Raw genomic sequence first — 57,451 nt, 5'->3', positions numbered from 1 at the left:
TACACGAAAAGCCACATGATGGGCGCCGTGCTTCTGCCCGACCTGGGGCAGCCAGAACACCCCCGCCACCAGCGCCGGCAACACCCAGAAACCCAGGCCCATGGCCCAGCTGTCGCCAAAGGCATGGCTCAAGGGCACGGTAGCCCCCGCGGCCATGGCGGCGCCCAGGCACAGGGCCATGGTGTAGACCCCGGTCATGGTCCCGGCATGGCGCGCGAAATCACGCTTGACGATACCCGGCAGCAACACGCCGATCACCCCGATGCTGGCGCCCGCCAGGATGCTCCCGGCGAACACCCCGACCTCACCGAAAGAACTGCGCACGACGATGCCCAGGGCCAGGGTCAGCAAGATCCCCAGCACCACCCGCTCGGCGCCGAAACGCCGGGCCAGCACAGGCGCCAGCGGCGCGAACAGCCCCAGGCACAACACTGGCAGGGTGGTCAGCAAACCGGCCTTGGCTGCCGACAGCCCCAGGTGCTGCGATACATCACTGAGCAGCGGCGCCATGCTCGACAGCGCCGGCCGCAGGTTCAGCGCCACCAGGATCAACCCCAGCAGCAACAGCCAGGGGCGACGCAGCACCGGGGGAGCCTGCTGCACTTCTTCATCGTCGGCCTCGGCGTCGATCAGCAGTTCCGGAGGCGGCGGGGTATGGGCGGATGCCTGGTGGTTGGACATGGTCAGTCTCGGCTTCAGGATTCGTTGATCATTTGGCGGGAAATGTTCTTGGCGCGTTCGGCATCGCCTTGTTCGATGGCATCGAGCAGGTGCTGATGCCGGTCGAAGATATCCTGGCGCCGAGGCGTGACATTCAGGGTCTGGCGCAACTGCGCCCCCACCACGCTGGAGAAATAGCGGTACAGCTGGCTGAGCGTCGGGTTGTGCGCGGCATCCACCAGGCGCTGGTGAAAAACCAGGTCGCAGGCGATATAGCGATCCAGGTCGCCATGAAAGTGCCCACTGCTGTCATCCAGGGCGATGGCCAGCTCCTTGAGGTCCTGTTCGGTACGACGCAGGGCCGCCAGCCCTACCGCCTCCACCTCGAGGATCTGCCGGGTTTCCCGGGCATGCTCCAGGGAGCACTGGGACAAGGCCTGGAGCATATCCAGGGGATCGGCCACCGCCCGCAGGTAACTGCCGTCGCCCTGGCGCACGTCGATCAACCCGGAAAACGCCAGGACCCGCATCGCCTCGCGCACCGTGTTGCGGCTGATGCCCAGCTCGGCCGCCAGTTCCGGCTCGGTGGGCAGGCGCTGGCCGATGGCCCAGGCGCCCTGGGTGATCCGCAGGCGCAACTGCTCCAGGGCTTGGTCGACCAGGGAACGCTTGATCAAAGGAGGCATTTCACTCATGGCATTTACTCGTATCATCCAATCATTGGACGAATTGCCCGACATGGTATTCAGGCTTTTCTCGGAGTTCAATGTTCTGTCTTGCAATTCCTCCTGTACCTCATCCTGCAAGTTGAAGGACATAGCTGGCTATCCCCAGGCCGGCGCCAGCCTGTTAGTGTTACGCCAGCAACCGCTGGCCCTGGCGCCACCTTCACCGATCAACTTGCCGCGCCCCTGGACCATGCCCGGGCCGGTGCGTACGCACACAATTGGAGCAACCATGACCCAGCCCCTGATTCTTCAGCCCAGCAAGCCTGCCGATGCCTGCGTGATCTGGCTTCACGGCCTGGGCGCGGATCGCTACGACTTCCTGCCGGTGGCCGAGGCGTTGCAAGAGACACTGCTGAGCACCCGCTTCGTCCTGCCCCAGGCCCCCACGCGGGCCGTGACCATCAATGGCGGCTACGCCATGCCCAGCTGGTACGACATCCTGGCCATGAACCCGGCCCGGGCCATCAGCCGCGAGCAACTCGAAGACTCCGCCGACGAAGTCATCCGCCTGATCGAGGAACAACGGGCCAGCGGCATCGATGCCTCGCGAATCTTCCTCGCCGGCTTCTCCCAGGGCGGCGCAGTGGTGCTGCACACCGCCTTCCTCAGATGGCAAGGTCCACTGGGCGGGGTGTTGGCACTCTCGACCTATGCCCCGACGTTCAGCGACGAACTGCACCTGTCGGCCAGCCAGCAACGGATTCCGGTACTGGCGCTGCACGGCCAATATGACGAAGTGGTGCAGAACGCCATGGGACGCACGGCCTATGAATACCTCAAGCAGCACGGCGTGAGCGCCACCTGGCAGGAATACCCGATGGAACATGAAGTGTTGCCCGAGGAAATCCGCGACATCGGCACCTGGTTGAGCGAGCGTCTGCGCTAAAAAACCGCCCGTCGTTCACATGGCGAGCAACAGACTACGCCGCGCCCGTTTCTTGCATTACACTGGCCGGCGTACATTCCTTAACCAATTGATGAGATGACCGTGCTCAAAGCACTCAAGAAAATCTTCGGTAAAAGCGAGGCAGAGCCAAGCGCGCCAAGCCCCAGCGCCCCCATCACCCCTTCCAGCAGCCGCCATGACGGCCATCAGCCGGAACGGAGCGCGCCCGCTACCGCCACTAATAAAGAACCGGTGACCACACCGGCCGCCCCTTCCACTCCCAAGGCGCCGCGCGCGGAAAAACCCAAGGCCGAGCAGCGTCGTCCACGCGCCCCAAAACCGCCGGTGAGCACCTGGAAGCTGGAAGACTTCGTGGTCGAGCCCCAGGAAGGCAAGACCCGCTTCCACGACTTCAAGCTCACCCCGGAACTGATGCACGCCATCCACGACCTGGGTTTCCCCTACTGCACGCCGATCCAGGCCCAGGTACTGGGCTTCACCCTGGCGGGCAAGGACGCCATCGGTCGCGCCCAGACCGGCACCGGCAAGACCGCCGCGTTCCTGATCTCGATCATCACCCAGCTGCTGCAGACCCCGCCGCCCAAGGAACGCTACATGGGCGAGCCGCGGGCGCTGGTCATCGCGCCGACCCGGGAACTGGTGGTGCAGATCGCCAAGGACGCCGCGGCCCTGACCAAGTACACCGGCCTGAACGTGATGACCTTCGTCGGCGGCATGGACTTCGACAAGCAGCTCAAGCAGCTCGAAGCCCGCCACTGCGACATCCTGGTAGCCACCCCTGGCCGCCTGCTGGACTTCAACCAGCGCGGCGACGTGCACCTGGACATGGTCGAGGTGATGGTGCTGGACGAAGCCGACCGCATGCTCGACATGGGCTTCATCCCCCAGGTGCGGCAGATCATCCGCCAGACCCCGCCCAAGAGCGAACGCCAGACCCTGCTGTTCTCCGCCACCTTCACCGACGACGTGATGAACCTGGCCAAGCAGTGGACCACCGACCCGGCGATCGTCGAGATCGAAGCCGAGAACGTCGCCAACGCCAACGTCGAGCAGCACATCTACGCCGTGGCCGGTGCCGACAAGTACAAGCTGCTGTACAACCTGGTCAACGACAACGGCTGGGAGCGGGTGATGGTCTTCGCCAACCGCAAGGATGAAGTGCGGCGCATCGAGGAACGCCTGGTGCGTGACGGCGTCAACGCCGCCCAGCTCTCCGGCGACGTGCCGCAGCACAAAAGGATCAAGACCCTGGAAGGCTTCCGCGAAGGCAAGATCCGGGTCCTGGTGGCCACTGACGTCGCCGGCCGCGGCATCCACATCGACGGCATCAGCCACGTGATCAACTTCACCCTGCCGGAAGTCCCCGACGACTACGTGCACCGCATCGGCCGGACCGGCCGGGCCGGCGCCGATGGCGTATCCATCAGCTTCGCCGGCGAAGACGACTCCTACCAGCTGCCAGCGATCGAAGAGCTGCTGGGGCGCAAGATCAGTTGCGAAATGCCGCCCACCGAGCTGCTGCGCGCCGTGGAGCGCAAGCGCCCGCAAGCCTGAGTCCAAGCGGACCTGGCCCAGTAAAGACGCAGCCTTGGGGCTGCGTTTTTTTTCGCCTGGATATTGCCCGAATAAACTAAAAGTCCATAATGGACAAATAAGTTTATAAAAACGGAGTTCCGCGATGTCCAGTACGCCATTCGTGATTGCCCAGCCCCAGGCCCGCCAGTTGCTGGAGCAGCTCGACGTACCGCAGATCCTGCGCAAGATGTTCCGCGACCTGGCCGCCGATCACGCCGTACAACCCGCCCAGCAACAGGTGGAATTCCCCCAGGGCGCCGGGGACTTCATCAACTATCTCGGGGTCATGGCCGAAGACCGGGTCTATGGGGTCAAGACCTCCCCCTATATCGTTCGCGCCGAAGGCCCGCTGGTCACCGCCTGGACCTTGCTGATGTCCATGGACAGCGGCCAACCGCTGCTGTTGTGCGATGCGGGGGAACTGACCACCGCACGCACCGCGGCCACTACGGCAGTCGCGGTGGACGCCCTGGCCGACGCCACGGCCCGGCGCCTGGCGATCATCGGCAGCGGCCCCGTGGCCAAGGCCCACCTGCGCTATGTACAAGGCCTGCGGGATTGGCAGAGCATCCGCGTCTATTCACCGAACCTGGCGCACAAGTCCGAGGCAGACTCCGCCCGCTGGAAGGCCCTCGACCCCCGCCTTGAGATAACCCGCCAGCGCGACGAAGCCCTGGAACAGGCCGATGTGATCCTGCTCTGCACCTCATCCGCCGGGCCGGTAATCGACCCCAGCCAACTCGACAAGCCAGCGCTGATCACCTCCATCAGCACCAATGCGCCACGTGCCCATGAGGTCCCACCCGCCGCGCTGCCAGACATGCAGGTGTACTGCGACTATCGGCGCACCACCCCAGGCTCGGCCGGCGAGATGCTGGTCGCCAGCGAGCAGCACGGCTGGGACAGCGACATGATCCTTGGCGACCTGCCGGAACTGCTCAGCGGCCAGGCCAAGCGTCCGCACGGTGAACGCCATGTGTTCTTCCGCTCCATCGGGCTGGGCCTGGAAGACATCGCCCTGGCCAACGCCCTGTACCACTTGCAGCGCCAGTCGTAACAGCCCATGGGTATTTTTCGGAGTTTTGCATGATCCAGGCAGATTTCATCATCATCGGCGGCGGAATCGCCGGAGCCTCCACCGGTTACTGGCTGTCGCCCCATGGCCGGGTCCTGGTGCTGGAGCGCGAGTCTCATCCGGGCTATCACTCCACCGGCCGCTCCGCCGCCCTCTACACCGCCGCCTATGGCACGCCCCAGGTCCGCGCCCTGACCCTGGCCAGCCGGGCGTTCTTCGACCAACCGCCCGAAGGCTTCTGCGAGCATCCGCTGTTGAGCCCGCGAGGCGAAATGACCGTGGACTTCGACAACGATCCCGACGAGTTGCAGCGCCAGTACCTGAGCGCCAAGGCCAGCGTGCCGCAGATGCAACTGCTCGACGCCGACGAAGCTTGCGCGCGCCTGCCGATCCTGCGCCGAGAAAAGGTCCACGGCGCCCTCTACGACCCGACTGCCAGCGACATCGACACCGATGCCCTGCACCAGGGCTACCTGCGTGGCATCCGGCGCAACCAGGGCCAACTGCATACCGATTGCGAAGTCCTGGGGCTGGAGCGCGATGCCCAGGGCCACTGGCTGGTACGCACCAGCGGCCAGACCTTCAGCGCCCCGGTGTTGATCAACGCCGCCGGTGCCTGGGCCGATCAGGTCGGCGTCCTCGCCGGTGCCCGGCCACTGGGCCTGCAGCCCAAGCGCCGCGCCGCGTTCATCTTCGCCGGCCCGCAAGACCCGGACTGCCAGCACTGGCCGATGCTGGTCAGCCTCGACGAATCCTTCTACATGAAACCCGATGCCGGCATGTTCCTCGGCTCACCGGCCAATGCCGACCCGGTGCCGCCCCACGATGTACAGCCCGAAGAGCTGGACATCGCCCTGGGCATCCACCAGATCGAAGAAGCCACCACCTTGAGCATCCGCCGGCCGACCCGGACCTGGGCCGGCCTGCGCAGCTTCGTCAGCGATGGCGACCTGCTGGCCGGGTTCGACCCGCAAGTGCCCGGGCTGTTCTGGGTGGCCGGCCAAGGCGGCTACGGCATCCAGACCTCACCGGCCATGGGCCAGGCCAGCGCCGCCCTGGTGCGTGGCGCAGCACTGCCGCAAGAGTTGGCTGATTTCGGCCTGGACACCGCCATGCTGTCCCCTGCCCGCCTGGGCTGACACCCCGGGATGACGCGCCCGGACGATTGCGGCACACTCCCAGCGCCCGCCAGCGGCGGGCGCTGAAGCCGCCAGGAGTACACCCATGACTACACCCGCCAAGGACCCTGTCCTGGACAATTTCCGGGCGATCGCCGACGCCATTGCCACCCTGTTCTTTCCCCACGCCGAAGTGGTGCTCCACGACTTGCGCACGCAGAAGGTCGACTACATCGCCAACAATCTGTCCAAGCGTGAAGTGGGTGACGATGCGGCCCTGGAAGACATGCTCAGCGGCGACAGCGATGAACGGAACATCGGCCCCTACGAAAAGCTCAACTGGGACGGCCAGAAGATCCGCAGCCTGAGCACCGTGCTGCGCGACACCAAGGGCCAGCCGCTGGCGGTGCTGTGCATCAACCTGAACATCTCGCTGTTCGAGAATGCCAAGGCCGCGCTGGACCTGTTCCTGTCTCCGAGCAAGCTGATCCCGCAGCCGGACTCACTGTTTCGCGATGACTGGCAGGAACGGATCAACACCTTCCTGCACAACTGGCTGCGCGAGCGCCAGCTGGGCCTGAACCTGCTGACCCGCGACCACAAGCGTGAACTGGTGCTGGCGCTGCACGCCGAAGGCGCATTCAAGGGCAAGAGTGCCGCCAACTATGTGGCCAACGTGCTGAACATGGGCCGGGCGACGGTGTACAAGCACCTCAAGGAACTCAAGGAACAGTGATCCTCGGCGAGCGAGCGCCCCTGGGAGCGATCGCTCGCAAACGCCTGCGGCATCAGTCGCCGTAGATATCCGATTTGAAGTACTTGGCCTGGATCTTCTGGTACTCGCCGTTGGCGCGGATGCCGGCGATGGCCTTGTCCAGCTCGCCCACCAGTTGCTCGTTACCCTTGCGCACGGCGATCCCGGCGCCCTCGCCGACATACTTCGGATCCTTGAGCTCCGGGCCGACGAAGGCATAGTCGGCGCCGCGGGGCATCGACAGGAAGTCCTCCAGCGGAATGGTGTCGGCGAAGATCGCATCCAGGCGTCCCGCCGCCAGGTCCATGTAGATCTCTTCGTTATTGCTATAGCGCACTACCTTGATGCCCTTGGGCTCCAGGACCTCGGTGGCGTAGCGGTCGGTGGTGGTGGAACGCTGCACACCGATGGTCTTGCCCTTGAGGTTCTGGTACTGGTCGTCTACCACGGCGCCTTTCTTCATCACCAGGCGCGACGAAGTGAAGTAGTACCTATGGGTGAAATCCACCGACTTGCGGCGCTCGGCGGTGATGGTCATGGACGACAGCGCGGCATCGATCTTCTTCACCTTCAGCGATGGAATCAGCCCATCGAACTCGACCTCGGTCCACTCGCACTTGACCTGCATCTGCGCGCACAGGGCATTGCCGATGTCGTAGTCGAAGCCCCCGATCTTGCCTTCGGCGGTCTTGAAGGCGAAGGGTGGATAGGCGGCCTCGATCCCGAAGCGCAGGGTCTTCTCGGCGGCCGAGAGCTGGGTGCACGCCAACAGGCCCAGGACCAGGCCGCTGATGAGGGGGAGTTTTTTCATGTTCGTTCTCTCGCGAATTGTTGTTGGTTTGGCAAGACAGAAAGAAGAGGTGGAACGGCAGAGCTGTTTTGTACTTTGAAATCCATACTGGACTTTAATGTACACATCGTCAACGGGGCACGGCAACGCCTGCACCTGGTGATCACCAGGAACAGGCGCGCGGCTTGGCAGGTTTTGCGCAAGGCGCAGGAATGCGCCAAGGCGTGTACTGGATCAGTCTTCCCAGCGCTCGGCGGCGGCCTGGTCGCTGTGTCGGCCCTCGACCCAGCGCGGGCCATCGGCGGTCTGTTCCTTCTTCCAGAACGGCGCCCGGGTCTTGAGGTAATCCATCACGAAGGCACACGCGTCGAAGGCCGCCTGGCGATGGGCGCTGGCCGCGGCGACGAAGACGATCGGCTCGCCCGGGGCCAGGGCGCCGATGCGGTGCAGGATCTCCAGCTTGAGCAACGGCCAGCGCAGCCCGGCCTCCTCGGCGATCTTGGCCAGGGCCTTCTCGGTCATGCCCGGATAGTGCTCGAGGAACATCCCGTGGACATCCTGGCCATCGTTGAAATCACGCACGTAGCCGACGAAGCCCACTACCGCACCAACGCCGACATTGGCCGCGTGCATGGCATTGAGTTCGGCACCGGGATCGAATGCCGCGTCCTGTACCCGAATGCCCATGTCAGCCTCCGGTCACGGTGGGAAAGAACGCCACCTCATCGCCGTCGGCCAGGGGTTCGGCCAACTGGCACAACTCCTCGTTGCGCGCGCACATCAGGTTCTGCTCCCCCAGCACCGGGGCGCCCACGCCTTGCAGCAGGTGCTGGCGCAGATCCTCGACGGTACGGAACTCGCCGTCGACCAGGGTCTCATCCAGGCCGATGGCCTCGCGATAACGGGCAAAGAACTTCACCTTGATCTTCATGCCGGCTCCGCCTGGTAGTGGCCGCTCTTGCCGCCGAGTTTCTCCAGCACCCGCACGCCCTCGATGATCATGCCCCGGTCCACGGCCTTGCACATGTCGTAGATCGTCAGCGCGGCGACACTGGCGGCGGTCAGCGCCTCCATCTCCACCCCGGTCTGCCCCGACAACTTGCAGCGCGCCACGATGTGCACGCTGTCCTCGCCCTCGGCACGCAGCTCGACCTTGACGCTGGTGAGCATCAACGGATGGCACAGGGGAATCAGGTCGCTGGTCTTCTTCGCGGCCTGGATCCCGGCGATCCGCGCCACGGCGAACACATCGCCCTTGGGATGACCGCCGCTGACGATCATCTGCAAGGTTTGCGGGAGCATGCGCACCCGGGCTTCGGCCGTCGCTTCGCGAAACGTCACGGCCTTGTCGGTGACGTCGACCATATTGGCGCGCCCTTGGGAATCGAGATGAGTCAGCACGGCGTTACTCCTGATCAGGTGGGGCGATTGTAAACCCGCCGGTCAGTTTTCCGCACGGGACAATCTGCCGCCACCAGGGCCCTGCGGCCGGGGATCGACCCGACGAATGGCCCGCATCAGAACAGCGAATTGGAGCCGCTGCCGGCATCCGCGTACAAGGTCAGGCAACGACACAGAGGAACTTCTTCATGGCCTTGCTCATCCCGATCCTGCTCAGCCTGCTCGCCGGTTTCGCCGTGCCCCTGCAGGCTGGAACCAACGCCCGGCTGGGCAGCCTGCTGGGGCATCCGCTCTGGGCCACCGGCCTCTCGCTGCTGGTGAGCCTGCTGGCCCTGGGCGTCCTGCTGCTGTTCATCAAGGTGCCCCGGCCCAACCTGCTGGCCGCCGCCCAAGGGCCCTGGTGGATCTGGCTCGGCGGCCTGGCCGGAGTGCTCTACATCACCGTGGCGCTGCTGATGGCGCCACGCCTGGGAGCGCTCAACTTCATCATGGCGGTGATCATCGGCCAGTTGCTGATCTCGCTGATCATCGATTACTTCGGCCTGGTGGGCCTGCCGCAAAAGGACATCAGCCTGCAAAAGCTCTTCGGCGTGCTGGTGGTGATTGGCGGTTTCGTGATCACCGTCCGCGGCTGAGCCTCCTCAGGGTCCGGCCACGCTGGCCAGGCGGATCTGCTCGCGCAGCCAGGCATGGGCCGGGTCGTCACGGGAGCGCCCATGCCAGACCTGGACGAAATTGAACGCCGGCACCTGCATCGGCGGCGCCAGGCGCACCAGGCCATCCTCCAGCGCCAGCTCATCCAGGGTGCGACTGGCCACCGTGAGGATCAGGTCGGTGCCACGGATCATCCCCGGCGCCGTGCCCCAATGGGGCACGCTGACCACGATCTGGCGCTGCAAACCCTTATCCCGCAGGCGATGATCGACTTCGCCGTTGAAACAGCCATCCATCGACACCTGCAAATGCGGCCGGGCCAGGTACTGCGCCAGGTCCAGGGTGCCATCGGGGCCCAGGGTCGTGCGATCCAGCAGGCAGCTGAAGGTCTCCTCGAACAGCACCTCCTTGACCACCTCCTCCGACAGGTCGGGAAACACCCCCAGGGCCAGGTCCAGCTTGCCCTGCACCACCTGCTCGAACATCTCGTGGCGGCTGCCCTGGGTCACCACCACCCGCATCAGCGGGGCCTCCTGGCGCAGGCGCACCAGTAACCGGGGCAGCACGATCGCGGCGCCGTAGTCGGACATCGCCAGGTGGAAGATGCGCTGGGAAGCGGCCGGGTCGAAGTCGATGGACTTGCCCAGTAGGGTCTCGATCTGGCTGAGGATTTCCTTGAGCGGCGCTTGCAGACTGCGGGCCAGCGGGCTGAGCAACACATCGTTGCCCTGGCGGATCAGCAGCGGGTCGTCCAGGAGCGAGCGCAACTTGCCCAGGGAGTGGCTGATGGCCGGCTGGCTCAGGTGCAGGCGCTCGCCGGTGCGGGTCACGTGCTTCTCCGTCAGCAGTGCATCGAGCACCACCAACAGGTTCAGGTCGATATTGCGCAGGGAAACAGTGGCCATCCGGGCGTTCCAGGTTCACGGCGGGAACGCAGGATACTCCAGAGGCCGGGGGCGGATACAAAACGGGCGGCCCGAAGGCCGCCCGTGGCAGGTGTGGGAGGAAACTACAGGTGGCTTTCGGCGTATTCGGCCAGGATCGAGCGCGGCACCCCTTGCAGGGTGATGTGCACGCCGTTGGGGAAGTCCTTGAAGCGTTCGGTGAGGTAGGTCAGCCCGGAGCTGGTGGCCGACAGGTAAGGGGTATCGATCTGCGCCAGGTTGCCCAGGCACACCACTTTGGAACCGGCGCCGGCACGGGTGATGATGGTCTTCATCTGGTGCGGGGTGAGGTTCTGGCATTCGTCGATCAGGATCAGGCTCTGCTGGAAACTGCGACCGCGAATGTAGTTCAGGGATTTGAACTGCAACGGCACCTTGCTGAGGATGTAGTCGACGCTGCCATGGGTGCTCTCGTCATCCATGTGCAGGGCCTCGAGGTTGTCGGTGATCGCGCCGAGCCAGGGCTCCATCTTCTCCGCCTCGGTGCCCGGCAGGAAGCCGATCTCCTGGTCCAGCCCCTGCACGCTGCGGGTGGCGATGATGCGCCGGTAGCGCTTGCTGACCATGGTCTGCTCGATGGCAGCGGCCAGGGCCAGGATGGTCTTGCCGGAGCCGGCAGCGCCAGACAGGTTGACCAGATGGATGTCCGGATCGAGCAGCGCGTACAAGGCCAGGGCCTGGTAGATATCACGGGGTTTCAGGCCCCAGGCCTCCTGGTGCAGCAGGGGCTCCTGGTGCAGGTCGAGGATCAGCATCACACCGTCGCGGATTTCCTTGACCCAGCCGACGAAGCCCTGCTCGTCGATGATGAACTCATTGATGTGCACCACCGGCAGCTCGTCGTTCAACTGCACCTGGTGCCAGGTCCGACCGTGATCCTGGCGGGTCTCGACCTTGCTCACCCGGTCCCAGAACGAACCGCTCATGTTGTGGAAGCCGTTGGGCAACAGCTCCACGTCGTCCACCAGCTGGTCGGTGCTGTAGTCCTCGGCGGCGATCCCACAGGCCCGCGCCTTGAGGCGCATGTTGATGTCCTTGGTCACCAGCACCACGGACAAGTCCTTGTTGCGCGCGTGCAGGTCGACCAACTGGTTGATGATGATGTTGTCGTTGAGGTTGTCCGGCAGCAGGCTGTTGGGCTCGTTGCGCTTGCTCATCAGGATCGACAGCAAGCCCTTCGGATCGCCCTTGCCACGCTGGATCGGCACCCCCAGCTCGACATCCTCGGGCGAGGCCTCGCCCAGGGTCTTGTCGATCAGGCGAATCGCCTGGCGGCACTCGGCGGCCACGCTGTGATGCCCGCTCTTGAGCTTGTCCAGCTCCTCCAGGACGGTCATCGGGATCACGACATGGTGTTCTTCGAAATTCAGCAGGGCGTTGGGATCGTGAATCAATACATTGGTATCGAGTACGTAAAGGATTGGCTGGTTGGAGGAAGGGCTGCGTCCGCGGTCATCCATACTCGGTCACCTTATGTGGGAGCCAGTCGACGCCATACCATCGGGTATCGCGCCTCGAAGAACCACCGAAATCCACCCATCCGGGTTGGAGGTGAGCCGCACACACAAGGAGTCTTGGGAGACGCCACCTGTGTCGCAGGTTTCGGCGGTCTGAGTCCGTAATACTCCAAAAAGCGTGACAGGAAAAAGCACTTTGACGCTTTTTTGATGTTTATTTTTCAGAGTGACGAATAGCCCTTGGCGAGCGGCCCGGGCGCCGCTAAAGTCGGAAGTCCGCCTGCCTCGAAATCCCTTGCGGATTTGCCCTTTTCCCCTGGTTTTCCTGCCCTTGTCCCGTATTTACGGGCATTTTGCGTTTTTCAGCGAAACGCATCCTGGCAGTCTTCCCAACCGATCCCGCTTTGCGCGGTCTGTCCCAGCAACCAGGGCAGGCTGACCTTGACCCCATCCTGCTTGGCATTGAAGGCAATCACTCCGCGGCGCCACAACAGCATCAGGGTCAGTACCCGCTGGCCGCTCTCCTGGGCCTTGAGCTTGCCCGGGCCGTCCTGGGCATCGATGTCCCACAACGCCACCTGCATGCCCTGGGCATTGAAGAAGGCCTGGGCGTCTGCCCGGCGCTGGCCCATGGGTGGGCGGAACAGCGGCACGTAGTTTTCCGGCAGCTTGCCCTTGACCAGGTCGGCACTGCGCTGGATCGAGTACTGCCAATCCTGCCAATGGCTATGGGAGCGGAACTCCCAGCCCTGGACGCCAACGCACTGACGCGAATACAAGGACTGCAGGCTGGCCACCGAAGCCAGGTTCAGGCGGCTCTGGATATCGTTGCCCAGGACGAAGAAGGTACCGTTGAGGTTGGACTTGCGCAGGTACTCGGTGAGCCAGGCGGTGTTGTCCGGCGCCAGGTTGGCGGCACTGTCGAAAGTCAGCAGGAACATCCGGTCATGGAGTTCGTCGCCATTGCGCTCGTAGTCGCCCAGGCGCAAGACCTCGCTGCTGGTCTGCGGGGCCAGGGCGGCCTTGCGCAACAATTCGTCCAGGTACTGTTCATGGAAGGTCCGGCTCGGTTCGCCCCAGCGGGCGTAATAGGAATCCTCGCCCAGCTGGAACTTGCCGGCCTGCTTGCGCAGCTGCTGCATGTTCTCCACCAGGAAACAGAAGGAGGCGTCCTGGTCGCAGCTCTGCTGGGCGAAGTCGTAGTTCTCCAACAGGCGCTTCCACAGCTGTTCACGCAGGCTGCCGATGGCCTCCATGTTGATCATGCGCAGCCCCAGGCGCTGCTTCAACGAGGCCTCGTCCCAGGACTCGCTGACCAGCAAGGCACGGGCGAACGTGAGGATCTCCGCTCGCGAGGCAACGTCGAACAGGGTCGGACTGTCGAGCTTTTCCGGCCAGGTGCTGCGGTCCAGGGTCGCCACATCATTGGGCGCCGCCAGTGCACTCACACTCAAAAGCCAGGCCGAAAAGAAAAACGCGATACGCAAAAGGGATGCCTCCAGAACAGAACCCGCGCGGCACTATAGCCGATCCCCACCTGCGCCACGCGTCAGCTATTGCCTCGATAGGTGGAGTCCGACGGCCCGAGCCCCTAGAATCCCCCGACGCTTAAAGGAGACGCCCCATGCTGATGGTGATTTCACCCGCTAAGACCCTCGACTACGAGACCCCGCCGGTAACCCAGCGCTTTACCCAGCCGCAATACCTCGACCACTCCCAGGAACTGATCCAGCAACTGCGGGAACTGACCCCGGCGCAGATCAGCGAACTGATGCACGTCTCCGATAAGATCGGCGGCCTCAATGCCGCACGCTTCGGCAGCTGGACCCCGGCCTTCACCCCCGCCAACGCCAAGCAGGCCCTGCTGGCGTTCAAGGGCGACGTCTATACCGGGCTCGATGCCCAGACCCTGGGCGAGGCGGACTTCGACTACGCCCAGCAGCACCTGCGCATGCTCTCCGGCCTCTATGGCCTGCTGCGCCCCCTGGACCTGATGCAACCCTATCGCCTGGAAATGGGCACCAAGCTGGCCAACGCCCGGGGCAAGGACCTGTATGCGTTCTGGGGCACTCGCATCAGCCAATGGCTCAACGAAGCCCTGGCCGAGCAAGGCGACGACCTGTTGCTCAACCTGGCGTCCAACGAATACTTCTCGGCGGTCAAGCGCACAGCCCTCCAGGCGCGGATCATCAATACCGAGTTCAAGGACCTGAAGAACGGCCAGTACAAGATCATCAGCTTCTATGCCAAGAAGGCCCGGGGCATGATGAGCCGCTTCGTGATCCAGGAACGCATCAACGACCCGGCCCAACTCAAGCAGTTCGACGTCCAGGGCTACCGTTTCAGCGCCGAACAATCCAAGGCCGACAACCTGGTGTTCCTGCGCGACCACGCACCGGAGTAAAGCGCGTCCCCTACCGCGCTCGCCGGCTCCTGGCGAGCGCGCCAGAATGTGATCATGTGCACATTTCCTCGCTAAAAATCGTCATTTTAATGACGCCATAAAAACTTCATGTAATTCCATGACTTTTCTTTCACTCGACAAGAGTGATTTTTTTCAGTAGTGGCACCACTTTTTTTATCCGGTAGTGGCACAAAAATATCCCACCGCTTTAACTCCCCATAACTAAAGGGCGAAACCCTTAGTGCTATCAAATTGCGAGCAGTGCCATCTTTTTCAATATTCAAAGAAATTTCAGAAAACAGGATGAGCGGACCGGAACTATGCCTGCGGAGACCGTTCATACCACCGGTAACGATTCTCAACGACGTTGTACGAGATGACTTACATGGACAGCCTAAAAACTAAGCAAGTTATGAAACCGCTTATAGCGGCGCAACGAAAACTTTAACTAACCGAATAACAACAGGAGATAAGACCCCTAACTATCCCCTAACAAGCCAAGGAGCAGCTGGCCTTCAAGGCCTCCCAACAAGCAATTGGAGATCACGAACCACGTGACATCCAGCCATCCACAGGAACACGGATGGTTTTTCGGGAGTCCTGCAGCAGGAGCCGCCGGCAACATTCAAGGGCACATCCAAACAACAAGGATCAGTTGCGCACAACATGAGTGCAAATATTAAGTCACTCGGAACTTAGTCTGCCCGCACAGGATACTACAGCGTATTTCGCCGTACTTCCCAGTGCACAACTACAGCTGGCAAACATTAACTCCGGCCATCTAATGGCGTGAATAACACAGAGGTAAATGCGATGCGCATCAGCATATTTGGTTTGGGTTACGTCGGTGCAGTCTGTGCCGGTTGCCTGTCCGCCCGGGGCCATGAAGTGGTTGGCGTAGATATCTCCAAAGACAAGATCGACCTGATCAACGCCGGCAAGTCACCGATCGTCGAGCCGGGCCTGGGTGAACTCCTGGAGCAGGGAATCCGCACGGCCCGCCTGCGCGGCACCACCAACTTCGCCGAAGCCATCCGCGATACCGACCTGTCGATGATCTGCGTCGGTACCCCGAGCAAGAAGAACGGCGACCTGGAACTGGACTACATCGAATCGGTGTGCCGCGAAATCGGTCTCGTCCTGCGCGACAAAGCCACCCGCCACACGGTGGTGGTACGCAGCACGGTGCTACCGGGCACCGTGAAGAACGTGGTGATCCCGATCCTCGAGGACTGCTCGGGCAAGAAGGCCGGCGTCGACTTCGGCGTCGCGGTCAACCCCGAGTTCCTGCGCGAGAGTACCGCGATCAAGGACTACGACTTCCCACCCATGACCGTCATCGGCCAGCTCGACCAGGCCTCCGGCGATGTGCTGCAAGCGCTCTACGAAGAACTCGACGCGCCGATCATCCGCAAGGACATCGAGGTCGCCGAAATGATCAAGTACACCTGCAACGTCTGGCACGCGACCAAGGTCACCTTCGCCAACGAGATCGGCAACATCGCCAAGGCGGTGGGCGTCGATGGCCGCGATGTGATGAACGTGGTCTGCCAGGACAAGACCCTCAACCTGTCCCAGTACTACATGCGCCCGGGCTTCGCTTTCGGCGGCTCGTGCCTGCCCAAGGACGTGCGCGCCCTGACCTACCGCGCCGGTGCCCTGGACGTACAGGCGCCACTGCTCAACTCGCTGATGCGCAGCAACGAATCCCAGGTGCAGAACGCCTTCGACATCGTCGAAAGCCACGACAAGCGCAAGGTCGCCCTGCTCGGCCTGAGCTTCAAGGCCGGTACCGACGACCTGCGGGAAAGCCCGCTGGTGGAGCTGGCGGAAATGCTCATCGGCAAGGGCTTCGACCTGCGCATCTACGACAGCAACGTCGAGTACGCCAGGGTCCACGGCGCCAACAAGGACTACATCGAATCGAAGATCCCCCACGTCTCGTCCCTGCTCAATTCGGACTTCGACGCGGTGATCGACCATTCCGACCTGATCATCCTGGGCAACCGCGACGAGAAGTTCCGCGCCCTGGTCGAGGACGTCCCCCACGGCAAGCAGGTCATCGACCTGGTGGGCTTCATGTCCAAGGGCACCTGCACCCAGGGCCGTACCGAAGGCATTTGCTGGTAACGGCAGCGGCAAGCTCCGAGCGTCAAGCCGCAAGTATGAGCACCGCGCTTGCAGCTTGCCGCTTGGAGCTTGCAACTGATTTTAGGACGTTGATTATGCACAGGCTAAAACACTGCCTGCTCCAGGCCGCCGGTTGGCTGTTCTACCTGAGTCTGTTGATGGGGATGGCCCTGCTGTTGCCCGCCTCGACCTTCGACTCGCAGTCCAAGGACTTCATCTTCCTGATCGGTGCCGTGGGCATCTGGCGCTACTCCATGGGCGCCACGCATTTTGTGCGCGGCATGCTGTTCCTCTACGTGGTCTACCCGCACCTGCGGCGCAAAGTGCGCAAGCTCGGCAAGGCGGCCGACCCGTCCCATGTGTACCTGATGGTCACCAGCTTTCGCATCGAGGCGCTGACCACCGCCCAGGTCTACGGCTCGGTGATCCGCGAAGCCATCGACAGCGGTTTTCCCACCACCGTGGTCTGCTCGATCGTGGAGATGTCCGACGAACTGCTGATCAAGAGCCTGTGGGCGCGGATGAACCCGCCCGAGCGGGTCAAGCTGGACTTCGTGCGCATTCCCGGCACTGGCAAGCGCGACGGCCTGGCCTTTGGCTTCCGTGCCATCTCCCGCCACCTGCCGGACGAGCGCGCCGTGGTCGCGGTGATCGACGGCGACACCGTGCTGGCCGAAGGCGTGGTACGCAAGACCGTGCCCTGGTTCCAGCTGTTCGGCAATGTCGGCGGCCTGACCACCAACGAATTCTGCGAAGTGCGCGGCGGCTACATCATGAGCGAGTGGCACAAGCTGCGCTTCGCCCAGCGGCACATCAACATGTGCTCCATGGCCCTGTCCAAGCGGGTGCTGACCATGACCGGGCGCATGTCGGTATTTCGCGCCACCGTGGTCACCGACCCGGACTTCATCGCCGACGTCGAGAGCGACTCCCTGCAACACTGGCGCCTGGGCCGCTTCAAGTTCCTCACCGGCGACGACAAGTCCAGCTGGTTCAGCCTGATGCGCCTGGGCTACGACACCTTCTACGTGCCTGACGCGGCGATCAACACCGTGGAGCACCCGCCGGAGAAGAGCTTCATCAAGGCCAGCCGCAAGCTGATGTTCCGCTGGTACGGCAACAACCTGCGGCAGAACTCCCGGGCCCTGGGCCTGGGGATCAAGCGCCTGGGCCTGTTCACCAGCGTGGTGCTGTTCGACCAGCGGGTATCGATGTGGACCTCGCTGCTGGGCCTGACGGTGGCCATCATCGCCAGCTTCAAGTACGGCACCGCGTTCATCCTCGCCTACCTGCTGTGGATCGGCATCACCCGGCTGATCCTGACCCTGCTGCTGTCCTGCTCGGGGCACCGGATCGGCCCGGCCTATCCGCTGATCCTCTATTACAACCAGATCGTCGGGGCCCTGGTGAAGATCTACGTGTTCTTCCGCCTCGACCAGCAATCCTGGACCCGCCAGGACACCAAGCTGACCCGCGACCTCGCCAGTTTTCAACGTTGGTTCAACACCTGGTCGTCCCGGACCATGACCTTCTCGGCCGGCAGCGTATTCGTCGCCGTACTGCTGCTGATGGTCTGAACCGCCCTGCCCGAATGAACTAGGAAATCGACCCTATGAACACCGCCGTCAACGTCAACGTAGTGCATGAATCCGAAGCCCAGCGCCAGCACGCCCGGGTCAGGATCCCGGCCAAGCTGCGCTTCTTCGGCACCGAGGCCAAGCCCCTGGAGGTGCGGATCCACGACCTCTCCGCCGGCGGCCTGAGCTTCAACGCCGGGCAACAGATGCTGGCCGTGGGCAGCGTGCATAAGGGCCGCCTGCAATTCGTCATCGACAACCTCGGCCTGGCCATGGACGTGGAGCTGCAAGTGCGCTCCTTCGACCGCCAGAACGGCCGCGTCGGCTGCCAGTTCCAGAACCTGGAACCCCAGGACATCGCCACCCTGCGCCACCTGATCACCTCGCACCTGGCCGGCGACCTCGTCAGCATGGGCGACGTGCTCGCCACCCTGCAGCGCGACAACTTCACCAAGGCGCGCAAGAGCAAGGACAACGGCAGCGGCATGAGCCCCCTGGGCCGCCTGCGGGCCGTGACCTTCAGCGCCGGGATCTTCATCGTCGGCCTGGCCGCCTTCGGCTTCATCCTCAAGTCGGTGTATGGCATGTACTTCGTCAGCCACGCCGAGGCTGGCCTGGTGAATGTGCCGGGAATGAACGTGACCATGCCGCGCGACGGCACCGTGCAAAGCCTGGTGCAGGCCAACGGCAACGTGGCCAAGGGCGCCCCCCTGGCCAGCTTCAGCACCAGCATGCTGGATGTGCTCAAGGGCCACCTGGACGAAAATCAGCTGCAGCCGGCCAAGGTCGAGGAGCTGTTCGGCAAGCAGATGACCGGCACCCTGACCTCGCCCTGTGACTGCACCGTGGCCCAGCAACTGGTGGCCGACGGTCAGTACGCCAGCAAGGGCGACGTGATCTACCAACTGGTGCCACGGGGCAGCCTGGCTACCGTCGAGGCGCGCTTCTCCTACCGCCAGTTCGGCGACGTGCGCCCGGGCACCAAGGTCAATTTGCAGGTCGCCGGCGAGGACCAGGTGCGCACCGGCACCATCGTCAGCAGCACCAGCCTCAACGGCAACGACCTGTCTTCGGATATCCGCGTACAGATCAAGCCCGACGCGCCCCTGGGCAGCGAGTTCGCCGGCCGCCCGGTGGAGGTCAGCAGCGACCGCGGGCCTTCGATGAACTGGCTGATCGACAAAGCCATGGCCGCGGGTCTGTAACCATGAACACGCCTACCCAACTCGCGGTGTTGCCGTTGGTGGCTGCCCTGGCCCTGGCCGGTTGCGCCGGCCTGCCGGACCAGCGCCTGGCCAACGAAGCCCTCAAGCGCGGCGATACCGCCCTGGCCCAGCAGAACTATCGCCAGCTGGCGGACCTGGGTTATAGCGAGGCGCAAGTGGGCCTGGCGGATATCCAGGTGGAGAGCCGCGACCCGGCGCAGATCAAGCAGGCCGAGGCCACCTACCGCGCCGCCGCCGATACCTCGCCACGGGCCCAGGCGCGCCTGGGCCGGTTGCTGGCGGCCAAGCCCGGGGCCAGCGACGCCGAACAGCACGAAGCCGAGGGCCTGTTGAAGAAGGCCTTCGCCAACGGCGAAGGCAACACCCTGATCCCCCTGGCGATGCTCTACCTGCAATATCCCCACAGCTTCCCCAATGTCGACGCCCAGCGGCAGATCGGCCAATGGCGCGCCGCCGGCTACCCCGAGGCCGGGCTGGCCCAGGTCCTGCTGTATCGCACCCAGGGCACCTACGACCAGCACCTGGATGAGGTGGAGAAGATCTGCAAGGCCTCCTTGAACAGCACCGATATCTGCTACGTCGAGCTGGCCACCGTCTACCAGAAGCGCGGCCAGGCCGAGCAGCAAGCCGATCTGATCGAGCAACTGCAAGCCAGCCATGGCCGTGGCACCGTCAGCGCCCAGCGGGTCGACAGCGTGGCCCGGGTCCTGGGCGACGCCAGCCTCGGCAAGCCCGACGAAAAAACCGCCCAGGCCCTGCTCGAGCAAGTGGCCCCGGTGTACCCGGCGTCCTGGGTCAGCCTGGCGCAACTGCTCTACGACTTCCCCGAACTGGGCGACGTCGAGCAAATGATCAAGTACCTGGACAACGGCCGCGCCGCCGACCAGCCCCGCGCCGAACTGCTGCTGGGCAAGCTCTACTACGAGGGCAAGTGGGTGCCGGCCGATGCCAAGGTGGCCGAGCAACACTTCAAGCAAGCCCTGGGCCGCGAGGTCGCCGCCGACTACTACCTGGGGCAGATCTACCGCCGTGGCTACCTGGGCCAGGTGTATCCGCAAAAGGCCCTGGACCATCTGCTGACCGCTGCCCGCAACGGCCAGAACAGCGCCGACTTCGCCATTGCCCAGCTGTTTTCCCAGGGCCGCGGCACCCGCCCCGATCCGGTCAATGCCTACGTCTTCAGCCAGCTGGCCAAGGTCCAGGACACCCCCCAGGCCAACGAACTGGCCCAGCAACTCGATGAACAACTGCCCCCCGGCCAACGCGCCGAAGCCCAGCGCCTGCTGCAACAGGAACAGGCCGTACGCGGCACCCTGGCCCAGAGCACGCTGCAACTGCAGGCCCTGCAGGAAGAAGACGGCGAGGAATCCCTATGAAACGCTCTACTCACCTTGTAGCCGCTGCCGCAGGCTGCGACCGCCAGGCCCCCTTGCGCCTGTCGAAGCTGGGGCTTGCCCTGGGTTGCGCCCTGGCCTGGTCGACACCCTCTTTCGCGGCACTGAGCGAAACCAAGAACTTCGGCCTGGAAGTGAAGATCACCGCGCAATCCGAGGACGACCGCGACCTGGGTACCCAGCGTGGCGGCGACGTCAACGGCATCGGCCTGGACCTGCGTCCCTGGGTCTATGGCGAAAGCGGCAACTGGAGCGCCTATGCCATGGGCCAGGCGGTGACCTCCACCGATGTGATCGAGACCGACACCCTGCAACAATCCAGCGACGATGCCAGCCAGCAGTCGGCCAACGACGACCGCAAGGCCAAGAAGAACTACCTGGCCCTGCGCGAGTTCTGGGTCGGCTACAGCGGCTTCACCGCCTACCCCGGCGAGCAACTGAAGTTCGGCCGCCAGCGCCTGCGCAACGACGACGGCCAATGGCGCGACACCAACATCGAAGCGCTGAACTGGACCTTCGACACCACCCTGCTGCGGGCCAACCTGGGCCTGGCCGAGCGCTTCAGCGAATACCGCACCGACCTCAAGGAACTGGCGCCCAAGGACAAGGACCGCCTGCACGCCTACGCCGACGTCGCCTACCAGTGGACGCCCGGCCAATGGGTGGGCATTCGCGCCCATCACACCCACGATGACGGCAAGCTCGACTATGCCCAGCCCGGAGTCGCCAGCGACCCGCTGGACAAGAAGCAGAACGGCGACCTGACCTGGCTCGGCCTGGAAGCCAACAGCGACGCCTATAACTGGCGCAACACCAATACCGTCAACTACTGGGCCAGCCTCACCGGCATGCGCGGCGACCGCGACACGGTCAACCCGCTGAACGCCGACGGCAGTCGCCCGACCCAGGCCAAGCGCGGGGACAACCTCAACGGCTGGGCCACCGACCTGGGGGTGCGCCTGCGCCTGGACCCGAACTGGCAAGTGGGCGCGGCCTATGCCCGGGCCAGCGCCGAGTACGAGCAGAACGGCCTGCAAAGCAACCGTTCCAACTACACCGGCACCCGCTCCCGGGTGCACCGCTTCGGCGAAGCCTTCCGGGGCGAAATGAACAACACCCAGACCGCCACCCTGTTCGGCTCCTGGCAGTTGCGCGAGGACTACGACGCCAGCCTGGTCTACCACAAGTTCTGGCGCGTGGACGGCAACAAGCCGGTGGGCAGCAACGGTATCAACGCGGTGGACAACAACTACGACGACACCACCGGCGCCCTGCTGGGCAGCACCTCGCTCCCCCTGCAAGACGGCAAGAAGGACCTCGGCCAGGAGATGGACCTGGTGGTCACCAAGTACTTCAAGCAAGGCCTGTTGCCGGCGGCCCTGAGCCAGTCGATCGACGAGCCCGCGGCCCTGGTGCGTTTTCGCGGTGGCGTGTTCAAGCCCGGCGACGCCTACGGCAAGGACGTCGACTCCTATATGCACCGCGCCTTCATCGACGTGATCTGGCGCTTCTGAGGCCAGCCATGAACGGAGTCCCCCAGATGCATCGCCATCCCCACACCCCGCTGCACAAAGGCTCCCTGGGCCTGCTGGCCGGCGCCCTGCTGCTGGCCAGCGGCACAGCCCTGGGCAACGTCGAGGCGGCCAAGGCGCCGATCGTTGCCAAAGAGCTGCAACAGGCCAAGACCTATACCGTCAGCAGCGCCCCCACCGAACCGCTGGCCCTGGCCAAGCCGACCCTGCCCGACCTCTCCGGCTACACCGCCGAAGCCGTGGCGGCGAAGATCGTGCGCAGCAAGCCGGGCAAGATCAGCGTGCGGCGGATGATGCAGGAAGACGCCCTGAAGGACTTCATCGGCGGCGACAACAAGATGGCCGAATGGGTGGTGCGCCAACACGGCATTCCCCAGGCGATCTTCGTCGACGATGGCTACGTCAACCTCAAGGACCTGGTAGGCAAGCTGCCCAAGCAGTACATCAGCGAAACCGCCCCTGGGGTCTACCTGGCCCGCCTGCCGATCGTGGTCGGGCGCCACGGCATCCTGGAGATCGACCAGCAGACCCGCGAGCTGCGCCTGTCCCAGGAAGCCGGCGCGTTCCTGGTCAACGATGGCCAGCTGTTCGTGCGCGATACCCAGGTCACCGGCTGGCGCGAGAAGGACAACGGCCCGGCGACCTTCCGCTCGGCCAAGGAGTTTCGCCCCTTCCTGCTGGCCTGGGGCGGCACCCAGACCTACATCGCCAACAGCAAGATGGCCAGCTTCGGCTACGCCAATTCCAAGTCCTACGGGGTGAGCATTTCCCAGTACACGCCGAACATGGCCAAGGTGCTCAAGCGCCCCGAGCCCACCGGCTGGATCATCGATTCTGCGTTCTCGGACATGTGGTACGGCTTCTATTGCTACGAGACCGAAGGCTTCGTGCTCAAGGGCAATACCTACCGCGACAACATCGTCTACGGCATCGACCCCCACGACCGTTCCCACGGTCTGATCATTGCCGAGAACACCGTCTACGGCACCCGGAAGAAGCACGGCATCATCATTTCCCGGGAGGTGAACGACAGCTTCATCTTCAACAACCGCAGCTACGACAACCACCTCTCGGGGCTGGTGATCGACCGTAACAGCATCAACAACCTGATCGCCTACAACGAGATCTACCGCAACCACACCGACGGCATCACCCTCTACGAGAGTGCCGACAACCTGATCTACGGCAACAAGGTAGTCAGCAACCGCCGCCACGGCATCCGCATCCGCAACAGCGTCAACATCCGCCTGTACGAAAACATCGCCATGGCCAACGGCCTGACCGGGGTCTACGGCCACATCAAGGACCTGACCAACACCGACCGCGACATCAAGCTCGACCCGTTCGATGCCCAGGTCTCGCTGATCGTGGTCGGCGGCGAGCTGGCGGCCAACGGCAGCGGACCGATGTCCATCGACTCGCCCCTGAGTGTGGAGCTGTACCGGGTGTCGATGCTGGCACCGACCAAGAGCAGCGGCATCAGCTTCTCCGGCGTGCTGGGCGAGCGCCAGGACGAAATTCTCGACCTGCTGGTACGCCAGCGCAAAGCCGTATTGATCGACCCCGTCGAACGCCAGACCGAAATGCGCGATTGAGGATGACTTGCATGCACCCACACTTGATCAAATTCCTGGGCTTGTCGGCCCTCGCCGCGGGCATCCTCGCCGCCAGCGCCACGGCCCGGGCCGATGAGGTCGCCGCGCCGTCGTTCAAGGCCGAGCCGTGCTGCAACCTGTGCCCGGCCGCCCACGATGCGAAGAACTACGTGACCCGCTACCAGCAAAATTTCACCACCCTGGTACAGGCCCAGGGCGACTGGCTGTTCCGTACCCAGGAAGATTTGCGTACCGAGTTCAACACCACACCCGAAGGCTATCGCCGCCTCAAGCAGTTGCACGAAGCCTTCAAGAGCAAGGGCGTGGAACTGGTGGTGGTCTACCAGCCGACCCGCGGCCTGGTGAACCGCAACAAGCTCAACCCGGCGGAAAAAGCCCGCTTCGACTACGACAAGGCCCTGGCCAACTACAAGGCCATGCTCGGGCGTTTCGCGCAGATGGGCTACGTGGTCCCGGACCTGTCGCCGCTGACCGACGAGCAATTGCCCGAGACCCTGCCGGCCCACGACTTCTACTTCCGTGGGGACCAGCACTGGACCCCCTACGGCGCCCAGCGCACGGCGCGGATCGTCGCCGACAAGGTCAAGCACCTGCCGGCGTTCGCCGACATTCCCCGGCGCGAGTTCGAGACCCACAAGTCCGGGCGCATGGGCAAGACCGGCACCCTGCACAACATGGCCGGGCAGCTGTGCGGCACCAGCTATGCGATCCAGTACATGGACCAGTTCACCACCGAACCCAAGGGCGAGGCCGGCGATGGCGATCTGTTCGGCGACTCCGGCAACCCGCAGATCACCCTGGTGGGCACCAGCCACAGCGGCAAGAACTACAACTTCGCCGGTTTCCTGGAAGAGGCCATCGGTGCCGACATCCTCAACGTCGCCTTCCCCGGCGGCGGCCTGGAAGGCTCGATGCTGCAATACCTGGGCAGCGAGGAGTTCCAGAAGAACCCGCCGAAGATCCTGATCTGGGAGTTCTCGCCGCTGTACCGCCTGGACCAGGAAACCATCTACCGGCAGATGATGGCGCTGCTGGACAACGGCTGCGAAGGCAAGCCGGCGCAGATGAGCGCCAGCACCACCTTGAAGCCCGGCAAGAACGAGGTGCTGGTCAACAGCCAGAACAAGGACCTGCGCAACAGCGCCCACCAGGTGGACATCCGCTTCGCCGACACCTCGGTGAAAACCCTGCAGGCCACCCTCTGGTACATGAACGGCCGGCACGAGGACATCAAGATCGAAAAACCGGAGACATCCGACACCGACGGGCGCTTCGCCTTCGAACTGCGTACCGACGAGGACTGGGCCGCGCAAAACCTGCTGGCGGTGGAAATCCAGGGCCCCGAGGCCGGCACCGCCTTGCAGAAGGTCGAAGCGAAAATCTGCAAACGCAACGTGTTCCCGAGCGCCGAGCAACGCACCGCGCAGATCGGGCAGTGAGGTTATCCATGCAAAGCACACGCGTGACACAACTACTGATACCGGGCCTGCTGGGGCTGGCGATGGTCGCTGGCAGTGCCCAGGCCGCCGCGCCGCTGCGCCCGCCCCAGGGCTACTACGCCCCGGTAGACAAGTTCAAGACCGGCGACAACAGTGACGGCTGCGATGCGATGCCGGCCCCCTACACCGGCGCCCTGCAGTTTCGCAGCAAGTACGAAGGCTCGGACAAGGCCCGGGCGACCCTCAACGTGCAATCGCAACAGGCCTTCCATGACAGCACCGCGGACATCACCAAGATCGAGCGCGGCACCAGCAAGCAGGTCATGCAGTTCATGCGCGACGGTCGCCCGCAGCAGCTGGACTGCACCCTGAACTGGCTCAGTGCCTGGGCCCAGGCCGACGCGTTGATGTCCAAGGACTTCAACCACACCGGCAAGTCCATGCGCAAATGGGCCCTGGGCAGCATGGCCTCGGCCTACCTGCGGCTGAAGTTCTCCGACTCCCATCCCCTGGCCACTCACCAGGAGCAGGCGCAGAAGATCGAGGCCTGGTTCGGCAAGATGGCCGACCAGGTGGTCAGCGACTGGGACAACCTGCCCCTGGACAAGACCAACAACCATTCCTACTGGGCCGCCTGGTCGGTAATGGCCACCGCCGTGGCCACCAACCGCCGCGACCTGTTCGACTGGGCCGTCAAGGAATACAAGGTCGGCGCAGGCCAGGTCGACGCCGACGGCTACCTGCCCAACGAACTCAAGCGCCAGCAACGGGCCCTGGCCTACCACAACTACGCCCTGCCGCCGCTGGCGATGATCGCCAGCTTCGCCCAGGTCAACGGCGTCGATCTGCGCCAGGAAAACAACAGCGCGCTCAAGCGCCTGGGCGAGCGGGTGCTGGCCGGGGTCAAGGACCCGGACACCTTCGAGCGCAAGAACGGCAAGCAGCAGGACATGACCGACCTCAAGGTCGACGCGAAATTCGCCTGGCTCGAGCCCTTCTGCAGCCTCTACACCTGCGCCCCGGATGTGCTGGAACGCAAGCACAAGATGCAGCCGTTCAAGACCTTCCGCCTGGGCGGCGACCTGACCAAGGTCTACGACCCGAACCATGAAAAGGGCAACAAAGGCCTGTAGGCCATGCACAGAACCTACAGGGGACGTTGTGAGGGTTGATGCGCACGCCGGACGGCGTCGGTGAATGCAATACGCCTCCCATGGTTTTCCACGGGGGGGTTTGGGGGGGCTGCGGCCCCTGACTATTGGTTAAACATGGAGAGCTCGGGATGGTTTTCTCATCCAATGTGTTCCTGTTCCTGTTCTTGCCGGTGTTCCTCGGCTTGTACTACGTGAGCGGGCAACGCTATCGCAACCTGTTGCTGCTGATCGCCAGCTACGTGTTCTACGCCTGGTGGCGGGTGGACTTCCTCGCGCTGTTCGCCGCGGTCACCTTGTGGAACTACTGGATCGGCCTGAAGGTCGGCGCCGCCGGCGTCAGGACCAAGCCCGCCCAGCGCTGGCTGCTGTTGGGAGTGGCGGTGGACCTGTGCATCCTCGGCTACTTCAAGTACGCCAACTTCGGCGTCGAAAGCCTCAACGCGATCATGACCTCCATGGGCCTGGAGCCGTTCATCCTGACCCACGTGCTGTTGCCGATCGGTATCTCGTTCTACATCTTCGAGTCCATCAGCTACATCATCGACGTCTACCGCGGCGACACCCCGGCGACCCGCAACCTGATCGACTTCGCAGCGTTCGTGGCGATCTTCCCGCACCTGATCGCCGGCCCGGTGTTGCGCTTTCGCGACCTGGCGGACCAGTTCAACCACCGCACCCACACCCTGGACAAGTTCTCCGAAGGCTGCACGCGCTTCATGCAGGGCTTCATCAAGAAGGTGTTCATCGCCGACACCCTGGCGGTGGTCGCCGACCATTGCTTCGCCCTGCAACACCCCACCACGGGTGACGCCTGGCTGGGCGCCCTGGCCTACACCGCGCAGCTGTACTTCGACTTCTCCGGCTACAGCGACATGGCCATCGGCCTCGGGTTGATGATGGGCTTTCGCTTCATGGAGAACTTCAAGCAGCCCTACATCAGCCAGTCGATCACCGAGTTCTGGCGGCGCTGGCACATCAGCCTGTCCACCTGGCTGCGCGACTACCTGTACATCACCCTGGGCGGCAATCGCAAAGGCACCCTGATCACCTATCGCAACCTGTTCTTGACCATGCTCCTGGGCGGCCTGTGGCACGGCGCCAACTTCACCTACATCGTCTGGGGCGCCTGGCACGGCATGTGGTTGGCCATCGAGAAGGCCCTGGGCATCAACACCAGCCCACGCAGCCTCAACCCGATCCGCTGGGCCCTGACCTTCCTGCTGGTGGTGATGGGCTGGGTGATCTTCCGCGCCGAGAACCTGCACGTGGCCGGGCGCATGTACGGCGCCATGTTCAGCTTCGGCGACTGGTCGCTGTCGGAACTCAACCGCGCCAGCCTCACCGGCCTGCAAGTGGCGACCCTGGTCGTGGCCTACCTGACCCTGGCGTTCTTCGGCCTGCGCGACCTGTATCGCAACCCGGCGCCGACCAAGGGCAAGCCCGAAACCGGCCCGGCCCTGGACACCCAAGCCGATGGCCCGGCCACCGCCCAACCCGGCCTGATCAAGGCAGCACCCGGCGACAACCCCGGCAGCATCCACCAGCCGGGCTACATCGTCGGCCGCGAGGCCCAGGTGCAACCGGCCTACTGGAGCGCCGACTGGTCACGCTATGCCATGCGCGCCCTGGTGCTGCTGCTGTTCATCGCCTCGATTCTCAAACTCTCGGCGCAAAGCTTTTCGCCGTTCCTGTACTTCCAGTTCTGAGGAGGCCGCCCATGACCCGCTCATTACGCCTGTTCTACGTCGCACTGTTCCTGGTGACCCTGCTGGTCCTGGGTCTATGGTCGGCGCGCAGCTTCTTCGGCTTCAGCACCAACAGTGACGCCACCGTGCTCAACGGGCGCTGGACCAAGGCCGTGGAAACCCACTACGACGACCAGTTCCCGATCAAGCGCCTGGGTACCAACCTCTGGGCCGCGCTGGACTTCAAGCTGTTCAACGAGGGTCGTCCGGGGGTGATCCTCGGCCGCGACCAGTGGCTGTACAGCGATGAAGAATTCCATCCGGTGGTCAACGAGGAACTCAACCTGCAGGGCAACTACGCCCTGGTCGAGGGTGTGCGCCAGACCTTGAAGCAGCACGGGGTGAAACTGGTGATGGCGATCGTCCCGGCCAAGGTGCGGTTGTATCCGGAACACCTGGACGCCGTGCGCCCGGCGCGCATCCACGCCAACCTCTACCAGGACTTCCATGCCCGGGTGGCCGCCGACAAGATCCTCGCCCCCGACCTGCTGGGGCCCCTGCAACAGGCCAAGCAACAGGGCCAGCCAGTGTTCCTGCGCACCGACACCCACTGGACGCCGGCCGGCGCCGAAGTCGTCGCCCACCAACTGGCCCAGGCCATCGCCGACAAGACCCCGCTCAGTGGCCAGCCACAACGCTTCGTCACCCAGACCCAGGAGACCGTCAAGCACCAGGGCGACCTGCGCCGCTTCCTGCCCCTGGACCCGTTGTTCGAGAACCTGATGCCGGCCCCGGAGCCCCTGCAAAAACGCGAGACCCACGCCGCCGGGGAACAGGCCGGCGCCGCAGACAACCTGTTCGCCGACCACGAAGTGCCCGTGACCCTGGTGGGCACCAGCTACAGCGCCAACCCCAACTGGAACTTCGTCGGCGCCCTCAAGCAGGCCCTGCACAGCGATGTGCTGAGCTACGCCGAGGACGGCCACGGCCCGATCCTGCCGATGCTCAGCTACCTCAAAAGCGACGACTTCAAGAACCACCCGCCCCAGGTGCTGATCTGGGAATTCCCTGAACGCTACCTGCCGGTGAACAACGAAATTGGCGACGCCGACCCGCAGTGGGTCGCAGAGCTCAAGCAAACCGGTGCCCAAGCTGGGCCGGATAGAAGCGTCGCGAGCGAAGGCAAGACAAGGCAAAAACAGGCGAGGACGCGGAGTTTACGAGCTGTAAATGAGCGGTCCGAGCCTGTTTTTAACGCTGGATTGCCGAGCGCAGCAGCTTCTATCCAGCCCGGCCAACAAACTGTGGCACTCAACACATCCGAGACGCCCGACCGGGCACACAACTGAAAAGAGAGGTGACACCCATGACTTTCACTATCAATCCGCGTCGTCTCGCCAAGGCCATCACCCTGGCTGCCGGCATGAGCGTCCTGTCCCTGCCCGCCTTCGCCGGGGGCGACGCCGCGCTGTACGGCCCCACCGCGCCCAAGGGCTCGACCTTCGTGCGCATCTACAACGCCAGCAACAGCGAAGTCAGCGCCACCATCGGCAGCACCAACGTCAACGACGTCGCGCCCCTGGCCAGCAGCGACTTCAGCTTCATGCCCGGCGGCGACTACACCGCCAAGCTGGGCAGCCAGAGCGTGCCGGTGAAACTGGCCGCCGACCACTATTACACCCTGGTCAACAACGCCAGCGGCCAGCCGCAACTGATCGAGGAGCCGCCGTTCAAGAACAAGCAGAAATCCCTGGTGCGAGTGCAGAACCTCAGCGACCAGGCCCTGACGCTCAAGACCGCCGACGGCAAGACCGACGTGGTCCAGGCCGTGGCCGCCAAGGGCCGCGGCGAACGCGAAATCAACCCGGTGAAGGTCAGCTTCGCCCTGTACGACGGCCAGAAGAAGGTCAGCGACCTCAAGCCCGTGGCCCTGGAGCGCGGCGAAGCGGCGGTGCTCTACGTCACCGGCAACGGCAGCAACCTGTCGCCGGTCTGGGTCAAGCGCCCCGTATCAACGCGCTAATCGCGCGAGCTATCAGCCACAAGCCTCAAGCGGCAAGTGAAGAGCTTTTAACTTGTCGCTTGCAGCTTGCGGCTCCCAACTGCATTTATTAGGAGTAACAACATGATTCCGGTGATCTTGTCAGGTGGTAGCGGCTCACGTCTTTGGCCGCTTTCGCGCAAGCAATTCCCCAAGCAATTCCTCGCCCTGACCGGCGAACACACGCTGTTCCAGCAGACTCTGGAGCGCCTGGTGTTCGAAGGCATGGACACCCCCATCGTGGTCTGCAACAAGGACCACCGCTTCATCGTCAACGAACAATTGAGCAACCGCAGCCTCGAATCCCAGCGCATCCTGATGGAGCCCTTCGGCCGCAACACCGCGCCGGCCGTGGCCCTGACCGCGATGATGCTGGTCAACGAAGGTCGCGACGAGCTGATGCTGGTGCTGCCGGCCGACCACGTGATGGACGACCAGAAAGCCCTGCAGCGGGCCCTGGCGCTGGCCACCGTGGCCGCCGAGCGCGGCGAGATGGTGCTGTTCGGCGTACCGGCGACCAAGCCGGAAACCGGCTACGGCTACATCAAGTCGACCCACGATGCGCTGCTGCCGGAGGGCGTCAGCCGGGTCTCGCACTTTGTCGAGAAGCCCGATGAAAAACGCGCCACCGAGTTCGTCCAGGCCGGAGGCTACTTCTGGAACAGCGGCATGTTCCTGTTCCGCGCCAGCCGCTTCCTCGAAGAGCTGAAAAAACATGATCCGGACATCTACGACACCTGCCTGCTGACCCTGGAGCGCAGCCAGCAGGACCCGGACACCGTGATGATCGACGAAGCCACCTTCGCCTGCTGCCCGGACAACTCCATCGACTACGCGGTGATGGAAAAGACCCAGCGCGCCTGCGTGGTGCCGCTCAGTGCCGGCTGGAGCGACGTGGGCTGCTGGTCATCGCTGTGGGACGTGCATGAAAAGGACGCCGACGGCAACGTCAGCAAGGGCGACGTGGTGATCCAGGACAGCAAGAACTGCATGATCCACGGCAACGGCAAGCTGGTGTCGGTGATCGGCCTGGAGAACATCGTCGTGGTCGAGACCAAGGACGCCATGATGATCGCCCACAAGGACAAGGTCCAAGGCGTGAAGCAGATGGTCAACACCCTCAACGAACAAGGCCGCAGCGAAACCCAGAACCACTGCGAGGTCTACCGTCCGTGGGGCTCCTACGACTCGGTAGACATGGGCGGGCGCTTCCAGGTCAAGCACATCTCGGTCAAGCCGGGCGCGTGCCTGTCCCTGCAGATGCACCACCACCGCGCCGAACACTGGATCGTGGTCAGCGGCACCGCCGAAGTCACCTGTGACGAGAACGTGTTCCTGCTCACCGAGAACCAGTCCACCTACATCCCCATCGCCTCGGTGCATCGCCTGCGCAACCCCGGCAAGATCCCCCTGGAGATCATCGAAGTGCAATCGGGCAGCTACCTGGGCGAAGACGACATCGAACGTTTCGAAGACATCTACGGCCGCTCGACCCCGCTGGAACGCGGCATCTCGGTCAAGACCATCGCTCAGTAAGAGCAGCGGCAAGTTTCAAGCGACAAGCTGCAAGTAGAAGCAGATAGTCGTTGCCAGCGAGTCCTTTCAACCCCCTTCCGGTCGCCTGCGTCCCCTATCCGCAGGCGGTTGGACAGGGGGATTTTTTCTGTAGCCGCTGCCGCAGGCTACGAAAAGGGCCGAAGGACCTTCAGCGATTTCAAGCCCCCTGCGCCCGCTGCGTGGTCGTTCGCAGCCTGCGGCAGCGGCTACAAGGAGCCGACCGGTGCATGGTTGTTACACCCATTTCAGCCCTGGTCGCGGGCGCTAAAGATGTGCATGAACATCCTCAAGCGTCTCAAAGATCTCCTTGCCATCGGCCGCCAAGATACCCAGTTCGGCAAACAGCGTTTTCCAATTGCCCAGCGCCTCCAGCGTCTGATCGATGTAGTCATCCGGCTTGAGAAACTTGTAGTCCGCGCACAAGCGCCTGATCGCCTTCCTGGACGGGCGCCCCTGGCCGTCGAACGCGGTGCTGTGCTCGCCCATGCCGGTGGAAAAGGTCAGGTCATACGCGGGCGCGAGCACCCACTGTCCATCCTGGCCGCCCTTCCCCTCTTCGTAGAGAAAGGCGAAGTTCTTCGCGTGATCGTCGTAGTTGTGGGCCAGGCCGTTAAACACCATGAGCCTAGCCATTTTCTCCACTTCCCTAGCGCTCCTGGTCAGGGCGAACGTCAGCCTCAGCAAGTCCTTGTAGTCCAGGCATGGAACTCTGAAGTCCGCATGCAGAATTCCGGCAGCGGTCATCATGTGGACTTTCTCGTTGTGCCTGCGATCAAAGCGCCGGGAGGCAAAGAAGCGTTCGTTCCAGCCCTGCTCCGAGGGCACGGTGATCAGCTCGCATTGGGCCATATCGACCCCGGCGGCGCGGGCCATGCGGGCGTAGGCATATTCAATCGCACCCATGGACCAGGGTTCCTGCAGGGCCCTGAATTTCACGATCCAGTGCGCGTAGCCCTCCGGCAAAGGGTCAAAGGCCGAAACCACATGGGACAGGTCCGGCGAAAGGGCAACGGCCGCCTTGGGCCTGGCGCCACCTGGCGAGCCACCGGCAATCCGCAGTGCCTTCAGGACGTCAACCGTTTCCCCCACCTGGACCTGGACCGAAGCCTGGTACAGCAGTGAAAGGCTGATGGGTTCGCGCTCCACTTTTTCCGCCATGGGGTAGTACTCCAAGGCGCCCATCCCACGGTTGCCAATGTAGGCCAGCCGATCGAGTTGAGTCAGACCATTGGCGACCCGCGCCCCATACTCCGCCGTGAAAAAACGCTTCATCAGCAGCAAGCCCCAACCATCGGGAAGGGAGTCGGCGAAGGCTCCATGAATGCCCAGGAACACTTGGCTATCGGGTTGCTGCGGCTTCTCGTCGAAGGTCAGTTGCGGCGACAGATTGAAGCCCCGGCTCAACCAGTCCTTGGCATAAGTGAAGTAGCAGCCCTGACGATTCCAGCTCAGTACCCCCACCTGCCGCCCATGCATGAAGACGCCCAACTCCTCGATCGGCTTGTACTTCTTGATGCCTGGCTCTGTCATCGGGTGCCCCTCTGGCGTTTTGAGTTTTGCAGCTCAAACAGCGTGTTTGGCGAAGGTGGCTTGAACAACGTGAGCAGCGGATCGAGCTCATCCAACGCCGCCGCAATCAGCACCATCGACTCGAGGGAAATGGCTCCCTGCAGCTCGAAACGCTTGATGGTCGAGGCCGGCACCCCGGATTTCTCAGCCAGGGTTTTGCGCGACAGGTTTTTTGACAACCTGAGGGCCTGTGCGTTTTTTCCGATCTCGGCCGTGATCTCGGACGGTGTGTACATAAAATGGGTAAGCGACATAAGGCTGCGTCTGCCTCCGACCTGTTGATCAATTACTCACACTATGGACTATATAAGCTCCACTAAAGGCAAAAAAAGCCAACAAGAGACATTATGTTATCCACAAAAATAGACTATCCACCGTCTGGAGTAAAAATTTGTCCAAGCCCTCCTCCATCGCCAACCCCACCTACGCTTAGGTAGGATGCCCGCATATTCCCCAGAGGTTCGCGTCATGTTCATCGGCGTTCTGCTGATCATCACCTGGCTGATCCTGCTCCTGCGCTACCCCGCCAAGGCCGTCCCGGTGTCCCTGGCCGCTGCCTGCGGCCTGGCGCTGGTGGCCGGCTGGGTGGTCTGGCTGGACAACCGCGAAGCCCAGCAGCTGGCCCGCCTGGAACTGCGCCTGACCTACGCCCCCGAACACTGCCCCGCCGACCGCCCGCTACAGGTCAAGCTCAACAACGGCAACAAAGTCCCCCTGACCGAACTGCGCTGGCGCGTCGCCGCCTACGCCCCGGGCGACACGGTCAACCTTGCCGACAACCAATACAGCGCCCCACGCTATCGCGGGCCCGGCGAATTGCAGGCCGGCGCCAGCTGGCAGGACTGCCTGCCCCTGCCACCGCTACGCCCGGGCTATCGCCCGCAAACCCTGGAGTTTCGCGCCGAGCGTTTACAGGGTAGTTTCTCTCGCTGATCCCCTTCCCATCGCCCAGCACAAGGACCGCGCCATGCCCGTAGCGTTGATCACCGGTTGTTCCAGCGGCATCGGCCGCGCCCTGGCGGATGCCTTCAAACAGGCCGGCTACACCGTCCTGCCCAGCGCCCGCAAGGCCGAGGACGTCGCCGCCCTGCAAGCCGCCGGCTTCCACGCGGTGCAGCTGGATGTGAATGACGGCGCGGCCCTGGCCGCCCTGGCCGAGGACATCAACCAGCAGCACGGCGGCCTCGATGTACTGATCAACAATGCCGGCTACGGCGCCATGGGCCCGCTGCTGGACGGTGGCGTGGAAGCCATGCAGCGCCAGTTCGAAACCAACGTGTTCGCAGTGGTCGGGGTGACCCGGGCGCTGTTCCCGGTGCTGCGCCGCAGCCGTGGCCTGGTGGTGAATATCGGCAGTGTGTCCGGGGTGCTGGTCACGCCATTTGCCGGCGCCTACTGCGCCTCGAAAGCCGCAGTGCACGCCTTGAGCGATGCCCTGCGCATGGAGCTGGCGCCGTTCGGCATCAAGGTCATGGAAGTGCAGCCCGGGGCCATCGCCTCCAGCTTTGCCAAGAACGCCGGGCATGAAGCCGAACAACTGCTCAACGAACAATCGCCCTGGTGGCCGCTGCGCGAGGGCATCCGCTCCCGGGCCAAGGCCTCCCAGGACAAGCCGACCCCGGCCAGCGAATTCGCCGCCGGCCTGCTCAAGGCCGTGCAACAACCCAACCCGCCGCGCCTGGTCCGCCTGGGCAACGGCAGCCGCGCCCTGCCGCTACTGGCCAACCTTTTGCCCAAGGGCTTGCTGGAGAAGGGGCTGATGAAGCGCTTCGGCCTGGCCGCCAAGCTCTGACCCTGCCGAGTCTTAACAACTCACCCGGCGCTTGTGCGTATCAGCCACGCGCCAGGACACGCCATGCCCTTGATCGATCCCCCAGAGACTAGCCATTGAACTGTCGTAGTGCCCTGCCGCTGGCCCTGTTCACCTTGCTGACCGGCTGCGAGCCCTCCTCGCCAGACGAAAAACTGGACCAGAGCCTGCCCAATCTCGGCCTGGAGCAGATCCTGCCCAAGGCCGAGGCCAATGCGTACTGCACGGCGGACATGGACAGCGAATTGCTGTTTGGCATCGGCCGCCTGCTGATCGATGAAGACCAGGAAACCCATGGTGTGCTGCGTACCCAGTTCGCCAGCGAAGCAGTGCAAATGGCCAGGAGCTGCCTGGCCATGGCCGCCCCCCGCTACACCCGCAGCCTTTGCAGCTTGGCCATGGTCACCGCCGAGCGCCCCAACGTCTATGCCAAAAGCGAGGCGTTCAACTACATCGCCTATGCCGCCAGGAGAAACGAAGGCTGCGCGCAGTGGGCGCTGTACGACATCTACAGCATCGGCAAATTGAAGCAGCCACCCGACAAGGCCCTGGCCATGGCCTGGTTCGAACGCTCGGCGCGGCACGGCGAACCTGAATCACAAGAGGAAATGCTCAACCAGAGCAAGAAGCAGAACACCCTGCCACGGGCCTATGCCTGGGCCAGGGTGCTGGGCGATGCCGAGAACATCGAGCCGCTGAAGCAGGCCATGAGCCCGGCACAAATCGCCGAAGGCGAGCAGCACTACCAGCAGCTACTCGCTCAGTTGCCACCGCTGGAGCTGCGCAAAAAGGCCGACCGCAAGGAGCTGATCGCCCTGCACATGGCCGACGTCTACATGAACCACCCCCAGGCATTCGAGGGCCTGTCGCCCTTGCAGCGCCGGCAGTTCATGGCCAACGTGGTGGATGCCCTGGAGCCCAATCCGGACTTCCAGAAGCGCCGCCAGCTCTACGCCTACGTACTGATTGCCCGGCAAACCAACCTCACGGGCCCCGCCGTGAACCTGTGGCAAGACCCGGCGCTGCACGCCCTGCTGGTCAATGAAAACCTCGGCCTGGAGGACACCGTAGCCCAGGGCCTGGCCATCCTGGCCAAGCGCAACCCCGACAACGCTGCGGCCGCAGGCCATTCAGAGGCCAAATAACATGCCCAGCGCCGCCAGGGCGCCAATGCTCATCAACGAAGCGAAGTACAAGTGGGTCCAGGTATCGGAGATCACCTCGGCGGGTTTGGTGGGGTTGTAGAAAACCCCCACCGTGTCGCCCACTTGTGTCTCGGGAAACTCGCTGTCGAAGGTGTGGGTCATCACGCTGCCGTCAGCGGTCACATAGGACACCGTTCTGGTGGAGTGATAGCTGTTACCGCTCTGCACCCCGACCATTCGTGATCGGGAAGCGCCGACCACCTGGGCCGTGGCATGGACACCGGTGAACCTGAGTGCAAAGAAATCCCAGCCCCACAAGAAGGCTCCCGCCGCACAGCAGAGCATCACCAGCCCCACCAGCACCTTGCCGACATAACGCACACCCGCACTCCTTGCTCATTCAAACCACCCACCCTGCACCAAGGCTCGGGGCGGGCGCCAACGTGCGCCGAATATAGAGATCCGCGTCTGCCCGAAGCCACTGCTTGGTAGCTGCCGATCGTTTCTGCTTTGCTCGGTAACCGACATGCCGGTGCACACGCAGTTCAGGTTGTACCCCGTCTCAATCCCAGTAGAATGCCCGCCCTTGAACCCCTGGGTTCATGCAGCATGGAATCGCTGGCGTCGCTCCTCAAGCACGGAACTGCTCACGCTCCCCTCCTTTGCCGTCCCTGGCTGATTTCATGCGCGACTTCTTTCATTCGCCGATCAGGGAATATCCATTGAAATTGTTCAACGCACTGCCACTGGCATTGGCTGTCCTGCTGGCGGCTTGCGCCACCACCGCTCCGGAAAACACCGAACCCAAAGTCCCCGACCTGAATGACACCTTGCCCAAGCTGACGCTGGACAGTGTCTTGCCCAAGGTGACACCTAACGAATACTGCAACCCGTCCATGGACGCCGATGTGCTGTACGGCGCCGGTTACAAGCTGGACGAGGCCGAGGACTACAAGAGCGCCAAGAGCTGCTTCGCCATGGCCGCGCCGCACTACACCCGGGCCTTCTGCTACCTGTCCACCACCACCGATCAGGAAACGGACAAGCCCAAGGCCGAGCGCAACCGCGAATCCTTCCACTACATCGCCTACTCGGCGTCGCAGAACGACTGGTGCGCCGAGTACGGCATGTACGCCACCTACTGGTTCGGCGACAAGGACATTCCCAAGGACCGCGAGCTGGCCCTGCGCTGGCTGGAGCGCTCGGCGCTGCACGGCAACCCGGAACCGCAACAGAACCTGGCCGACGCAGCCGAAGAGTCCGGCGACCTGGTGAAGGCCTATGCCTGGCTGAAGATCATCGACAACACCGAGGACACCAGCCAGCTGGATGCCTTGAAAGGCAAGATGAGCCCTGAGCAACTGGCCGAAGGCGAACAGCGCTTTGCCGACCTCAAGAAGCGCGTGACCAGCAAGCAGGTGATGTACGACGAGGCGCGGGATGAAGAGGTGGCGATTTTCTCGGCCGAGATCCACTTCGATCTCCCCGACCTGTTCAAGGGCATGACCACGGCCGAGCGCCAGGCCTTTGTCAAAGCCGCCATTGCCAAGGCCCGGGACAGCGGCCAGTTCAAGCTGCATTACGCGGTGACCCAGTACATCATCGTCTCGCGCCTGGCCCAACAGCGTTACCCCGGCGTCGATGTGCTGCAGAACCCGAAGCTCGTGGCCATTATCAACAACGTCAACGACGGCTTGGAAGCTGCGGCGAAGAAGTCCCTGGCGATCATGCAGAAAAGCTACAAGTAACCCGCCCTACCGCAGGAACCGGCTTGCCAGCCAAGAGGCCAGCAAGCCCGGTGCAGGGCTGAAGGCCGCTTTTGCTGGCCTGCAGCGCCTGCATGCAGCAGCCAGGGGCTATTGGGGCTCCTGGTTGACCACCACGGTGCAGGTGATGCCCGCCGCCAGCAGCACGCCCTCGGGCACCTCGTCGATATGGATGCGTACCGGCACCCGCTGGGCCAGGCGCACCCAGTTGAAGGTCGGGTTGACGTCGGCGATCAGCTCGCGGCTCTCGGGGTTGTCACGGTCGTAGATCCCGCGGGAAATGCTTTCCACATGGCCCTTGAGCACCTGGCCGCTCATCAACTGCATGTCGGCCTTATCGCCCACGCGCACGTGGGGCAGCTTGGTTTCCTCGAAGAAGCCGTAGACCCAGAACGAATTCATGTCCACCACCGCCATCTTCGCCTCGCCGATGCGCGCGTAGTCGCCACGGTGCACGTTGAGGTTGGTGACGTAGCCGTCCACCGCCGCCCGTACCTGGGTGCGCGCCAGGTTGAGCTCGGCGGCTTCCAGCTGGGCCTGGGCGTGCTGGTAGTCGGCCAGGGCCGAGTCGGCGATGTTGCCGGCGTCGTCGCGGTTTTCCTTGGAGATCACCAGGCTGTCCAGGTCGGCGCGGCGCCGGGCGTTGACCTTGCGCATCTCCCAGGTGGCCTTTTTCGAGGCCACCAGCGACTGCGCCTGCTTGACCGCGATCTGGTAGTGCTCGGGGTCGATCTGCATCAGCAAGTCGCCCTTGTGCACCAGCTGGTTGTCCTTGACTGGTACGTCCACCACCTCGCCGGTGACGTCGGCGGCGACGTTGATGACGTCGGCGCGCACTCGGCCATCGCGAGTCCAGGGGGTGTACATGTAGTGCTCCCACAGGGTACGGCCGATCCACAGGGCCAGGGCCAGCACGAGCAGGGTGGCGAGCAGGCTGAAGAACTTTTTCATTGCGGGGGTCTCAACGGTAGACAGTGAGCGCCATGGCGCCGAACAGACAGCAGAACAGGCTCAGGCGCAGCAGCGCCGGGTGCCAGAAGAAGCGATACAGGTCATAACCGGAGATGAACCGGTCCAGGGCCCAGGCCAGGGCCGCGGCGATGAAGAACATCAGGGTCATGGTCGGCATGTAAACGCCGTGGAAGGCGATTTCACGAGGCATGTGCAGGTCCTTGGGGTGCAGGCACCGCCGGCTTGGCCACGGCATAGGCCGCCAGCGGCGATTGCGGGTCGAGCAACGAAGTACGGATGAAATGCAGGTAGCTCTTCACCCGGCGCAGGGCCGAGGTGTCGAAGTGCGGGGCGAAGGGTTCATCAGTGGCCTGGACCCGGCTGATGGCATGGTCCACGGCGATCAGCCCGCGCTCCAGGTTGCTCTGGCTGGGTTGCAGGAACAGCCGCACCAGGGAGCGGCCCATGACCCGGATCGCCTGGCGCCAGGGCTGGGATTCGGCATAGGCCGGGTGCACCGGGAGGATCGCCTGCTCCTTGCGCAGCTCGATGATGGCGTGGCCAACCTCCAGCACCACGAACATCCAGCGCAGCAGCTCGCTCTGCACCTTGGGCTGGCCCACCGCCAGGCCATAGGCCTGGTGCAGCAGGTCACGGGTGCGGCTCTCGAAGCTCGACGCCAGGCCCTTGAGCTTGCCGCTGATGGCGTACACCACCTGGCCGCGCAGGTCCTGCTCCAGGCGGCGCCACAGCCAGCGGCTGTTGGGCGGCAGGATGATCGCCCCGGCCGCGGCGCAGACCAGCATGCCCATGACCATGGCGATGTAGTCGTTGATGAAGGTGTAGGGGTTGTAGATCGTCAGGTTGTCCGGCACCGAGCCGGTGCTGAAGAAGATCAGCAGGCCCAGGCCGACCCCGGCGTACTTGGGCCGCGAGGCCAGGAACGAGCCCAGCACGATCACCGGCGCCAAGGTCAGGCACAGCAGCGGGAAGCCGTCGAGCCAGGGAAACACGAAGAACATCTCGACGAACCCCACCAGGGCGCCGATGAAGGTGCCGCAGGCCATCTGGAATGCCATGCGCTTGGGGTTGGGGGTGGCGGCCGACAGGCCAATGGTGGCGGCTGCGATCAGGGTCATGGTGGCGCCACTGGGCCAGGCGGTGGCCACCCAGTAGCTGCCCAGCACCACCAGGACGAAGGCGGCGCGAATCCCCGAGGCGGCCGAGGCCAGCCAGTTGGTCTGTGGAGTGTAGGGCTCGTCCCAGCGCTCGCGCTCATGGCTGTGCTCGGCCAGGGAGGCGTGGGTCTGTGCATAGCTGTGCAGTTCGTCGACGAAGCGGTACAGCAGTTCGTAGGCGGTGTGGAAATCCAGCTGCTCGGCATCGCTGGGGGCGGTTTCCTGGAACGCCGCGCGCAGGCTGCGCACCCGTGCCGGCAACTCGCCTTTATAGGCCGCCAGCGCCGTGGCCAGGCGGGCCGCGTCGGGGCTGGTCAGGGCCCGGCCGGAGAACCCGTCCAGCAGCTCAGCCAGGTCGTAGAGCCCGGGCTTGATCGCCGCCACGACGTGATCGGTACCGCTGCTGCGCAGGCGCTCGAGCAACTGGTGCAGGGCGTTGAAGCGCGTGGTGATGCCCATGAACTCGCTGTTCAAGCGGCTCAGGCGACCGTTGCGCCGACGCATGTGCGGGTCTTCGAACACGGTGACGCTGCGCAGCCCTTCCAGGCCCACCGCCTCGGCGATGAAGCGCACGTTGCTGCTTTCAAAAATGTCGCGCTGACTGCGCCCACGCAACCCATCGGTGACGAACATCGCGAACACCCCGAAGCGCTGGTACAGGGCGTTGCGCATGGCGGCACTGGCGGTCTGTGGCAGGATCGCGGCGCTGACCAGGGTCGAGCAGAGAATCCCCAGGGAGATCTCCAGCACTCGCCAGACCGCCGCCATGAAGGCGCCTTCCGGGTGGGCCAGGGCCGGCAGGCCGACCATGGCCGCGGTGTAGCCGGCGAGGACGAAGCCATAGGCGCGGAAGTTGCGATAGCGCGCAGCGCCAGCCGAGCAGATACCGACCCAGATCGCCAGCGAACCCAGGAACAGCTCGGTGTTCTGGGCGAACAAGGCGATCAGCGCCACCATCACCGCCGAGCCGGCCAGGGTGCCGAGGAAGCGATAGAAGCTCTTGGCGAACACCTGGCCGCTCTGCGGCTGCATGACGATGAACACGGTGATCATCGCCGTGCGCGGCTGCGGCAACTCCAGGCGCATGGCCAGCCACAGGGTGAGGAACGCTGCCGCCAGGACCTTGAAGATATAGACCCAGGTCACGCCATCGCTGCGTGCCCAGTCGAAGAAACCCCGGCGCCACTCAAGGGAATACAGCCAGCGCAAGGGTGCGGGCAAGGAAGTCATCGAAACCTGCTTCAGTGATCAAAGACGGCCAGGGCCGCCGGGGTCTTGGGCGCTTGGATCTGTTTGTCAAAGGGCACGTCGCGACCGGCTTGCAGGCCACCGCCCAGGGCGGTCACCAGGTCGGCCTGGGCGGTCAGGCGCGCGGCCTGGACTTGCTGCTGCACGTGTTGCTGATGCAACAGCAGGGTCTGGGCATTGAGCACATTGAGGTAGTCGGTCAGGCCGCGCTGGAACGCCACGGTGGCCAGGTCGTAGGTCTTCTGCGCGGCGGCTACCGACTCGGCGGCGAACGACTGCTGCTTGTCCATGGACTCACGACGAATCAACTGGTCGGAAATGCCCTTGAGCGCATCCACCAGGGTCTGGTTGTACTTGGCCACGGCCAGGTCGTAGCCGGCCGAGGCTTCACCCAGTTGCGAACGCAGGCGCCCACCATCGAAGATCGGCAGGCTGATGGCCGGGCCGACGTTGTAGTTGAGCTTCTTGCCGGTGAGGAACTCCAGGGCCCCGCCGCCGGTGGCCATGAAGCCGATGCTGCCCACCAGGTCGACGTTGGGATAGAAACCGGCATGGGCCACATCGATGCCCCGGGCCTGGGCCGCCACCTGCCAACGGCTGGCCACCACGTCCGGGCGCTGGCCCAGGAGCTCGGCGGGCAGGGCCGACGGCAGTTTCAGCGCCGCGCCCAGGACCAGGCTCGGCCGTTGCAACTGCGCGCCCTCCCCCGGCCCCTTGCCGGCCAGGGCCGCCAGCTGGTTGCGGGCCAGGGCGATTTCTTCATCCAGGGCGTCGATCTGGCGATGGGTTTCCGGCAGCGGTGCTTCGGCCTGGCTGACCTCGAAATGCGTGCCGATGCCAGCGTCCAGGCGCCGCTGCGCCAGCTCGAGGATCTGTTGCTGCTGCTTGAGGGTGGCCAGGGCGATATCGCGCTGGGCGAAGTGCAGGGACAGCTGGATATAGCTGCGCACCACGTTATTCACCAGCTCCAGCTGGGCCAGGCGGGCCTCGGCCACGCTCATGTGGGCCAGGTCCACGGCGCGCTCGGTGGCGTTGCTTTCCCGGCCCCACAGGTCCAGCGCATAGCTGAAGCCCAGGGCGGCGTTGTTGTCCCAGGTGGTGCTGTTGGACAGCGCCCCGGGGCCGTAGAACGGGTCGGTGGGCCAGTTGTGGCGCTTGAGGGTGGCATCGCCCTTGACCTGCAGCGACTCGGCCGACTCGGCGATGCCGGCCATGGCCTTGGCCTGGCGCACCCGGGCAGCGGCCATGGCCATGCTCGGGCTGCCTTGTATGGCCAGGTCGATCCAACGGTTGAGCTGCGGGTCGCCATAGGCCTGCCACCACTGGGCACTGGGCCAGCGGGCATCCCGCGCGGCGCTCTGGATCGCCTCGTCGGTGGCCAATGTATTAGCGGGAAGTGTCTTGCCTTGTGGGGCAATGCCTCCGGTTCCGATGCAGCCGCTGATTGCTAACGATAAAGCCCAAACACTGAGGGTCTTGAACCCTCTGCTGATGCGACGCGGCACTGCTGCGAATTCCTGAGATCGAGGGGGATGGCAAATCTCTCGCAGGTGCCGGCTGGCCAACGGTCCAGGCCCGGATATCGGGTCGGACGGCGCTTCGTCGGCAAGGCTCCTGCGGATCGGCGCAATTCTAGGGGGCGGCCGGTTCGGCGATAAGCTGGGATTCCTGTGAATCTTTGTTACCGTAAACGCGATAATCCCTTGGTCGTATCCCCAGACGCCTGTAAAAACAGAAACTTCGTGTCACAATTTGCAATCTCCTTTGAGAGCACCCCATGGACACCTTGCAAAACATGCGTGCCTTCAGTTGTGTCGCCGAAGCCGGCAGCTTCACTGCCGCTGCCGTGCAACTGGACACCACCACGGCCAACGTCTCGCGCGCCGTCTCCAATCTCGAGGCGCACCTGCAAACCCGCTTGCTCAACCGCACCACCCGGCGTATCGCCCTGACCGAGGCCGGCAAGCGCTACCTGCTGCGCTGCGAGCAGATCCTGGCCTACGTCGAGGAAGCCGAGGCCGAGGCCAGCGACGCCCATGCCCGCCCCGCCGGGCAGTTGAAAGTGCACACCATGACCGGCATCGGCCAGCACTTCGTGATCGACGCTATCGCCCGCTATCGCAAGTCGCACCCGGACGTGACCTTCGACCTGACCATGGCCAACCGCGTGCCGGATCTGCTGGACGAGGGCTACGACGTGTCCATCGTCCTGGCCAGCGAACTGCCCGACTCGGGGTTCGTGTCCCAGCGCCTGGGGATCACCTACAGCATCGTCTGCGCCTCGCCGGCCTACGTGAAGGCCAATGGTTGCGCGCAAAAGCCCAGCGACCTGTTGAACCATGCCTGCCTGCGCCTGGTGAGCCCGGTGATTCCCCTGGAGAAATGGCTGTTCGACGGACCCGAAGGCCAGGAGATGGTCACCATCAACAGCTCGCCGTTCCTGGTGAACTCCGCCGATGCCATGAAGACCGCGATCATCAGCGGCATGGGGGTCGGGGTGCTGCCGGTGTACGCCGCCATCGAGGGCCTGCGCAACGGCACCCTGGTGCGGGTGATGCCCAAGTACCGCTCCCAGGAACTGAACCTGTACGCCATCTACCCGTCGCGCCAGTACCTGGATGCCAAGATCAAGACCTGGGTCGAGTACCTGCGAGGTTCGCTGCCGGAGATCCTCGCGGCCAACCAGACCGAGCTGGCCTCCTATGAACTAAGCGGCACCCTGGCCGGTACCCGCCACGGCAAGTGAACAGCCCGCCCCGGGGCCGTTATCAGCGCCAGAAAAAGCCCATGGATCGGGCTGTTTGATGTTAGCTTGCTTGGCATTTCCGCCTGCCTGACGAGCCTGCCTGCAATGAAAAAGACTGTACTTGCCTTCAGCCGCATCACTGCCCAGATGACCGAACGCCTGCAACAGGACTTCGAGGTCATCGTGCCCAACCCCAAGCAGGGGGATATCGCCGCCCAGTTCAACGAAGCCCTGCCCCGGGCCCATGGCCTGATCGGTGTCGGCCGCAAGTTGGGCCGCGCGCAGCTCGAGCACGCCACGCAACTGGAAGTGGTGTCGAGCATCTCGGTGGGCTACGACAACTACGACCTGGACTACTTCAACGAACGTGGGCTGATGCTCACCAACACCCCTGACGTGCTCACCGAAAGCACCGCCGACCTGGCCTTCGCCCTGCTCATGGGCAGCGCCCGCCGGGTCGCCGAGCTGGACGCCTGGACCAAGGCCGGGCAGTGGCAGGCCAGCGTCGGCCCGGCGCTGTTCGGCTGCGATGTGCACGGCAAGACCCTGGGGATCGTCGGCATGGGCAATATCGGCGCGGCCATCGCCCGCCGTGGACGCCTGGGCTTCGGCATGCCGATCCTCTATAGCGGCAACAGCCGCAAGGCCGCCCTGGAACAGGAGCTCGGCGCGCAGTACCGCAGCCTCGAGCAGTTGCTGGCCGAGGCCGACTTCGTCTGCCTGGTGGTGCCGCTGAGCGAGCAGACCCGGCACCTGATCGGCCAGCGCGAACTGGCGTTGATGAAGCCCAGCGCGATCCTGGTGAACATTTCCCGTGGCCCGGTGGTGGACGAGCCGGCGCTGGTCCAAGCCCTGCAGAACGGCCAGATTCGTGGTGCCGGTCTGGATGTGTACGAAAAGGAACCGCTGGCGCAGTCGCCGCTGTTCCAGCTCAAGAACGCCCTGACCCTGCCGCACGTCGGCTCGGCCACCGGCGAGACCCGCGACGCCATGGCCGAGCGCGCCATGAGCAACCTGCGCAGTGCCCTGTTGGGCCAGCGCCCCCAGGACCTGGTCAACCCCCAGGTGTGGAAGGCCCAGTAACTGCCGGCAAACGATACCCCCGGCCCACTTCGCGCCCACAACCGCATAGCCAGGCACAGCCGGCGGGCGATGAACGAAAACCTGCGCCACCAGTCAGATGGCCAAGCCCGCTTGGCCAACCTGCCCTGCCAAGGCAATGCCCGCAGGCTGGCCACTGTCTCAGAGAGATCCTGCATGAAGTTGAAATATCTACTCCTGGCCCCGGCGTTCTTCCTCGCGGCCTGCGATCAGCAATCACCAGCACAGGCGACCAGCGCCACGGCCAAGTCGCCGCTGATAGTGGCCCTGGAGTCCATGGGCAGCCACTTCCAGCAAGAACCCAGCAACGTGATGGTGAATCAGAAAGTCACCGGCGAGTCCCCGACCGAGGCGGTGGTCGAGATCGAGGAGTCAGGGTTGCTGGATGACTCGGTGTTCGCGCAAAAGACAATATTCAACCTGTCCATCGAGAACGAGCGCTGGACCGTGACCGACAAGACGACCCAGGTGAAATGCTACCCGGGCCGGGGCCATCAGGACTATGGGTCCGATCCTTGCCAGTAACGCTCCCACCGACGTGATCGCCCTCCGCCGGCAGCGACAGGCCGGCGTGGAGAATCAGGCCAACTTCCCGGGAATTGCCGCCAAGGCCCTGGGTTTGCGAAACACCAGCACGTTGCCCAACATCACCAGCACCAGGCCGGCCAGGGCCGGGGCGGTCCACTGGTAGCCTTCCACCACCGCCGAGACGTTCAGCGCCACCACCGGAAACAGCACGGTGCAATAGGCCGCCCGCTCCGGTCCCATGCGCCCCACCAGGGTCAGGTAGGCGGTGAAGCCGATCACCGAGCCGGGAATCACCAGGTACAGCAGCGAGCCGATGTAGCGCGTGCTCCATTCCACATCGAAGGCGATGCCCTGGGCCAGGCAGTACAGCGCCAGCATCGTCGCCCCGTAGGCCATGCCCCAGGCGTTGGTGGTCATGGGCTTGAGCCCGGCCTTCTGCTGCAGGCTGGAGAGCATGTTGCCGGCCGAGAAACACAGGGTGCCCAACAGGCCCAGCCCCAGGCCGAGCAGGGTTTGCGGGCTGGCGCTATGGCCCACCAGCTCCGGCCAGAACAGCAGCCCCAGCCCCAGCAGGCCCAGGCCGCCACCGAGCAGCACATTGCGGGCGATCTTCTGGCCGAAGAACAACCGCGCATTGAGGGCGTTCCACAAGGTCGCGGTGGAGAACACCACGGCCACCAGGCCAGTGGGCACCCACTGGCTGGCATGCAGGAAGCACATGAAGTTGAGGCAGAACAGGCACAGGCCCTGGGCCAGGCAGATCAGGTGGGCGCGGCGGTTCATCGCCTGCAGCTTGCCGCTGACCAGGAGCAGGACGAACAGCACCAGCGCCGCCAGGGCGAAGCGATAGACGATGGACACCGGAATCGCCACCACGCCCAACTGCAGCTTCAGGGCGATCCAGGTGGTGCCCCAGATCAGCACGGTCAACAAGTACAACGACAGGTTCATGGCACGGCTCCTCGTATAAGGAACACAGTCTCGCGCCCGACAAGCAGCCTGCGCTTGCACAAACTTGCGGTTTTTATCGGCAACCGGCTGGCAGCTCGGACGCGACGGAGTAGGATGCGCAACATCGGCACACGAACCTCGCGATTCGACCATCATGTCCGCACTGGATAGCCTGCAAGTCTTCCAAGCCCTGAACCGCTCGCCCAACGCGCGCCTGGAGCACAGCGCCGAACTGGGGGACGGCTTGTGGGCGGCCATGTGGAGCAACCATCACGACGCCCAGGAATACGCCGCGCCGAGCCACCATACCCTGTCCTGCTACATCGCCGGCGGCACCGGTACCTTCCGCCGCGATCGGCCCGGGACCATGGGCGGCCCGGGCAAGCTGTGCATCCTGCCCGCCGAGCACCAGTCGGCCTGGGTGATCAATGGCGACATTCGCCTGGCCCACGTGTACTTCAGCCCACAACAGTTCGCCCTGGGCTGCGTCACCCTGCTGGACCGCGAACCCCGGGAGATGCAACTGCGCGAGAGCGTGTTCCTCGACGACCCGCAGCAGACCCGGCACTTCCAGCAACTGATCCAATTGAACTGGGACGAGCCCGGCGAACGCCTGCTGACCAGCAGCCTGGCCCACGAGATGCTCGGCCACACCTTGCTCAACCAGGCTGGCCTGCGCCAGGGCTTGCGCCTCAAGGGCGGCCTGGCCGCCCACCAAAGGCGCCTGCTGGCGGACTACATCGACAGCCAGCTCGACACGCCCCTGAGCCTGGGGCAACTGGCCGGCCTGTGCGCCCTCTCCGAATACCACTTCGCGCGGATGTTCCGCGAAAGCTTCGGCCTGCCGCCGCACCAATATGTGCTGGCCCGGCGCCTGGAGCGGGCCCGCCTGCTGTTGCGCAGCAGCACCCGGCCCCTGGGGGACATCGCCCTGGCCTGCGGCTTCGCCAGCGCCAGCCACTTCACCAACCGCTTCCGCCAGGCCCTGGGCGGCACCCCGGGGGAATACCGCCAGGCTTTCGCCGGCTGACCCCGGCCTCAGGGCGCCAGGGTCAGGACACTGAAGGTATTGGCATGGAACAACGGGTCCGGCTTCGGCTCATCCGGGGTCGGCGCCGGTTGAGTGAAGTCCATCGCTGCCAGGTAGACCTTCCGGCTACGCGGGTCGAACGCCATGTTATAGGCCATGGGTTGGGTGCTGACGCTGCCCAGCGCCTGATAGTGGTCGGCATCGAGCTGGGTGATCAGGCTGAGGTTGGCATCCACCCCGCTGGCCACCAGCACGCGCCGGGACTGCGGGTCGTAGGCCAGGGCGTTGACGTCCCGGGTGATCGGCAGGCTGGCCTTGAGCGCGCCGTTGTCGCGATCGAGCACCAGCAACCGCGGTTGTTCGCCGCGGCAGGCGAGGAACAACCGCGCACGCTGCTCATCCTGGGCCAGGGCACTGGGCCGCTGGCAATCGGGATACTGCCAGCGATCCAGGACCTCAAAGCTGCTGGACGACAACCGCGCCAGCACACCTTCGTCGCGCATCGGCAAGAAGAAGCTGCCATCGCCCTTGAGCAGCAGCGGGTCGATCTTCTTCACCGCCAGGTCATGGGCGGCGACGATCCGCTCCTGCTGCGGATCGAAGACGAACAGCGTCGAGCGATCGGCCCGGCGCCCGCTGACGATGATCACCTGGCCGGTTTTCGGCTCGTACACCGCGCTGTTGAGGTTGCTCTGGGTCACGGCGATACGCTTGAGCGGCTTGAGTGTGGATAACTGCACCACGCCCAGGCTGCCATCGGTATTGAGCACCAGCACCCGGTCCAGTTCGGGCACGAACACCACGCCATTGGCCCCCGCCGACTGCTCCAGGGTCCGCAGCGGGCGCTGCTTGTCCACATCGAACACACTCAGGCCGTTGTCACGCCGGGCCAGGAACAGGTACGGCCGGACCGGGTCCAGGGCGATGAAGCCCCAGCTCGAACCGGCGCCCGGCAACAGCGCCTGGTGTTCACGGTGATACCAGCGGGCATCGTCCGCCGCGCCCTCGGGCTGCGCCGCCAGGGCCAGGTGGCAGAAGCCCAGGGCCAGGAACCACAGGTGACGGATCTTCATCAGAACTCCAGGGTGCTGGACAGCGACACTTGGCGTGAATCGCCCAGGGAGACGAAGTACTTGCTCACCGAGGAGGTGTAGTAAGTCTTGTCGAACAGGTTCTTCACGTTGAGCTGGAACTTGACCTTCTGCCCTTCGAGCTTGGTGTCGTAGGTGGCGAAGGCGTCGGCCACGGTGTAGCCCGGCAGGTCGAAGCTGTTGGGCGCATCGCCGGCGCGCTCGCCGACATAACGGGCACCGGCACCGACCCGCAGGCGATCGCCGCCCAGCAGGCTGCCGAAGTCGTAGACCGCCGACAGCGAGCCGCTGTTCTTGGCCACGTTCTGCAACTGCTTGCCCTTGTACTGGGTGTCCTTGGTCACTTCGGCATCGGTGTAGGCATAGCTGCCGATCAGGCTCCACTGGTCAGTGAGCTGGCCGGTCAGGTCCAGCTCCAGGCCCTTGGAGTGCACCTCGCCGGCCACGCTGGTGACCGTCTCGGTGGCCGTGGCGGTGGATACCAGCACGTTGCGCTTGGTGATGTCGAACAGCGCCGCGCTGGCGGTGATGCGCCCGGGAATATCAAGCTTGGCCCCCAGCTCCCAGGACTTGGCTTCTTCAGGCTCGATGGAGCCATCCAGCACCGCGGTGCCACCGGCCAGCTGGGCGATGCTGGAGTTGGGCTTGAACGATTCGGTGTAGCTGCCATAGAACGACAGCTGGTCGGTGTAGCGATACACCAGGCCGGCACGGGGCACGAACTTCTGCCCGTTGCTGTTGGTGTTGGCATGGAACGGCCGGCCCTTGCCGGCGTACTGGTCGTACTCCTGGAAGCGTCCGCCACCCACCAGGATCCACTGGTCGGTGAGGTGGATGGCGTCCTGGAAGAACAGCGAATCGCTGCGCAGCAGGTCGGTCTGGTCGCTGTCCGGGGCGCTGACGTTAGTGCCCGCCACCTGCTGGCCATACACCGGGTTGCGGTAGTTGAAACTGGTGTTCTTGCCGCGGATCAGGTCGGCGCGATAGATCTTGCGGTACTCGTCGTCTAGGCCGAACACCAGGTCGTGCTGCATGCCGACCAGCTGCACCTTGCCTTCGAGGCTGGCGGTGGCATAGCGGTCGGTGGTCAGGGCGCCCTGGGTGCCGTCCATGGTCCGGGTCAGGGTGCCGTTGGCATTCACCGCGGTCAGGCGCACCTGGCTGGCGTCGTAGGTCTCGCGGTTCCAGCTGTAGCCAAAGTGGGCTTTCCAGTCGTCGCCAAGTTCGTGGTCGACCTCGAAGCGGTACAGGTCCGAGCGGCCCTCCATGTTGTTGAACGGCTCGTCCAGGCGCCGGGTGGCCGGGATGTCCAGTGGATGATTGGTCTTGGGATCGATGGCCGTGCCACGGTCGAACGGGGTCAGGAACTCGCGATGCTCGTAGGCCAGCAAGACCTTGGTGCGCTCGCCATACCAGGCCAGGGACGGCGCCACCAGGGATTCGCGATGGGTGCCGAAGTTGCGCCAGTAGTCTTCGTCCTCATGATCGACGATCAAGCGATAGGCCAACCCGGAATCGCCGATCGGCCCGGTGGTGTCGAGGCTGCCGCCGCTGCCGTTCTTGCCCGAGCCGTAGGTCGAGCCGCGAACGGTCAGCGCTGTGGATGGCTGCAGTTCGGGCTTCTTGCTGACCACGTTGATCACCCCGCCCGGGTCCTGGATGCCGTAGAGCAGCGATGACGGCCCCTTGAGCACTTCGACCCGCTCGGCCGTGGCGTTCAGGGCGCGGCCCTGCACCACCGGCATGCTGTCGCGCATGATCGAGCCGTTGCGGTTGTCGCCAAAACCCCGCAGCAGCACCGCATCCTGGGTGCCGCCCAGGGTGTTGGTCTGGGTGATGCCGCTGACGTTCTTCAGCGCGTCGTCCAGGTTGCGCGGGGTCTGGTCCTTCAGGACCTGGGCCGGGACCACGTTGATGATCTGCGGGATCTCCTGGGTCAGCGCCTGGCTGCGCGCCACCGAGGTGGTGGCCGGTGGCTGGTAGCTGGTGCTGTCGTCCGGGCCCTGGGCGGTGACGCTGGTAGCACCCAGGTTCAAGCCGGCGCCTTGGGGCAGCGGTTCGAGGACCAGGGTGTGGGCATCGCTGCGCCGGTAAGTAAACCCGGAACCGCCCAGCAGGCGCTGCAAGGCCTGTTCGGCCCCGAACTGGCCTTGCAGCGCCGGCGCCTGGACGCCATAGGGCGTATCGGTGGTGTAGACCACGCTGATACCGGTGACCCGGGTGAAATCACTCAGGGCCTGGGGCAGTGGCTTGGCCGCGATGGCGAAATTGAACAGCGTGTTGTGCTGGGCACTGCCGGATTCGGCTGCCAGGGCCACGCCCAGGGGCAACAGCGCCAACCCCGACACCATCAGCGCGGATGCACCGAACCACCGTTTTACCGAAGCGTTTACCGCCGAACTTGCCCTGGACTTCATGCTTGAGACTCGTGTGTAGGAGCGCCATGAATGCGAATTAGTCGCACTTTCAAGCAGTACACGGATGTCGAGGACAAAGACCTCAGCAATTTTTTGAAAATATTTTCCGACGCGTTGGCGTGAGTCGACGAGCGGACCTGGCAAACCGGATCTACGGCCGCTGCGCGCCCGGGCGCAGCCTGCGGCAGCGGCTACACGAAGCGAGCGAACGCACGCACCTGTAGCCGCTGCTGAGCCCGCGAAGCTGCGACAAGGTCCGCAGGACCTTCAACGCCCGAGCGGCCAACACCAATCGGTGGCCGCCCGGATGCCTCAGTTGCTGCGCTGGATACGTCCGGCGCTGGTGGCGGACCCTACCGGCTTGCCCTGGCGATCCATGTCACCGACGTAGCGCAACATGGCGTCCAGGTCGCTGATTCCCAGGTCGCTGCGGTTGATGCCGCTCTTGAACAGGCTGAAACGGTCACCGCCATCGGCCAAAAAGCCGTTCATCACCAGCCGGTAACTGGCATCGGCGCGCAGCGGCTGGCCGTCGAGGCGGATGCTGCCAGGCACCACGCGACTGTCCACCGGGCGCTTGGCATCCCAGCGATAGCTGAAACCCCGGGACACTTGCAGGATGTTCGCGTCCTCGGTGCCCTTCCACTGCTGGTTGAGCAGTTGCTCGATCTGCTGGCCGGTAAGGTCGAAGGCGATCAGGTTGTTGTTGAACGGCTGCAAGGTCGCCAACTGTCCATAGTTGATCTTGCTTTGCCCCGGCTCCAGGGCCAGGTCGCTGCGGATGCCGCCATTGTTCATGAAGGCGATCCGCGCGCCGTTGGCCTGGCCGCCGGCCAGATGGGCGTCGGCGATCAGATCGCCCAAGGGCATCTCTCCTGCGGCATCGGTGCGACGAGAAATCGGCGAAGCCGCAATCGCCCCCACGGGCTTGAGCAAGACCTGGTTACTCCGCGCCTCGACGTCCTGCTGCAGGCGGGCCAGAGCCGGGTCCTGTGGATAACGCGCCGGATCGGCCACAAGGTTGAGCGCCTGGATGCTTGTCACGCGATGCTGGCCTGGAGTCACCTGCAGGGTCAGGTGAGTCAGCAGGTGGCCGTAGGAGTTGCCCTGGGTCACCAGCAACGGTCCGACCTTGCACAGGTAGCCCTGGTGCGAGTGGGCGCTGATCAGGACGTCCACCGCCGGATCGAGGCGCTTGGCGACATCGACGATGTCGCCGCTCAGTTGCGAACAATCCGGCTTGTCGAACGGTTCAGGGGTCGAGCCGCCCTGGTGCACCACGGCGACGATGGCATTGGCCCCCTGGGCCTTGAGCTCGGGAATGAGCTTGTTGATGGAGTCGGCCTCATCCGCCACCTGCAGGCCACGCATGCCCTTGGCGCTGACCACCGAAGCCACGTCACGCAATACCGCGCCGACGAAAGCCACCTTGACCCCATGCACTTGTTCGATGCGGTAGGCCGGCAGCAGCGGCTTGCCGGTATCGCTGTCCATCAGGTTGGCCGCCAGGTAGGGAAAGCCAGCGCCTGGATAGTCCGGGCGGAACTGGCAGGCCTTGTCCGGCCGCGACGACTGGCAGCCACCGTTGAGCTGGCGCAGGAACTCGGCCTTGCCGTTGTCCAGTTCATGGTTGCCAATGGCGCTGAGCTTCATGCCCATCTGGCGCAGGGCATCCAGGGTCGGCTCGTCGGCCCACATGGCCGACAAGGGTGGGCTGCCACCGACCAGGTCGCCGGCGCCGATAAACAGCAACTGGGGGTCTTGCTGGCGCAACTGGTCGAGCATGCCGCCCAGGGTGGCCACACCACCGGCTTGGAGCTTGCGCACGCCGCCTGGGGCGCTCGGATCCTTGAAGCTGAAGGGGTTGGCTTGCAGGTAACCGTGCAGGTCGTTGATGGCGACGATGTTCACCGCCACTGGCTGCGGCTCATGGGAGAGCGAACTGCAACCGGCCAGGGCGACCAGGGCGAGAGTCAGTGCCCCCAGCAACCGGGGCATGGGACGAGGACGCGACATGGAAAAAGTCCTTGTATTGTCGGCAAGAAAAAGCCGCCGGCGAAGGCAGCGATCAGTCGGCGAAGGGTACTGGAAACAGCACCGGTTTCATCGTCGATCGCAGCCCGCACCCGCGGCTACCGGTCAGGCCATCAGGCAGGTTGCAGGCTGCCGTGGACCACTTGTGGAGCTGGCGGCGCCTTCAGGGCAGTGCCCATGCCGGCGCGCAGCAGCAGGATCTTCAGGTGGTCGGTAATGCGCTCGACCCGATCCTGGAAGTGGTTGTGGAAGATCATGCTGCCCAGGGCAATGGCGATACCCAGGGCCGTGGCGTACAGCGCGGTGCCGATGCCCTTGGAGACTTCACCCGGGTCGGAGACACCGGTCTCGGCCAGGGCCTTGAAGGTGTCGATGATCCCCAGGATGGTCCCCAGCAGGCCCAGCAACGGCGCCGCAGTGACCACCGTCTCCAGCAACCACAGGCCATGCATCAGCTTGCTGCGGGTGGCGATGTAGATCGACTCGCTGAGGTCTTCCAGGTCCTTGTGGCTGGCCAGCCCCTGCTTGTGGGCGAACAGTTCGGCGACCATCTCCAGCGGCAGGCTGTTGCGCTCGCGCAGCTGCGCCGGCAGGTCGTCGACGCTGTGCATCTTCGGGTTGAGCACGGTCTCCAGTTTCTTCGCCTGGCGCAGGCTGAAGCTGAAGTAGATACCCCGCTCCACCGCGATGAAGGCGGCGATCGCGGCGGCGCCGTACATGGTGTAGAAGGTGATGTCGTGCAGCAGATTCATGTCCATCGTCATGTCCTCTTGTGCCTGAAACGAATCAGAACGCAGCTTCCAGGGAGACCATCGCGGTCCGCTCCTCGCCGACGTTGTAGTAGGCGGTGCTCGGTGCCAGGCCATTGGTCTTCACCGAGTTGAACGACACGGTGCGGGTCGAGGCCAGGTATTCCTTGTCGAACACGTTGAGCATCGAGAAACGCAGGGTCGCGGACTTCAGCACCTTCTTGTCCACCGGCAGGTGGATACCGGCGTTGAGGTCGAACACGGTGCGCCCGGAGATCTTCTCGTCGTTGGTCAGGTCGCCGTAGAACGCACCGACGTACTTGCCGACGACGTTGCCGTAGTAGCGCGAGTCGTCGTAGCCCAGGCTCAGGTTGAACATGTTCTCCGGCACGTTGACCAGTTGCTTGCCGGAGGTCGGCAGCAGCACGTTCTTGTTGGTCAGGTCGTCCATCTGTTCGGACTTGGTGTAGGTGTACGAGGCGTAGTAGTTGAAGTTGTGCGGCAGCAGCCCGCTCCACTCCAGCTCCAGGCCGCGGTTCTTCACCTCGCCGACGTTGGCCACCACGTAGTCGCCGTTGAGGTCGGTGGTGGAGATCTGCCGGTCCTTGAAGGTGATGTAGAACAGCGTCGCGCTCAGGGCCATGTTGTCTTCGCTGTAGCGCCAGCCCAGTTCCTGGTTCCAGCTCAGCTCGGGTTTCAGGCTGATGGAGTCGCCCTTGTTGTAGAGCACGTAGTTGGGCGGCGTGCGCATGTTGCGGGTGACGTTGTAGAACGCCTGGTTGTTCGGGTCGATCTGGTACTTGGCGTTGAAGCTGGGCAGGAACTCGTGATAGCGGACATTACGCTTTTCCGGCTTGTCGGTCAGGCTGCCGAGGTTGTTGCCGTCACGCTCCACATGCTGGTACGCCAGGGCCCCGGTCAGGGTCAGGTCCGGGGTCGCCTGCCAGGTGTCTTGCACCCAGAGCTTCTGCGCCGGGGTCACGGTGTACTGGTGCCGGCCCTGGACCGTAGCGCCATTGCGATCCACCAGTTGGTCGGAACCGTTGTAGTCGCCCCAGACGTTCTCGGGCGCGCCATTGCCCTTGATGCCGATGAAGGGCTGGGTCTGGCGCTGGCGGGCACGCTCGTACCAGTAGCCGAAGTCCAGGCTGTGCTCTTCGTTGAGGTCCCACTTGAGCTTGGTGGTCATCCCCGGGCGCCAGGTCTCGGTCCAGGAGGGCCGGTAGTAGCTGCCGCTGGGCAGCCCCCTCAGGTCATAGTTGCCGGCCTTGCTGGAAGAGCTGGACAAGGTCGTGGCGGTCTGGCCGCTGAAGCTGCCGCCGTTGGACCATACGTAGTACGGGTTGAAGGTCAGGCTCAGGTCGTCACGCAGCTGGAAGCGCTGGGTCACCGAGGCGGTCAGGCTTTCAAAGGGGTTGCGGTTGAGCTTGTAGGACTGGGACACGCTACCGTTCTTGAACACGGTGCTTTCCGAGTAGTCCACGCGCCGGCCCTGGGTTTGGAACTGGGCCTTGCTGACGCTGTTGTAGTTGTAGTTCTCCTGCTTGTTGTACTTGAAGATGGCGTTGGTGGAGTTGCCATTGCCGTCTTCGAACAAGGTGTTCCACTCCACCTTGTCGGCACGCAGGGTGCCCTTGCCCTTCCACTTGTCGCCTTCGGTATGAGAGGCCGAGACCCAGGTCTTGAAGCCTCCCAGGTCGCCGGTGTTCAGCCGAGCGAAGGATTTGCGCAGGTTGTTCGAGCCCACCGACTGCTTGACGAACACACCAAAATCCTTGGTCGGGCGCATGCTCACCAGGCCGATGTTGCCACCGCTGGAACCGATGTGCGGGCCATCGGCCTCGGAGGAGCCCTGGGTGACGAACACTTCGCTGAAGTTTTCCGAGTCGCCCATCAGGTTCGGATAGATGGCGTAGTCACCCGAGTCGTTGATCGGGAAGCCATCGGAAGAAAGGCCCACCTGGTCGGAGTTCATCCCGCGCATGGTGAAGCTGGTGCCGCTCAGGCCCGTGGCATCGCTGCTGGAGACGTTGATCCCCGGGGTGTACTTGAGCTTGTCCACGGCGTTGGCAGTGGGCGCCATCTGGTCCATGGCTTCCTTGGTCACGGTGGAGCGCGCCTTGGCGCTTTCTTCCTTGATCATGTGGCCATTGCCCAGGGACTGTTTGCCGGCAACGTTCACCGCACCGACGTCCACGGTATCGTCGGCCAGAACCAATGGCGCAAAACTGCCCAGGCCCGATGCCAGAAGCAGGGCATAAAGTTTATTGATCTTCACGGGTCAATCCCTTGCTTACAACTTTCGTTAATAGGTGATGGGTTATTCCACGTTGTAACTAAAGGTCGCGGTGAACCGTTGCTTGTTCTTGCCCGAGAAGGCGTCCGCCGGGAATGGCGAGACCTTTTCCACGCGGCGCAAACTGGTTTGCGCGGCACGGTTGAGCAACATGTTCGGCGCCTTGTTTTCGATGCCACTGTCGAGCACGTTGCCGGCCCGATCGACTTCCAGCCAGATCACCACATCGCCCTGGGGACGCTGCAACGAGGCCTCGCGGCCGCTGGGGTATTGCTTGTGCTTTTCCAGTTCCTTGCGCAAAGCAGCGGTGTACAGGCTTTCCTTGATGGCACTGGCTGGCGCCGCGGATGCGGGGGCCGGTGCGGGGGCCGGTGTCGCCACCGGTGGTTTTGGCGCCTCGGCCACGGCGGGCTGCGGCGTCGGGGTGCTCTTGGCCACCTGTGCCGGGGCCGGTTTAGGCGCCACGGGCTTGGCGGGCTCGGGCTTGGCCACCAGCGGCTTGGGCACCATGGGCTTGGGCTTGACCACCGGCTTGGGCTTGGGCGGCTCGATCACCAGGGGTTCTTCATCCGGGACCACCACCGGCGGCTCGGGCTCGATGGGCAACGGCTCCGGTTCGGGCGGTGGCGGCTCGGCCGCGGCCAACAGCTCGCTGGCATCCACCAGGACCACTTCCACGGTGCTTTCGTCATACACCGGCGTGATCTGCAACTGCTGCAACTGGCTGCTGTAGATCACCAGCAACAGAAGGCCGGCCGGCAGCAGGCACGCCAGCAGCTTGCGGGTTCGATAGAGACTGAACATGGCGTCAGGACTTGCGTGTGGCGATGGAGACGGACGAGAAACCATTGCCCTTGAGCAGGTCCATCACCGAGACCAGGCGCTTGACCTCAACACCCTGGTCGCTATTGATGATGATCACCAGCTTTTCGCTGCCGGTGTTGAGCACCTTGAGTTGTGCCAGCAGCGCACCTTCATCCAGGTCCTGGCCATCGAGTTGCAGGCGTTCCTGCAGGCCCAGGG

The 57,451-nt window shown here is 64.0% G+C and carries 51 protein-coding genes and 1 pseudogene (2 of these 52 only partly in view); 27 read left to right on the top strand and 25 right to left on the bottom strand.

All coding sequences use genetic code 11. The features are described 5' to 3' along the window. From C4K39_RS05190 to C4K39_RS31940, 3 genes are all read right to left on the bottom strand, one after another. Positions 1–681 carry the 5' portion of a CynX/NimT family MFS transporter gene (locus C4K39_RS05190; RefSeq protein ID WP_124345807.1) on the bottom strand. 591 nt of this gene lie to the left of the window's left edge, so the window shows 681 of its 1,272 coding nt (coding positions 1–681); the start codon lies at positions 679–681; the stop codon falls past the left edge of the window. A gap of 14 nt (positions 682–695) precedes the next feature. Next, entirely contained in the window at positions 696–1,355 is a 660-nt protein-coding gene (locus C4K39_RS05185; protein WP_068583486.1) for a FadR/GntR family transcriptional regulator, read from the bottom strand. 129 nt (positions 1,356–1,484) lie between these two features. Then, positions 1,485–1,619, bottom strand: a complete 135-nt coding sequence (locus C4K39_RS31940) for a hypothetical protein (protein ID WP_263986921.1) — start codon at positions 1,617–1,619, stop codon at positions 1,485–1,487. Here C4K39_RS31940 and C4K39_RS05180 point away from each other — a divergent pair. From C4K39_RS05180 to C4K39_RS05160, 5 genes are all read left to right on the top strand, one after another. Continuing rightward, positions 1,618–2,274 carry an alpha/beta hydrolase gene (locus C4K39_RS05180; protein ID WP_124345806.1) on the top strand — a complete coding sequence of 219 codons (657 nt, stop codon included), beginning with the start codon at positions 1,618–1,620 and terminating at the stop codon, positions 2,272–2,274. The genes C4K39_RS31940 and C4K39_RS05180 overlap by 2 nt on opposite strands. Positions 2,275–2,370: 96 nt before the next feature. Beyond that, positions 2,371–3,849 carry an ATP-dependent RNA helicase RhlB gene (gene rhlB, locus C4K39_RS05175; RefSeq protein ID WP_068583478.1) on the top strand — a complete coding sequence of 493 codons (1,479 nt, stop codon included), beginning with the start codon at positions 2,371–2,373 and terminating at the stop codon, positions 3,847–3,849. A gap of 124 nt (positions 3,850–3,973) precedes the next feature. After that, complete coding sequence (locus C4K39_RS05170) at positions 3,974–4,927, top strand: ornithine cyclodeaminase family protein (RefSeq protein WP_124345805.1); 954 nt, start codon at positions 3,974–3,976, stop codon at positions 4,925–4,927. A gap of 29 nt (positions 4,928–4,956) precedes the next feature. Continuing rightward, positions 4,957–6,084, top strand: a complete 1,128-nt coding sequence (locus tag C4K39_RS05165) for an NAD(P)/FAD-dependent oxidoreductase (protein WP_068583471.1) — start codon at positions 4,957–4,959, stop codon at positions 6,082–6,084. A gap of 85 nt (positions 6,085–6,169) precedes the next feature. Next, entirely contained in the window at positions 6,170–6,799 is a 630-nt protein-coding gene (locus tag C4K39_RS05160; protein ID WP_068608077.1) for a helix-turn-helix transcriptional regulator, read from the top strand. A 52-nt stretch (positions 6,800–6,851) separates the two neighbouring features. Here C4K39_RS05160 and C4K39_RS05155 read toward each other — a convergent pair whose 3' ends face one another. The 4 genes from C4K39_RS05155 to moaC all read right to left on the bottom strand — a co-directional run bounded on the left by C4K39_RS05155 (position 6,852) and on the right by moaC (position 9,008). Then, positions 6,852–7,628, bottom strand: a complete 777-nt coding sequence (locus C4K39_RS05155; RefSeq protein WP_124345804.1) for an ABC transporter substrate-binding protein — start codon at positions 7,626–7,628, stop codon at positions 6,852–6,854. A gap of 213 nt (positions 7,629–7,841) precedes the next feature. Continuing rightward, positions 7,842–8,294, bottom strand: coding sequence for a molybdopterin synthase catalytic subunit MoaE (moaE, locus tag C4K39_RS05150; protein ID WP_068583267.1), 453 nt, complete (start codon positions 8,292–8,294; stop codon positions 7,842–7,844). A 1-nt stretch (position 8,295) separates the two neighbouring features. Continuing rightward, the gene (locus C4K39_RS05145) at positions 8,296–8,538 is read right to left on the bottom strand and encodes a MoaD/ThiS family protein (protein ID WP_124345803.1); all 243 of its coding nucleotides are present in this window, start codon (positions 8,536–8,538) and stop codon (positions 8,296–8,298) included. Next, on the bottom strand, positions 8,535–9,008 hold the full coding sequence (moaC, locus tag C4K39_RS05140; protein WP_068583260.1) for a cyclic pyranopterin monophosphate synthase MoaC: 474 nt from the start codon (positions 9,006–9,008) through the stop codon (positions 8,535–8,537). The genes C4K39_RS05145 and moaC overlap by 4 nt, the downstream gene beginning before the upstream one ends. Before the next feature lie 188 nt (positions 9,009–9,196). Here moaC and C4K39_RS05135 point away from each other — a divergent pair, with 188 nt between their 5' ends. Further along, positions 9,197–9,643, top strand: a complete 447-nt coding sequence (locus C4K39_RS05135; protein ID WP_085596238.1) for a DMT family transporter — start codon at positions 9,197–9,199, stop codon at positions 9,641–9,643. 6 nt (positions 9,644–9,649) lie between these two features. Here C4K39_RS05135 and C4K39_RS05130 read toward each other — a convergent pair whose 3' ends face one another. The 3 genes from C4K39_RS05130 to C4K39_RS05120 form a co-directional block, all read right to left on the bottom strand. Beyond that, entirely contained in the window at positions 9,650–10,567 is a 918-nt protein-coding gene (locus tag C4K39_RS05130) for a LysR family transcriptional regulator (protein WP_022642444.1), read from the bottom strand. A gap of 104 nt (positions 10,568–10,671) precedes the next feature. Then, positions 10,672–12,066, bottom strand: a complete 1,395-nt coding sequence (locus C4K39_RS05125) for a PhoH family protein (RefSeq protein ID WP_068583191.1) — start codon at positions 12,064–12,066, stop codon at positions 10,672–10,674. A gap of 359 nt (positions 12,067–12,425) precedes the next feature. Further along, a complete protein-coding gene (locus C4K39_RS05120; protein WP_124345802.1) occupies positions 12,426–13,550 on the bottom strand; it encodes a polysaccharide deacetylase family protein in 1,125 nt (374 codons plus the stop codon). 137 nt (positions 13,551–13,687) lie between these two features. On the opposite strand from C4K39_RS05120, the gene yaaA reads away from it, so the two are divergent. The 13 genes and pseudogenes from yaaA to C4K39_RS05055 all read left to right on the top strand — a co-directional run bounded on the left by yaaA (position 13,688) and on the right by C4K39_RS05055 (position 31,797). After that, positions 13,688–14,467 carry a peroxide stress protein YaaA gene (yaaA, locus tag C4K39_RS05115; protein WP_068583196.1) on the top strand — a complete coding sequence of 260 codons (780 nt, stop codon included), beginning with the start codon at positions 13,688–13,690 and terminating at the stop codon, positions 14,465–14,467. An 813-nt stretch (positions 14,468–15,280) separates the two neighbouring features. Further along, positions 15,281–16,597: a nucleotide sugar dehydrogenase gene (locus C4K39_RS05110; RefSeq protein WP_068583199.1), complete on the top strand. Its 1,317-nt coding sequence runs from the start codon at positions 15,281–15,283 to the stop codon at positions 16,595–16,597. 95 nt (positions 16,598–16,692) lie between these two features. Further along, the gene (gene alg8 / locus C4K39_RS05105; RefSeq protein ID WP_124345801.1) at positions 16,693–18,174 is read left to right on the top strand and encodes a mannuronan synthase; all 1,482 of its coding nucleotides are present in this window, start codon (positions 16,693–16,695) and stop codon (positions 18,172–18,174) included. Between the two features lie 35 nt (positions 18,175–18,209). Next, entirely contained in the window at positions 18,210–19,379 is a 1,170-nt protein-coding gene (locus C4K39_RS05100) for an alginate biosynthesis protein Alg44 (protein ID WP_124345800.1), read from the top strand. A 2-nt stretch (positions 19,380–19,381) separates the two neighbouring features. Next, the gene (gene algK / locus C4K39_RS05095) at positions 19,382–20,776 is read left to right on the top strand and encodes an alginate biosynthesis TPR repeat lipoprotein AlgK (RefSeq protein WP_124345799.1); all 1,395 of its coding nucleotides are present in this window, start codon (positions 19,382–19,384) and stop codon (positions 20,774–20,776) included. Further along, positions 20,773–22,308 (top strand): alginate export family protein, encoded by a 1,536-nt coding sequence (locus C4K39_RS05090; RefSeq protein ID WP_437179361.1) that lies wholly within the window; start codon positions 20,773–20,775, stop codon positions 22,306–22,308. The genes algK and C4K39_RS05090 overlap by 4 nt, the downstream gene beginning before the upstream one ends. A gap of 26 nt (positions 22,309–22,334) precedes the next feature. After that, positions 22,335–23,921: a mannuronan 5-epimerase AlgG gene (gene algG, locus C4K39_RS05085; protein WP_068583215.1), complete on the top strand. Its 1,587-nt coding sequence runs from the start codon at positions 22,335–22,337 to the stop codon at positions 23,919–23,921. A gap of 11 nt (positions 23,922–23,932) precedes the next feature. Further along, positions 23,933–25,381, top strand: a complete 1,449-nt coding sequence (locus C4K39_RS05080; protein ID WP_124345798.1) for an alginate O-acetyltransferase — start codon at positions 23,933–23,935, stop codon at positions 25,379–25,381. An 8-nt stretch (positions 25,382–25,389) separates the two neighbouring features. Next, positions 25,390–26,514 carry a mannuronate-specific alginate lyase gene (locus C4K39_RS05075; protein ID WP_068583220.1) on the top strand — a complete coding sequence of 375 codons (1,125 nt, stop codon included), beginning with the start codon at positions 25,390–25,392 and terminating at the stop codon, positions 26,512–26,514. A 149-nt stretch (positions 26,515–26,663) separates the two neighbouring features. Continuing rightward, the gene (locus tag C4K39_RS05070; RefSeq protein ID WP_124345797.1) at positions 26,664–28,241 is read left to right on the top strand and encodes an MBOAT family O-acyltransferase; all 1,578 of its coding nucleotides are present in this window, start codon (positions 26,664–26,666) and stop codon (positions 28,239–28,241) included. An 11-nt stretch (positions 28,242–28,252) separates the two neighbouring features. Further along, positions 28,253–29,371, top strand: a pseudogene (locus C4K39_RS05065) (alginate O-acetyltransferase); the annotation flags it as partial. Positions 29,372–29,586: 215 nt separating this feature from the next. Beyond that, positions 29,587–30,243, top strand: coding sequence for an alginate O-acetyltransferase AlgF (locus tag C4K39_RS05060; protein WP_053134255.1), 657 nt, complete (start codon positions 29,587–29,589; stop codon positions 30,241–30,243). A 102-nt stretch (positions 30,244–30,345) separates the two neighbouring features. Then, positions 30,346–31,797 (top strand): mannose-1-phosphate guanylyltransferase/mannose-6-phosphate isomerase, encoded by a 1,452-nt coding sequence (locus C4K39_RS05055; protein ID WP_068583228.1) that lies wholly within the window; start codon positions 30,346–30,348, stop codon positions 31,795–31,797. Positions 31,798–32,082: 285 nt separating this feature from the next. Here C4K39_RS05055 and C4K39_RS05050 read toward each other — a convergent pair whose 3' ends face one another. Both C4K39_RS05050 and C4K39_RS05045 read right to left on the bottom strand, forming a co-directional pair. Next, a complete protein-coding gene (locus tag C4K39_RS05050) occupies positions 32,083–33,294 on the bottom strand; it encodes a type II toxin-antitoxin system HipA family toxin (protein WP_225926559.1) in 1,212 nt (403 codons plus the stop codon). 50 nt (positions 33,295–33,344) lie between these two features. Beyond that, on the bottom strand, positions 33,345–33,641 hold the full coding sequence (locus tag C4K39_RS05045) for a helix-turn-helix domain-containing protein (protein WP_124345794.1): 297 nt from the start codon (positions 33,639–33,641) through the stop codon (positions 33,345–33,347). A gap of 214 nt (positions 33,642–33,855) precedes the next feature. On the opposite strand from C4K39_RS05045, the gene C4K39_RS05040 reads away from it, so the two are divergent. The 3 genes from C4K39_RS05040 to C4K39_RS05030 all read left to right on the top strand — a co-directional run bounded on the left by C4K39_RS05040 (position 33,856) and on the right by C4K39_RS05030 (position 36,342). After that, a complete protein-coding gene (locus C4K39_RS05040) occupies positions 33,856–34,320 on the top strand; it encodes a multidrug transporter (protein ID WP_124345793.1) in 465 nt (154 codons plus the stop codon). A 34-nt stretch (positions 34,321–34,354) separates the two neighbouring features. After that, complete coding sequence (locus tag C4K39_RS05035; RefSeq protein WP_022642425.1) at positions 34,355–35,179, top strand: SDR family oxidoreductase; 825 nt, start codon at positions 34,355–34,357, stop codon at positions 35,177–35,179. Between the two features lie 95 nt (positions 35,180–35,274). Next, positions 35,275–36,342 carry an SEL1-like repeat protein gene (locus tag C4K39_RS05030; protein ID WP_124345792.1) on the top strand — a complete coding sequence of 356 codons (1,068 nt, stop codon included), beginning with the start codon at positions 35,275–35,277 and terminating at the stop codon, positions 36,340–36,342. Here C4K39_RS05030 and C4K39_RS05025 read toward each other — a convergent pair. Then, on the bottom strand, positions 36,328–36,723 hold the full coding sequence (locus tag C4K39_RS05025) for a DUF3592 domain-containing protein (protein WP_124345791.1): 396 nt from the start codon (positions 36,721–36,723) through the stop codon (positions 36,328–36,330). The genes C4K39_RS05030 and C4K39_RS05025 overlap by 15 nt on opposite strands. Before the next feature lie 341 nt (positions 36,724–37,064). Between C4K39_RS05025 and C4K39_RS05020 the strand changes: the two genes are divergently transcribed. Next, positions 37,065–38,090, top strand: a complete 1,026-nt coding sequence (locus C4K39_RS05020) for an SEL1-like repeat protein (RefSeq protein ID WP_225926558.1) — start codon at positions 37,065–37,067, stop codon at positions 38,088–38,090. 108 nt (positions 38,091–38,198) lie between these two features. Here the strand turns inward: C4K39_RS05020 and C4K39_RS05015 are convergent, their stop codons facing one another. From C4K39_RS05015 to C4K39_RS05000, 4 genes are read right to left on the bottom strand one after another with little or no spacing between them, the layout of a single operon-like run. Continuing rightward, on the bottom strand, positions 38,199–39,059 hold the full coding sequence (locus C4K39_RS05015; protein ID WP_068583242.1) for an efflux RND transporter periplasmic adaptor subunit: 861 nt from the start codon (positions 39,057–39,059) through the stop codon (positions 38,199–38,201). Between the two features lie 10 nt (positions 39,060–39,069). Further along, a complete protein-coding gene (locus C4K39_RS05010) occupies positions 39,070–39,270 on the bottom strand; it encodes a DUF1656 domain-containing protein (protein WP_007930063.1) in 201 nt (66 codons plus the stop codon). Beyond that, a complete protein-coding gene (locus tag C4K39_RS05005) occupies positions 39,260–41,467 on the bottom strand; it encodes an FUSC family protein (protein WP_124345790.1) in 2,208 nt (735 codons plus the stop codon). The genes C4K39_RS05010 and C4K39_RS05005 overlap by 11 nt, the downstream gene beginning before the upstream one ends. Positions 41,468–41,478: 11 nt before the next feature. Next, positions 41,479–42,990, bottom strand: a complete 1,512-nt coding sequence (locus C4K39_RS05000) for an efflux transporter outer membrane subunit (RefSeq protein WP_068583248.1) — start codon at positions 42,988–42,990, stop codon at positions 41,479–41,481. A gap of 272 nt (positions 42,991–43,262) precedes the next feature. Here C4K39_RS05000 and C4K39_RS04995 point away from each other — a divergent pair, with 272 nt between their 5' ends. From C4K39_RS04995 to C4K39_RS04985, 3 genes are all read left to right on the top strand, one after another. Next, complete coding sequence (locus C4K39_RS04995) at positions 43,263–44,231, top strand: LysR family transcriptional regulator (protein WP_068583251.1); 969 nt, start codon at positions 43,263–43,265, stop codon at positions 44,229–44,231. A gap of 105 nt (positions 44,232–44,336) precedes the next feature. Further along, complete coding sequence (locus C4K39_RS04990; RefSeq protein WP_068605608.1) at positions 44,337–45,314, top strand: 2-hydroxyacid dehydrogenase; 978 nt, start codon at positions 44,337–44,339, stop codon at positions 45,312–45,314. Positions 45,315–45,488: 174 nt separating this feature from the next. Then, positions 45,489–45,857 carry a hypothetical protein gene (locus C4K39_RS04985; RefSeq protein ID WP_124345789.1) on the top strand — a complete coding sequence of 123 codons (369 nt, stop codon included), beginning with the start codon at positions 45,489–45,491 and terminating at the stop codon, positions 45,855–45,857. A 54-nt stretch (positions 45,858–45,911) separates the two neighbouring features. On the opposite strand, the gene C4K39_RS04980 is transcribed toward C4K39_RS04985, so the two are convergent. Continuing rightward, positions 45,912–46,811 (bottom strand): DMT family transporter, encoded by a 900-nt coding sequence (locus tag C4K39_RS04980; RefSeq protein ID WP_068584013.1) that lies wholly within the window; start codon positions 46,809–46,811, stop codon positions 45,912–45,914. A gap of 154 nt (positions 46,812–46,965) precedes the next feature. Between C4K39_RS04980 and C4K39_RS04975 the strand changes: the two genes are divergently transcribed. Next, positions 46,966–47,841, top strand: a complete 876-nt coding sequence (locus tag C4K39_RS04975) for a helix-turn-helix domain-containing protein (protein ID WP_124345788.1) — start codon at positions 46,966–46,968, stop codon at positions 47,839–47,841. An 8-nt stretch (positions 47,842–47,849) separates the two neighbouring features. On the opposite strand, the gene C4K39_RS04970 is transcribed toward C4K39_RS04975, so the two are convergent. From C4K39_RS04970 to C4K39_RS04940, 7 genes are all read right to left on the bottom strand, one after another. Then, entirely contained in the window at positions 47,850–48,914 is a 1,065-nt protein-coding gene (locus C4K39_RS04970; RefSeq protein ID WP_068584019.1) for a YncE family protein, read from the bottom strand. Further along, complete coding sequence (locus C4K39_RS04965; protein WP_124345787.1) at positions 48,914–51,349, bottom strand: TonB-dependent siderophore receptor; 2,436 nt, start codon at positions 51,347–51,349, stop codon at positions 48,914–48,916. Before C4K39_RS04965 ends, C4K39_RS04970 begins: the two co-directional genes overlap by 1 nt. Before the next feature lie 312 nt (positions 51,350–51,661). After that, positions 51,662–53,365, bottom strand: a complete 1,704-nt coding sequence (locus C4K39_RS04960; RefSeq protein ID WP_124345786.1) for a bifunctional metallophosphatase/5'-nucleotidase — start codon at positions 53,363–53,365, stop codon at positions 51,662–51,664. A 131-nt stretch (positions 53,366–53,496) separates the two neighbouring features. Beyond that, positions 53,497–54,141: a MotA/TolQ/ExbB proton channel family protein gene (locus C4K39_RS04955; RefSeq protein WP_068584027.1), complete on the bottom strand. Its 645-nt coding sequence runs from the start codon at positions 54,139–54,141 to the stop codon at positions 53,497–53,499. A 28-nt stretch (positions 54,142–54,169) separates the two neighbouring features. After that, the gene (locus C4K39_RS04950; RefSeq protein ID WP_124345785.1) at positions 54,170–56,410 is read right to left on the bottom strand and encodes a TonB-dependent receptor family protein; all 2,241 of its coding nucleotides are present in this window, start codon (positions 56,408–56,410) and stop codon (positions 54,170–54,172) included. Between the two features lie 42 nt (positions 56,411–56,452). Continuing rightward, positions 56,453–57,232 carry an energy transducer TonB family protein gene (locus C4K39_RS04945; RefSeq protein WP_124345784.1) on the bottom strand — a complete coding sequence of 260 codons (780 nt, stop codon included), beginning with the start codon at positions 57,230–57,232 and terminating at the stop codon, positions 56,453–56,455. 4 nt (positions 57,233–57,236) lie between these two features. After that, on the bottom strand, positions 57,237–57,451 hold the 3' portion of the coding sequence (locus tag C4K39_RS04940; RefSeq protein ID WP_068584035.1) for an ExbD/TolR family protein. The gene runs 193 nt beyond the window's last position; 215 of the gene's 408 nt are visible here — the last part of the coding sequence; its start codon lies beyond the right edge, outside the window — the gene reads right to left on this strand; it ends in the stop codon at positions 57,237–57,239.

This window comes from Pseudomonas sessilinigenes (assembly GCF_003850565.1).
Classification (GTDB): domain Bacteria; phylum Pseudomonadota; class Gammaproteobacteria; order Pseudomonadales; family Pseudomonadaceae; genus Aquipseudomonas; species Aquipseudomonas sessilinigenes.
This window is presented reverse-complemented; position numbering and strand designations above follow the sequence as displayed.

Coding starts and splice junctions, on each gene's coding strand:
- C4K39_RS05135 (WP_085596238.1), top strand. CDS start 9,197: ATGGCCTTGCTCATCCCGATCCTGCTCAGCCTGCTCGCCGGTTTCGCC.
- algK (WP_124345799.1), top strand. CDS start 19,382: ATGAACACGCCTACCCAACTCGCGGTGTTGCCGTTGGTGGCTGCCCTG.
- C4K39_RS05130 (WP_022642444.1), bottom strand. CDS start 10,567: ATGGCCACTGTTTCCCTGCGCAATATCGACCTGAACCTGTTGGTGGTG.
- C4K39_RS05010 (WP_007930063.1), bottom strand. CDS start 39,270: ATGCCTCGTGAAATCGCCTTCCACGGCGTTTACATGCCGACCATGACC.
- C4K39_RS05055 (WP_068583228.1), top strand. CDS start 30,346: ATGATTCCGGTGATCTTGTCAGGTGGTAGCGGCTCACGTCTTTGGCCG.
- C4K39_RS04995 (WP_068583251.1), top strand. CDS start 43,263: ATGGACACCTTGCAAAACATGCGTGCCTTCAGTTGTGTCGCCGAAGCC.
- C4K39_RS05165 (WP_068583471.1), top strand. CDS start 4,957: ATGATCCAGGCAGATTTCATCATCATCGGCGGCGGAATCGCCGGAGCC.
- C4K39_RS05090 (WP_437179361.1), top strand. CDS start 20,773: ATGAAACGCTCTACTCACCTTGTAGCCGCTGCCGCAGGCTGCGACCGC.
- C4K39_RS04955 (WP_068584027.1), bottom strand. CDS start 54,141: ATGGACATGAATCTGCTGCACGACATCACCTTCTACACCATGTACGGC.
- C4K39_RS04960 (WP_124345786.1), bottom strand. CDS start 53,365: ATGTCGCGTCCTCGTCCCATGCCCCGGTTGCTGGGGGCACTGACTCTC.
- C4K39_RS04970 (WP_068584019.1), bottom strand. CDS start 48,914: ATGAAGATCCGTCACCTGTGGTTCCTGGCCCTGGGCTTCTGCCACCTG.
- C4K39_RS04985 (WP_124345789.1), top strand. CDS start 45,489: ATGAAGTTGAAATATCTACTCCTGGCCCCGGCGTTCTTCCTCGCGGCC.
- C4K39_RS05045 (WP_124345794.1), bottom strand. CDS start 33,641: ATGTCGCTTACCCATTTTATGTACACACCGTCCGAGATCACGGCCGAG.
- C4K39_RS05015 (WP_068583242.1), bottom strand. CDS start 39,059: ATGAAAAAGTTCTTCAGCCTGCTCGCCACCCTGCTCGTGCTGGCCCTG.
- moaE (WP_068583267.1), bottom strand. CDS start 8,294: ATGGGCATTCGGGTACAGGACGCGGCATTCGATCCCGGTGCCGAACTC.
- C4K39_RS04990 (WP_068605608.1), top strand. CDS start 44,337: ATGAAAAAGACTGTACTTGCCTTCAGCCGCATCACTGCCCAGATGACC.
- C4K39_RS04975 (WP_124345788.1), top strand. CDS start 46,966: ATGTCCGCACTGGATAGCCTGCAAGTCTTCCAAGCCCTGAACCGCTCG.
- C4K39_RS05100 (WP_124345800.1), top strand. CDS start 18,210: ATGAACACCGCCGTCAACGTCAACGTAGTGCATGAATCCGAAGCCCAG.
- C4K39_RS05035 (WP_022642425.1), top strand. CDS start 34,355: ATGCCCGTAGCGTTGATCACCGGTTGTTCCAGCGGCATCGGCCGCGCC.
- C4K39_RS05050 (WP_225926559.1), bottom strand. CDS start 33,294: ATGCATGGGCGGCAGGTGGGGGTACTGAGCTGGAATCGTCAGGGCTGC.
- C4K39_RS05110 (WP_068583199.1), top strand. CDS start 15,281: ATGCGCATCAGCATATTTGGTTTGGGTTACGTCGGTGCAGTCTGTGCC.
- C4K39_RS05145 (WP_124345803.1), bottom strand. CDS start 8,538: ATGAAGATCAAGGTGAAGTTCTTTGCCCGTTATCGCGAGGCCATCGGC.
- alg8 (WP_124345801.1), top strand. CDS start 16,693: ATGCACAGGCTAAAACACTGCCTGCTCCAGGCCGCCGGTTGGCTGTTC.
- yaaA (WP_068583196.1), top strand. CDS start 13,688: ATGCTGATGGTGATTTCACCCGCTAAGACCCTCGACTACGAGACCCCG.
- C4K39_RS04945 (WP_124345784.1), bottom strand. CDS start 57,232: ATGTTCAGTCTCTATCGAACCCGCAAGCTGCTGGCGTGCCTGCTGCCG.
- C4K39_RS05040 (WP_124345793.1), top strand. CDS start 33,856: ATGTTCATCGGCGTTCTGCTGATCATCACCTGGCTGATCCTGCTCCTG.
- rhlB (WP_068583478.1), top strand. CDS start 2,371: ATGACCGTGCTCAAAGCACTCAAGAAAATCTTCGGTAAAAGCGAGGCA.
- C4K39_RS05005 (WP_124345790.1), bottom strand. CDS start 41,467: ATGACTTCCTTGCCCGCACCCTTGCGCTGGCTGTATTCCCTTGAGTGG.
- C4K39_RS05075 (WP_068583220.1), top strand. CDS start 25,390: ATGCAAAGCACACGCGTGACACAACTACTGATACCGGGCCTGCTGGGG.
- C4K39_RS05125 (WP_068583191.1), bottom strand. CDS start 12,066: ATGGATGACCGCGGACGCAGCCCTTCCTCCAACCAGCCAATCCTTTAC.
- C4K39_RS05180 (WP_124345806.1), top strand. CDS start 1,618: ATGACCCAGCCCCTGATTCTTCAGCCCAGCAAGCCTGCCGATGCCTGC.
- C4K39_RS04965 (WP_124345787.1), bottom strand. CDS start 51,349: ATGAAGTCCAGGGCAAGTTCGGCGGTAAACGCTTCGGTAAAACGGTGG.
- C4K39_RS05080 (WP_124345798.1), top strand. CDS start 23,933: ATGCACCCACACTTGATCAAATTCCTGGGCTTGTCGGCCCTCGCCGCG.
- C4K39_RS05070 (WP_124345797.1), top strand. CDS start 26,664: ATGGTTTTCTCATCCAATGTGTTCCTGTTCCTGTTCTTGCCGGTGTTC.
- C4K39_RS05160 (WP_068608077.1), top strand. CDS start 6,170: ATGACTACACCCGCCAAGGACCCTGTCCTGGACAATTTCCGGGCGATC.
- C4K39_RS05170 (WP_124345805.1), top strand. CDS start 3,974: ATGTCCAGTACGCCATTCGTGATTGCCCAGCCCCAGGCCCGCCAGTTG.
- C4K39_RS04980 (WP_068584013.1), bottom strand. CDS start 46,811: ATGAACCTGTCGTTGTACTTGTTGACCGTGCTGATCTGGGGCACCACC.
- C4K39_RS31940 (WP_263986921.1), bottom strand. CDS start 1,619: ATGGTTGCTCCAATTGTGTGCGTACGCACCGGCCCGGGCATGGTCCAG.
- C4K39_RS05185 (WP_068583486.1), bottom strand. CDS start 1,355: ATGAGTGAAATGCCTCCTTTGATCAAGCGTTCCCTGGTCGACCAAGCC.
- algG (WP_068583215.1), top strand. CDS start 22,335: ATGCATCGCCATCCCCACACCCCGCTGCACAAAGGCTCCCTGGGCCTG.
- C4K39_RS05155 (WP_124345804.1), bottom strand. CDS start 7,628: ATGAAAAAACTCCCCCTCATCAGCGGCCTGGTCCTGGGCCTGTTGGCG.
- C4K39_RS05060 (WP_053134255.1), top strand. CDS start 29,587: ATGACTTTCACTATCAATCCGCGTCGTCTCGCCAAGGCCATCACCCTG.